The sequence below is a fragment of the Nonomuraea sp. NPDC049400 genome (assembly GCF_044466425.1).
GTDB lineage: Bacteria > Actinomycetota > Actinomycetes > Streptosporangiales > Streptosporangiaceae > Nonomuraea.
On record NZ_JBITMP010000060.1, the window covers coordinates 1 to 56,246 of the forward strand.

The 56,246-nt window shown below is 71.4% G+C and carries 51 protein-coding genes (1 of these 51 running past the window's edge); 30 read left to right on the plus strand and 21 right to left on the minus strand.

What is annotated here, in order from left to right; genetic code table 11:
- Positions 1–97 precede the first annotated feature (97 nt).
- Positions 98–772, plus strand: coding sequence for a class I SAM-dependent methyltransferase (locus ACIBVN_RS51135; RefSeq protein ID WP_397148562.1), 675 nt, complete (start codon positions 98–100; stop codon positions 770–772).
- Positions 773–879: 107 nt separating this feature from the next.
- Here the strand turns inward: ACIBVN_RS51135 and ACIBVN_RS51140 are convergent, their stop codons facing one another.
- Positions 880–1,854 carry an Lrp/AsnC family transcriptional regulator gene (locus ACIBVN_RS51140; protein WP_397148564.1) on the minus strand — a complete coding sequence of 325 codons (975 nt, stop codon included), beginning with the start codon at positions 1,852–1,854 and terminating at the stop codon, positions 880–882.
- Positions 1,855–1,982: 128 nt separating this feature from the next.
- Between ACIBVN_RS51140 and ACIBVN_RS51145 the strand changes: the two genes are divergently transcribed.
- The 3 genes from ACIBVN_RS51145 (at position 1,983) to ACIBVN_RS51155 (ending at position 4,917) form a co-directional block, all read left to right on the plus strand.
- Positions 1,983–3,407: an MFS transporter gene (locus ACIBVN_RS51145; protein ID WP_397148566.1), complete on the plus strand. Its 1,425-nt coding sequence runs from the start codon at positions 1,983–1,985 to the stop codon at positions 3,405–3,407.
- A gap of 65 nt (positions 3,408–3,472) precedes the next feature.
- Positions 3,473–3,763 (plus strand): antibiotic biosynthesis monooxygenase family protein, encoded by a 291-nt coding sequence (locus tag ACIBVN_RS51150; RefSeq protein WP_397148568.1) that lies wholly within the window; start codon positions 3,473–3,475, stop codon positions 3,761–3,763.
- Complete coding sequence (locus tag ACIBVN_RS51155; protein WP_397148570.1) at positions 3,763–4,917, plus strand: serine hydrolase domain-containing protein; 1,155 nt, start codon at positions 3,763–3,765, stop codon at positions 4,915–4,917. The genes ACIBVN_RS51150 and ACIBVN_RS51155 overlap by 1 nt, the downstream gene beginning before the upstream one ends.
- A 57-nt stretch (positions 4,918–4,974) precedes the next feature.
- Here the strand turns inward: ACIBVN_RS51155 and ACIBVN_RS51160 are convergent, their stop codons facing one another.
- The 7 genes from ACIBVN_RS51160 to ACIBVN_RS51190 form a co-directional block, all read right to left on the minus strand.
- On the minus strand, positions 4,975–5,868 hold the full coding sequence (locus tag ACIBVN_RS51160; RefSeq protein ID WP_397148572.1) for a FadR/GntR family transcriptional regulator: 894 nt from the start codon (positions 5,866–5,868) through the stop codon (positions 4,975–4,977).
- Positions 5,865–7,001: an ABC transporter ATP-binding protein gene (locus tag ACIBVN_RS51165; protein WP_397148574.1), complete on the minus strand. Its 1,137-nt coding sequence runs from the start codon at positions 6,999–7,001 to the stop codon at positions 5,865–5,867. The genes ACIBVN_RS51160 and ACIBVN_RS51165 overlap by 4 nt, the downstream gene beginning before the upstream one ends.
- Positions 6,998–7,807 (minus strand): carbohydrate ABC transporter permease, encoded by an 810-nt coding sequence (locus tag ACIBVN_RS51170; protein WP_397148576.1) that lies wholly within the window; start codon positions 7,805–7,807, stop codon positions 6,998–7,000. The genes ACIBVN_RS51165 and ACIBVN_RS51170 overlap by 4 nt, the downstream gene beginning before the upstream one ends.
- A complete protein-coding gene (locus ACIBVN_RS51175; protein WP_397148578.1) occupies positions 7,804–8,661 on the minus strand; it encodes a carbohydrate ABC transporter permease in 858 nt (285 codons plus the stop codon). Before ACIBVN_RS51175 ends, ACIBVN_RS51170 begins: the two co-directional genes overlap by 4 nt.
- A complete protein-coding gene (locus ACIBVN_RS51180; protein WP_397148580.1) occupies positions 8,658–8,993 on the minus strand; it encodes a hypothetical protein in 336 nt (111 codons plus the stop codon). Before ACIBVN_RS51180 ends, ACIBVN_RS51175 begins: the two co-directional genes overlap by 4 nt.
- Before the next feature lie 238 nt (positions 8,994–9,231).
- Positions 9,232–9,933, minus strand: a complete 702-nt coding sequence (locus tag ACIBVN_RS51185) for an extracellular solute-binding protein (RefSeq protein WP_397148582.1) — start codon at positions 9,931–9,933, stop codon at positions 9,232–9,234.
- Positions 9,934–9,947: 14 nt separating this feature from the next.
- Positions 9,948–11,069, minus strand: a complete 1,122-nt coding sequence (locus tag ACIBVN_RS51190; protein ID WP_397148584.1) for a cellulase-like family protein — start codon at positions 11,067–11,069, stop codon at positions 9,948–9,950.
- Between the two features lie 115 nt (positions 11,070–11,184).
- On the opposite strand from ACIBVN_RS51190, the gene ACIBVN_RS51195 reads away from it, so the two are divergent.
- Positions 11,185–12,387, plus strand: coding sequence for a mandelate racemase/muconate lactonizing enzyme family protein (locus ACIBVN_RS51195; protein ID WP_397148586.1), 1,203 nt, complete (start codon positions 11,185–11,187; stop codon positions 12,385–12,387).
- On the plus strand, positions 12,384–13,436 hold the full coding sequence (locus ACIBVN_RS51200) for an alcohol dehydrogenase catalytic domain-containing protein (RefSeq protein WP_397148588.1): 1,053 nt from the start codon (positions 12,384–12,386) through the stop codon (positions 13,434–13,436). Before ACIBVN_RS51195 ends, ACIBVN_RS51200 begins: the two co-directional genes overlap by 4 nt.
- A 58-nt stretch (positions 13,437–13,494) precedes the next feature.
- Here ACIBVN_RS51200 and ACIBVN_RS51205 read toward each other — a convergent pair whose 3' ends face one another.
- Complete coding sequence (locus ACIBVN_RS51205) at positions 13,495–13,926, minus strand: MarR family winged helix-turn-helix transcriptional regulator (RefSeq protein WP_397148590.1); 432 nt, start codon at positions 13,924–13,926, stop codon at positions 13,495–13,497.
- A 100-nt stretch (positions 13,927–14,026) separates the two neighbouring features.
- On the opposite strand from ACIBVN_RS51205, the gene ACIBVN_RS51210 reads away from it, so the two are divergent.
- Positions 14,027–15,478, plus strand: coding sequence for an MFS transporter (locus ACIBVN_RS51210; protein WP_397148592.1), 1,452 nt, complete (start codon positions 14,027–14,029; stop codon positions 15,476–15,478).
- A 31-nt stretch (positions 15,479–15,509) separates the two neighbouring features.
- On the opposite strand, the gene ACIBVN_RS51215 is transcribed toward ACIBVN_RS51210, so the two are convergent.
- From ACIBVN_RS51215 to ACIBVN_RS51225, 3 genes are read right to left on the minus strand one after another with little or no spacing between them, the layout of a single operon-like run.
- Positions 15,510–18,176 carry an NACHT domain-containing protein gene (locus ACIBVN_RS51215; RefSeq protein WP_397148594.1) on the minus strand — a complete coding sequence of 889 codons (2,667 nt, stop codon included), beginning with the start codon at positions 18,174–18,176 and terminating at the stop codon, positions 15,510–15,512.
- A complete protein-coding gene (locus tag ACIBVN_RS51220) occupies positions 18,173–18,826 on the minus strand; it encodes a hypothetical protein (RefSeq protein ID WP_397148596.1) in 654 nt (217 codons plus the stop codon). Before ACIBVN_RS51220 ends, ACIBVN_RS51215 begins: the two co-directional genes overlap by 4 nt.
- 29 nt (positions 18,827–18,855) lie before the next feature.
- The gene (locus tag ACIBVN_RS51225) at positions 18,856–22,413 is read right to left on the minus strand and encodes an NACHT and WD repeat domain-containing protein (protein WP_397148598.1); all 3,558 of its coding nucleotides are present in this window, start codon (positions 22,411–22,413) and stop codon (positions 18,856–18,858) included.
- 212 nt (positions 22,414–22,625) lie between these two features.
- Between ACIBVN_RS51225 and ACIBVN_RS51230 the strand changes: the two genes are divergently transcribed.
- On the plus strand, positions 22,626–23,912 hold the full coding sequence (locus tag ACIBVN_RS51230) for an NB-ARC domain-containing protein (protein ID WP_397148600.1): 1,287 nt from the start codon (positions 22,626–22,628) through the stop codon (positions 23,910–23,912).
- A 123-nt stretch (positions 23,913–24,035) separates the two neighbouring features.
- Here the strand turns inward: ACIBVN_RS51230 and ACIBVN_RS51235 are convergent, their stop codons facing one another.
- Positions 24,036–24,413, minus strand: a complete 378-nt coding sequence (locus tag ACIBVN_RS51235; protein ID WP_397148602.1) for a hypothetical protein — start codon at positions 24,411–24,413, stop codon at positions 24,036–24,038.
- Positions 24,414–24,535: 122 nt separating this feature from the next.
- Between ACIBVN_RS51235 and ACIBVN_RS51240 the strand changes: the two genes are divergently transcribed.
- From ACIBVN_RS51240 to ACIBVN_RS51270, 7 genes are all read left to right on the plus strand, one after another.
- The gene (locus ACIBVN_RS51240; protein ID WP_397148604.1) at positions 24,536–25,096 is read left to right on the plus strand and encodes a TetR family transcriptional regulator; all 561 of its coding nucleotides are present in this window, start codon (positions 24,536–24,538) and stop codon (positions 25,094–25,096) included.
- 59 nt (positions 25,097–25,155) lie between these two features.
- A complete protein-coding gene (locus ACIBVN_RS51245; protein ID WP_397148606.1) occupies positions 25,156–25,953 on the plus strand; it encodes an alpha/beta fold hydrolase in 798 nt (265 codons plus the stop codon).
- Positions 25,954–26,081: 128 nt separating this feature from the next.
- Positions 26,082–26,705, plus strand: coding sequence for a DivIVA domain-containing protein (locus ACIBVN_RS51250; RefSeq protein ID WP_397148608.1), 624 nt, complete (start codon positions 26,082–26,084; stop codon positions 26,703–26,705).
- Positions 26,706–26,745: 40 nt separating this feature from the next.
- Positions 26,746–27,960, plus strand: coding sequence for a hypothetical protein (locus tag ACIBVN_RS51255; RefSeq protein ID WP_397148610.1), 1,215 nt, complete (start codon positions 26,746–26,748; stop codon positions 27,958–27,960).
- A 277-nt stretch (positions 27,961–28,237) separates the two neighbouring features.
- Positions 28,238–28,810: a CGNR zinc finger domain-containing protein gene (locus ACIBVN_RS51260; protein WP_397148612.1), complete on the plus strand. Its 573-nt coding sequence runs from the start codon at positions 28,238–28,240 to the stop codon at positions 28,808–28,810.
- The gene (locus ACIBVN_RS51265) at positions 28,810–29,364 is read left to right on the plus strand and encodes a GNAT family N-acetyltransferase (protein ID WP_397148614.1); all 555 of its coding nucleotides are present in this window, start codon (positions 28,810–28,812) and stop codon (positions 29,362–29,364) included. Before ACIBVN_RS51260 ends, ACIBVN_RS51265 begins: the two co-directional genes overlap by 1 nt.
- A gap of 26 nt (positions 29,365–29,390) precedes the next feature.
- Positions 29,391–29,951 (plus strand): nitroreductase family deazaflavin-dependent oxidoreductase, encoded by a 561-nt coding sequence (locus tag ACIBVN_RS51270; protein WP_397148616.1) that lies wholly within the window; start codon positions 29,391–29,393, stop codon positions 29,949–29,951.
- A 61-nt stretch (positions 29,952–30,012) separates the two neighbouring features.
- Here the strand turns inward: ACIBVN_RS51270 and ACIBVN_RS51275 are convergent, their stop codons facing one another.
- Both ACIBVN_RS51275 and ACIBVN_RS51280 read right to left on the minus strand, forming a co-directional pair.
- Positions 30,013–32,073, minus strand: a complete 2,061-nt coding sequence (locus ACIBVN_RS51275; protein ID WP_397148617.1) for an ATP-binding protein — start codon at positions 32,071–32,073, stop codon at positions 30,013–30,015.
- Positions 32,070–34,400, minus strand: a complete 2,331-nt coding sequence (locus ACIBVN_RS51280; protein ID WP_397148619.1) for an ATP-binding protein — start codon at positions 34,398–34,400, stop codon at positions 32,070–32,072. The genes ACIBVN_RS51275 and ACIBVN_RS51280 overlap by 4 nt, the downstream gene beginning before the upstream one ends.
- A 304-nt stretch (positions 34,401–34,704) precedes the next feature.
- Between ACIBVN_RS51280 and ACIBVN_RS51285 the strand changes: the two genes are divergently transcribed.
- On the plus strand, positions 34,705–35,127 hold the full coding sequence (locus tag ACIBVN_RS51285; RefSeq protein ID WP_349456149.1) for a hypothetical protein: 423 nt from the start codon (positions 34,705–34,707) through the stop codon (positions 35,125–35,127).
- Between the two features lie 21 nt (positions 35,128–35,148).
- Here the strand turns inward: ACIBVN_RS51285 and ACIBVN_RS51290 are convergent, their stop codons facing one another.
- Positions 35,149–36,615, minus strand: coding sequence for an IclR family transcriptional regulator C-terminal domain-containing protein (locus tag ACIBVN_RS51290; protein ID WP_397148621.1), 1,467 nt, complete (start codon positions 36,613–36,615; stop codon positions 35,149–35,151).
- Positions 36,616–36,732: 117 nt separating this feature from the next.
- On the opposite strand from ACIBVN_RS51290, the gene ACIBVN_RS51295 reads away from it, so the two are divergent.
- Genes ACIBVN_RS51295 through pcaG form a run of 5 tightly spaced genes read left to right on the plus strand, consistent with a single transcriptional unit; the run spans position 36,733 to position 40,565 of the window.
- Entirely contained in the window at positions 36,733–37,482 is a 750-nt protein-coding gene (locus ACIBVN_RS51295) for a CoA transferase subunit A (RefSeq protein ID WP_397148622.1), read from the plus strand.
- Positions 37,479–38,108 (plus strand): CoA transferase subunit B, encoded by a 630-nt coding sequence (locus tag ACIBVN_RS51300; RefSeq protein ID WP_397148624.1) that lies wholly within the window; start codon positions 37,479–37,481, stop codon positions 38,106–38,108. Before ACIBVN_RS51295 ends, ACIBVN_RS51300 begins: the two co-directional genes overlap by 4 nt.
- Positions 38,105–39,250 (plus strand): thiolase family protein, encoded by a 1,146-nt coding sequence (locus ACIBVN_RS51305; protein WP_397148626.1) that lies wholly within the window; start codon positions 38,105–38,107, stop codon positions 39,248–39,250. The genes ACIBVN_RS51300 and ACIBVN_RS51305 overlap by 4 nt, the downstream gene beginning before the upstream one ends.
- Before the next feature lie 41 nt (positions 39,251–39,291).
- A complete protein-coding gene (gene pcaH / locus ACIBVN_RS51310) occupies positions 39,292–40,044 on the plus strand; it encodes a protocatechuate 3,4-dioxygenase subunit beta (RefSeq protein ID WP_397148627.1) in 753 nt (250 codons plus the stop codon).
- Positions 40,041–40,565, plus strand: a complete 525-nt coding sequence (gene pcaG, locus ACIBVN_RS51315; protein ID WP_397148629.1) for a protocatechuate 3,4-dioxygenase subunit alpha — start codon at positions 40,041–40,043, stop codon at positions 40,563–40,565. The genes pcaH and pcaG overlap by 4 nt, the downstream gene beginning before the upstream one ends.
- Before the next feature lie 17 nt (positions 40,566–40,582).
- Here pcaG and ACIBVN_RS51320 read toward each other — a convergent pair whose 3' ends face one another.
- Both ACIBVN_RS51320 and ACIBVN_RS51325 read right to left on the minus strand, forming a co-directional pair.
- The gene (locus ACIBVN_RS51320) at positions 40,583–41,158 is read right to left on the minus strand and encodes a hypothetical protein (protein WP_397148631.1); all 576 of its coding nucleotides are present in this window, start codon (positions 41,156–41,158) and stop codon (positions 40,583–40,585) included.
- A 35-nt stretch (positions 41,159–41,193) separates the two neighbouring features.
- Positions 41,194–41,799, minus strand: coding sequence for a DNA-binding response regulator (locus tag ACIBVN_RS51325; protein WP_397148633.1), 606 nt, complete (start codon positions 41,797–41,799; stop codon positions 41,194–41,196).
- Between the two features lie 124 nt (positions 41,800–41,923).
- Between ACIBVN_RS51325 and ACIBVN_RS51330 the strand changes: the two genes are divergently transcribed.
- From ACIBVN_RS51330 to ACIBVN_RS51350, 5 genes are all read left to right on the plus strand, one after another.
- Positions 41,924–43,756: a serine hydrolase domain-containing protein gene (locus ACIBVN_RS51330; protein ID WP_397148635.1), complete on the plus strand. Its 1,833-nt coding sequence runs from the start codon at positions 41,924–41,926 to the stop codon at positions 43,754–43,756.
- A gap of 83 nt (positions 43,757–43,839) precedes the next feature.
- On the plus strand, positions 43,840–45,585 hold the full coding sequence (locus tag ACIBVN_RS51335; RefSeq protein WP_397148637.1) for a sensor histidine kinase: 1,746 nt from the start codon (positions 43,840–43,842) through the stop codon (positions 45,583–45,585).
- 79 nt (positions 45,586–45,664) lie between these two features.
- A complete protein-coding gene (locus ACIBVN_RS51340; protein WP_397148639.1) occupies positions 45,665–46,321 on the plus strand; it encodes a YqjF family protein in 657 nt (218 codons plus the stop codon).
- 107 nt (positions 46,322–46,428) lie between these two features.
- Entirely contained in the window at positions 46,429–47,631 is a 1,203-nt protein-coding gene (locus ACIBVN_RS51345) for a hypothetical protein (protein WP_397148640.1), read from the plus strand.
- 92 nt (positions 47,632–47,723) lie between these two features.
- Positions 47,724–48,158 (plus strand): hypothetical protein, encoded by a 435-nt coding sequence (locus tag ACIBVN_RS51350; protein WP_397148642.1) that lies wholly within the window; start codon positions 47,724–47,726, stop codon positions 48,156–48,158.
- Between the two features lie 15 nt (positions 48,159–48,173).
- On the opposite strand, the gene ACIBVN_RS51355 is transcribed toward ACIBVN_RS51350, so the two are convergent.
- The 3 genes from ACIBVN_RS51355 to ACIBVN_RS51365 all read right to left on the minus strand — a co-directional run bounded on the left by ACIBVN_RS51355 (position 48,174) and on the right by ACIBVN_RS51365 (position 51,515).
- Positions 48,174–49,064 carry a discoidin domain-containing protein gene (locus ACIBVN_RS51355; RefSeq protein WP_397148643.1) on the minus strand — a complete coding sequence of 297 codons (891 nt, stop codon included), beginning with the start codon at positions 49,062–49,064 and terminating at the stop codon, positions 48,174–48,176.
- 15 nt (positions 49,065–49,079) lie between these two features.
- On the minus strand, positions 49,080–50,636 hold the full coding sequence (locus ACIBVN_RS51360) for an alkaline phosphatase D family protein (protein ID WP_397148645.1): 1,557 nt from the start codon (positions 50,634–50,636) through the stop codon (positions 49,080–49,082).
- Between the two features lie 93 nt (positions 50,637–50,729).
- On the minus strand, positions 50,730–51,515 hold the full coding sequence (locus ACIBVN_RS51365; RefSeq protein ID WP_349456137.1) for a DeoR/GlpR family DNA-binding transcription regulator: 786 nt from the start codon (positions 51,513–51,515) through the stop codon (positions 50,730–50,732).
- 170 nt (positions 51,516–51,685) lie between these two features.
- Between ACIBVN_RS51365 and ACIBVN_RS51370 the strand changes: the two genes are divergently transcribed.
- The 4 genes in view from ACIBVN_RS51370 to ACIBVN_RS51385 are tightly spaced (each overlapping or abutting the next) and all read left to right on the plus strand, a layout consistent with a single transcriptional unit that may run on beyond the window.
- On the plus strand, positions 51,686–52,987 hold the full coding sequence (locus tag ACIBVN_RS51370; RefSeq protein WP_397148647.1) for an extracellular solute-binding protein: 1,302 nt from the start codon (positions 51,686–51,688) through the stop codon (positions 52,985–52,987).
- On the plus strand, positions 52,984–53,895 hold the full coding sequence (locus tag ACIBVN_RS51375) for a carbohydrate ABC transporter permease (RefSeq protein ID WP_397148649.1): 912 nt from the start codon (positions 52,984–52,986) through the stop codon (positions 53,893–53,895). Before ACIBVN_RS51370 ends, ACIBVN_RS51375 begins: the two co-directional genes overlap by 4 nt.
- A complete protein-coding gene (locus tag ACIBVN_RS51380; protein ID WP_397148650.1) occupies positions 53,892–54,704 on the plus strand; it encodes a carbohydrate ABC transporter permease in 813 nt (270 codons plus the stop codon). Before ACIBVN_RS51375 ends, ACIBVN_RS51380 begins: the two co-directional genes overlap by 4 nt.
- Positions 54,701–56,246: the beginning of a hypothetical protein gene (locus ACIBVN_RS51385; RefSeq protein WP_397148652.1), read on the plus strand. Its footprint extends 1,808 nt past the window's final position; only the first 1,546 of its 3,354 coding nucleotides appear in the window; its start codon is at positions 54,701–54,703; its stop codon lies beyond the right edge, outside the window. Before ACIBVN_RS51380 ends, ACIBVN_RS51385 begins: the two co-directional genes overlap by 4 nt.

Consider the following 56,246-nt stretch of genomic DNA (forward strand, 5'->3'; position numbering starts at 1 on the left):
GATCGGGCCACCAAGCTCGATCACAGGCCCGGCTCAGCAGATCGCGATCGAGATGCAACCGGCCGGGATCGACCGCTTTACACCAGCTACCTAGATCATGACCGCACGGTATGACGGGCAGGCCGAGTGGTACGACGAGTACATCGGGTCCAACGCCGCCGTTACCATCGCCGACCTGGGTGACCTGCTGGGTCCCGGCGAAGGGCTGTGCCTGGACCTCGGCTGCGGCACCGGCCTCTACCTCGACGCCATCCGCTCCACCGGCCGGGCCGTCGTCGGCCTCGACCGTTCCGCCGACCAGTTGAGTCTCGCCCGCCGCCGGGACGGCGCCGCCCCGCTCCTCCAGGGCGACGCGACGGTGCTCCCGTTCGCCGCGGACACGTTCGGCACCGTCACCGCGCTCTGGATCTCCACCGACATCGCCGACTTCGCCGGGCTGCTGCGCGAGGCGGCCCGGGTCCTGCGCCCTGGCGGGTTGCTGCTGTTCTACGGCGTGCACCCGTGCTTCAACGGCCCGCACATCGAGACCCGCGAGGACGGAGCGGTGGTCATCCATCCCACGTACCGGATCACGGGCTGGCACAAGCGCTCGCCGTGGTGGCGCAAGGGCGGGGTGCGGGAGCGGGTCGGGATGAGCCATGTGCCGCTGGCCGACCTGGTCAACGCCTTCATCGACGCGGGACTGGGCATCGAGCGCGTGTACGAGCCCCAGCGGCGCCCCATTCCGAACGTGCTGGCCGTACGGGCGGTCCGCCGGGACTCCAGCGGGTGATGGGCGCTCACTTCCAGACCGTGGCCTTGGGCTTGGTCACCCGGCCGCCCACGCGGAAGACCACGGCCGTGTGCGCCATCGTGGCAATGGCAGCGGCTCCGGGGGCCTCAGGAGGGGCGGCGGGGTGAGTGCCCGGCCGCCTTGAGGATGTGCATGACCGGGGCGGTCTCCAGGGCGCGGATCTGGTCCAGCGCGCTGAGCCGGTGGGTGAGGTAGCGGTGCAGATCGGCGGGGGTGCGGCAGAGCGCGTTGGCGAGCAGGTTGGTCGGGCCGGTGGTCGCGGCGACGACGGCGAGCTCGTGGTGGGTGGCGAGGGTGGTCGCGACCTGGTCCAGGTGTGCCGGCGCGACGGTCATCCACAGCAGGGCCTGGGTGGTGACGCCGTACGCGGCGGCGTCGACCTCCACGTCGAAGAAGACCAGCCCCCGGGCGCGCAGGTCGGCCAGGCGGCGTGCCACTGTCGCCTGGGACCAGCCGGTCGCGGCGGCCAGCTCGGCGTAGCCGGTCCGGCCATCGTGGCGCAGGGCGTCGATCAGGCCGTGGTCCGCACCGGTCAGCGCGTACGGGCCTGGAGTGACGGCGGGTTGAGCCGGTGGCGCCAGCCGCTGCCGCTGCCGCTCGTCGAGTGCCTGGAGGCGTCCGTGCCACGCCGTCGGACCGCCCAGGTACGTGTGGAGCAGCAGCTGCGCGGAGACCGCGGTGATCCCGGACGTGCGGGGGATGTCGTGCAGCAGCAGCGACCGTGACGGCCCGCTGTGGCCCGGCGCCTGGACGATCGCGAAGATCTCCGTGCCTCCGGAGGCCAGCTTGACCCAGGAGGTGTCGGGCCGCCGGGCCAGCGCGTGGGCCAGAGCCTGCGAGGCGGACGGGGCGGCGGTGAGCCGGACCGCCCATTGCGCCTGGCCGGTGTGGTCCTGTTCGGGCAGGCCGACGACGCGCAGCCCGGCCTCGGCGCGCAGCCGCCGGTAGCGGCGCGCCACCGTCTGCGTGGACACGCCGAGCACCTCCGCGATCCGGCTGAACGGGGCCCGCCCGTCGATGTGCAGAGCATGGATCAGGCCCCGGTCCAGATCGTCGAGCATGGTCACATTCTCTCGCCTGGCGGACTCTGGTGGAAGAAACCATCCAATGAAGTCCTGTGGCTGGAACACCAGCATCTCCCGGCGTCACGCTGCTGCCTGCAATCACAAGCCGGCAAAAGGAGTAGCGGATGCTCGTACGAGAGGACACATCGGCGGCGGTGGCACATCGGTGGCGGTGGCTCGCCCTGGTCACGCTGCTGATCGCCGAGGCGATGAACCTGCTGGACGCCACGATCGTCACGGTGGCCGCTCCCGTGATCCACCACGATTTCGGCGGCGCCGGATCCGATATCCAGTGGTTCAGTGCCGCCTACACGCTGCCCTTCGCCGTGCTGCTGATCCCCGGCGGCCGCCTGGGCGACCTGGCCGGTCGCAGGCGGACGTTCGCGGCGGGCGTCGCGGCCTTCGCGCTGGCATCGGTGATGTGCGCGTGCGCCACCGGCCCGGGGATGCTGATCGGCATGCGCGCCATCCAGGGCGCCGCGGCCGCACTGATCATTCCGCAGACCATCGGGCTGATCCGGGCCATGTTCGACGGGGCCGAGCTGGCCAAGGCGATGGGCAGCATCGGACCGGTGATGGGCCTGGCCGCCATCTGCGGGCCGGTGCTGGGGGCCGTGCTCACCCACGCCGACCTGTTCGGCGTGTCGTGGCGGGCGGCGTTCCTGATCAACATCCCCCTCGCCGCCGTCGTGCTGGCCAGCGTTCCGGCGCTGCGGGAGAACAGCTCATCCCGGCCCGTCCGCCTGGACCTGAGCGGGACCGCCCTGGCGATGCTCGGAACCGGACTGGTCGTCTACCCCCTCATCCAGGGCAACACGGCCGGCTGGCCGGCCTGGACCTGGGCCGCCCTGGGCGCCGGCGTCGTGGTGCTGGTGGCGTTCGGCCGGCAGCAGCGTCGCCGCGCCCGCCGCGGCCGCGGCGCGCTGATCGAGCCGAGCCTGTTCCGCGGCCGGGCCTTTCCCGCCGCGTTGGCGACCTCCACGCTGTTCTTCGCGGCGGTGAACGGCTTGACGGTGGTGATCGTCCTGCAGGTGCAGCTCGGCCTGGGCGGCGACGTCCTCACGTCCGGGATGACCTTGCTGCCGTGGTCGGCCGCGATGGCCGTCGCGTCATGGGTCTGCGGCACCCGCCTGTTCCCCAGGTACGGGGCCAGGGTCATGTTCGCTGGGCTCGCCGCCCTGCTCGCCGGGGTCTTCGGCGCCATCGCCGCCTATCAGACTGCTCTCACCTGGCTTCTTCCCGCCGCCCTGGCGCTGGGCGGGCTCGGGAACGGGCTGTTCACCGTTCCGTTCTTCACCACGGCGCTGTCGCGGGTCCGCCCCCACGAAACCGGCTCCGCCGCGGGCCTGCTCAACGCCGTCCAGCAGTTCGGCGGTACGCTCGGCATCGCCGTACTCGGCACGGCCTTCTTCCACGTCTTCACCCGTTCCGGCCTCGCACCCGGGACGGCCGCCCTCGACGCGACCGCGCTCGCGTTCTGGATCGCCGCGGCCCTCATCGTCGCCACCGCCGCCACGGCGGCTCTCATGAACGCCCAAGATAGTCACTAAATTTGACTGTATGGATTGGTGACTATATGGTGGTCTGTGTTGAATCACGAGACATGGAGGCAGAGATGACCGCGGTGGAGTTGACCCGGTTCACAGTGGCGCCGGACAGGACTGATGAGATGCTGGCCGCCCGTCCTGGGATGGTGGCGGATTTCCAGGCCGACCGGGCGGGCTTCCTGGGTGCCCGGCTGGTGCGGCTGCCCGGCGATGAATGGCTGGACGTGGTGGAGTGGCGTTCGCCGGAGGACTTGGCCGCCTCTCGTGCCAAGGGTGCCAACCTTCCAGGCATCGCCGCGTTCTTCGCCACGCTCGGCGACCTCGTCAGCGACGAGCTGGGCACTCTGGAGGTCCAGTGATGCCCGGCACGACGAGCCTGGTTCATGGCACGGTGGCCACGGGATTCGAGGGCGTCGCCGAGCGGTTCGCCACCGTCGTGGCGGCCGAGCGCGACCCCGGCGCGCAGCTCGCGGTCTATCACCGGGGCCGCCAGGTGGTCGACCTGTGGGCCGGCCAGGAGGTGAGCGGGGATTCGCTGCACGCCCTGTTCTCCTCGGGCAAGGCCGCCGCCCACCTGGTGGTCGCGCTGCTGGTCCAGGACGGGACGCTGGATCTGGACCGGCCCGTCGCCTCCTGGTGGCCGGAGTTCGCCGCCGAAGGCAAGGCGGCGATCACGTTGCGGGACCTGCTGGCCCACCGCGCCGGGCTCATCGGCGTGGACGGCGGATTCGCCGTCGCCGAGCTGGCCGACGACCGGCTCATCGCCGAACGGCTCGCTTCCCAGCGCCCCTATTGGCAGCCGGGGACCGGATACGGCTACCACGCCTTCGTGATCGGCGCGCTTACCGGCGAGGTGGTGCGCCGGGCCACCGGAAAGACCCTCCAGCAGGTGTACGAAGAGCGCATCCGCGCCCCGTACGGACTGGACTTCCACCTGGGGCTCCCCGAGCACCTCGAACCCCGCTACGTCCCCGTGCAGCCGCTGTTCCCCGAAGATCGGGAGGCCGCCGCGGCCCACGCGCCCGCGCCGGACAGCCTGACCGGGATCGCCTTCAACCTCAACGCCACCCCACCCACCGATCTGGCCGATTTCGCCAACACCCGGATGGTCCGGGCCCTCGGCCCCGCCTCCTCCGGCAGCGTCGGCAGCGCGCGCGGCCTGGCGAGGATGTACGCGGCGGCCATCGGTCAGGTCGACGGCCACCCGCCGCTCCTGCGTCCGGGCACGCTGGCCGAGTTCACCACGCCGCACACGCCCGGCCGCGACCTGGTCACCGGCGAGAGCGACCACTTCCTGCTCGGCTTCGAAGCCCAAGGCGTCCGATACCCGGCACTCGGCCCCGCCGCGTTCGGCCACAGCGGCGCGGTGGGCGCCCAGTCCTTCGCCGATCCCGCCACCGGCATCGCCTACAGCTACACCCGGCGCCGCTTCTCCTTCGGCGGAGGCGGCGGGGCGCCAGAAAACCAGCACCTCATCCGCGCCGTCGTCCAAGCCGCGGGCAGCGCTCGATAGCCGTTCGCGGCAATGAGCCGCGCATCCTGAACGGGGTGCCGATCAGCGGGGGTGACGTCATGAGGGCGTGCGCAGGTCCGCCATGAGGTCGTCGCCGGACTGCGTCGCGGGGGAGGCGAGCTGGTGCTCGATGACCTCGGCGAGGTTGGCGTCCATGTCGGGCCCGTAGAACTCCTCGGCGAGGTCGAGGTGGCGGCGCATCGCCTCGCGCGCGCCGTCGGGATCGCGGTCGAGGATGTGCTCCAGGATCACGGTGTGCAGGGGCTCGCCGGCCTCCCGCACCTCGCGGTCGCTGAGGCTGCGCAGCATCAGCCCGTACGTGAGGTCCTGGATCGAGGTGAACATCATGTGGATGACCGGGTTGCCGGAGGCCCTGGCGATGGTCTCGTGGAAGGTGAGGTCCACCCGCGCCCTGGCGTGCACGTCGCCCGGCCGGGCGAAGAGCTGGTGGACGCGGAGCAGATCGGTGCGGTCCCGCTTGGTGGCGTTGACGGCGGCCAGGCCCGCGGCCTCGGTCTCCAGCATGACCCGCGCCCGCATGAGCTGGCGGGCGGTCACGCCGGCGGCGCGGGCCGCGAGGTACATCGGCCGCATCAGGTTTTCCGCCGTGTAGCGGCGCACGAAGCTGCCGCGCTGCGGCGAGACCTCGATCAGCCCGCGCTCCTGCAGGGCCCGGAGCACCTCCCTGATGACCGGGCGGCTGACCGCGAACTCGGTCGCCAGGTCGCGCTCGGACGGCAGCCGCACGCCGGCGGCCCAGTGGCCGGTCAGGATCCGGTCCTCCAGGACGGCGATCAACGCTCCCGGCGTGGTCTTACCACTTTCCGCGATCACGTTTTCAGGCGACGGCCTGTTCCCGCCATCGGCGGTCGCGCTTTCGGGCGACGGTCTCTTCCCGTCATCAGCGGTCATGCTCTCGGGCGACGGCTTCTTCGCGCCATCAGCGGTCATGCCGACCACGGTAGCGGCTCGCCGCCGGTGGCGAGCCCGGTGCCGTGCCAGCACGCCCGCCCGTCCGGCCCGAAGAGGTGGAGATCGGTGAGCGGCACGTGGAAGGTCGCACGCTCCCCGTCCCGCGGCCCGGTCCGCGGCGGGACACGGGCGACGAGCGCCCGTCCCGTGCGGTCACGAAGATGCAGGATGCGCTCGTTTCCGAGATTCTCCCCGTACGACACCGTCGCCTCGAGCTCGAAGGCCGGCGACGCGGCGTCGGGGCGCACCCGTACGGACTCGGGCCTGAAGCCGATCCGCACCGACTCGGGCAGGTCGTCCGGCAGCCCCTCGCGCGGCAGCCGCCAGCGCAGGTCACCGCTGGACAGCTCGAACCCGTCCGCGCCCGCACGCGCGGTGGCGTCGAGCAGGTTCATCCGCGGGCTGCCGAGGAACGTGGCGACGAACTCGTCGGCAGGCTGCTCGTAGATCTCGGCCGGGGTGCCGATCTGCGCGAACTCGCCCTCGTTGAGCACCGCGACCCGGTCGCCCATGGTCATGGCCTCGACCTGGTCGTGGGTCACGTACAGGACGGTCCCCTCGGTGCGGCGGTGGAACTCGATCAGCTCGGCGCGCATCTGCACGCGCAGCGCCGCGTCCAGGTTGGACAGCGGCTCGTCCATGAGGTACGCGGCCGGCTCCCGGATCATGGCGCGGCCGAGCGCGACCCGCTGGCGCTGGCCGCCGGAGAGCTGTCCCGGCTTCTTCTTGAGCTGGTCGGCAAGGCCGAGCACGCGGCTGGTGTCGGCGATGCGCTGCCGGATGACGTCCTTCGGCACGCGGTGGGCCCGGAGGCCGAACGCCAGGTTGCCCTCGACGCTGAGATGCGGGTAGAGGGCGTAGTCCTGGAAGACCATGCCGATCCCGCGCTCGCCCGGGTGGGCGTGGGTGACGTCACGGCCGCCGACCTTCACCCGCCCGGCGCTGACCGGCTCGATCCCGGCGACGATCCGCATCAGCGTGGACTTCCCGCACCCGGACGGGCCGACGATCACCAGGAACTCCCCGTCGCGCACGTGCAGGTCGATGTCGGTGAACAGCACCTGGCTGCCGTAACGCTTGGTGACCCGCTCGATGCGGATGCCGTCGGTCATCGCTTGATCCCTCCGAGGGTGAGGCCCGAGACGTAGTAGCGCTGCAGCAGGGCGAACAGGGCCAGCGGCGGCAGGACCGACAGCAGCGCGGCGGCGGTCTGCAGGTGGTAGACGATCCCGTGCTCGCCCTCGAACGACGACAGCGCGAGCGGCAGCGTCCACAGCTCCTGCTCGCTCGCGGCGATCAGCGGCCAGATCAGGTTGTCCCACTGGGCGAGGAACTGCAGCAGCAGCACGGTGAGCAGGGCGGGGCGCAGCAGCGGGACCGCGATGAGGAAGAAGATACGCAGCTCGCCCGCGCCGTCCACGCGCGCGGCGTGCAGCATCTGCGCGGGGATGCCCAGCGCGAACTGGCGGACCAGGAAGACGCCGAGCGCGCTGGCCACGAACGGCGCGATGAGGCCCTGGTAGCTGTTGAGCCAGCCGAGCTCGCTGAGCGCCACGAACACCGGGATCATGACGACCGCCGGGGTGAGGGACAGCGCGATGACCACGAGGTCGAGCAGCGCTGCCCGGCCAGGGAAGCGCAGCCGGGCCAGCGCGTACCCGGCTGCCGCCGAGATCGCCACGTCGAGCACCGCGACCGCCGACGCGATCAGGATGCTGTTGAGCAGGTAGCGCGGGAACCGGCCGTCGGTCATGATCTGGCCGATGTTGTCGAACAGCGCGAAACCGTGGAATCGCAGCCCGGACAGGTCGCTGTCGTCCGGCGCCGACGCGAGCACGATCATGGAGTAGAGCGGCAGCAACATCAGCGCCACGAAGCCGATGAGGGCCACGGTGGTGAGCGCGCGGCTGATTCTCATTCCTCGTCACTCCTGATCAGCTTGAACTGGGTGAAGGCGAAGACCAGCAGCACCACCAGCAGGACGATCGCGATCGCCGACGCGTAGCCGAACCGGGCGTAGGAGAACGCGTTGTTGTACAGGTAGAGGGGCAGCACCTGGGTGGCGTTGACCGGCCCGCCCTTGGTGAGCAGGTAGGCGGGGACGAAGGACTGCATGGCCCCGGTGACGGCCACCACGATCACGAAGGTGAAGGTGCGGCGCAGCAGCGGCACGGTGATGAGGAAGAACGTACGCAGCGCGCGGGCGCCGTCGATGGCGGCGGCCTCGAAGACGTTCGACGGCAGGGCCTGCAGCCCGGCCACGAAGATGATCACGTAGAGGCCGACGTACTTCCAGATGACCATCACGAGCAGCGCCCAGATGGCGTAGCCGGAGTCGGTGAGCCACGGCCGGGCACCCACGAGCGTGTCGGCGAGACCGCCGGTCGAGTAGCTGACCTGCCACAGCACCGTGGCGCCGACCAGCGGCATCACCGCGGGGATGAAGACCAGGCCGCGCAGCCAGGCGCGCAGCCGCCCTGGCCTGGCCAGCGGCACGGCCACGACCAGGGCGATCACGATCGTCGGGCCCACGGCGAAGACCGTGTAGAGCAGGGTCACCCGCACACTGGCCCAGAACTCGTCGTTCGCCCACATCTGGCGGTAGTTCTCCAGGCCCACCCACTCGGGGGTGCCCGACAGGTCGTACGAGGTGAAGCTCAGGTACAGGGCGGCCAGCGCGGGCAGCGCCCAGAACAGGACGAAGTACACGATCGCCGGGGCGGCGAGGCCCGCGCCCGCGCGAGCCTCCCGCACCGTCATGGTGCGGGTCATTTGAGGATCCGCCCCACGGCGTCGTCGAAGGCGACCGCGGCGTCCCTGGCCGGCCGCTGCTTGTGGATCACGGACTCCAGCGCGTCGAGCAGCGCCTTGATCGTCTCCGTCCACTGCGGCAGCACCGGGCCGAAGTCGGTGTACGGGAGCTGCTCCTCCAGCTGCTGGCTGGCCTTGTCGCGGGCGCTGGGCAGCTTCTGCCAGCCGGTCGCCGGGGTGACCAGGCCGGTGGCGGCCAGCTGCTGGTCGACGTTGGCGGAGCTGGACAGCCAGTTGACGAAGTGCCACGCCGTGTACGGATTTTTCGCCTTTTTGGCGACCAGCCACCCCATAAGTAGCCGGAGGCCACCTTCTCCTTGCCCGCCCAGGAGGGCACGACGGCGCTGTCGAAGGTCTCGCCCAGCTTGGCCTTGGGATTGAGCTCCGGTATGAGGCTGGAGGTGAACCTGCCGGACACCAGCATGGCCGAGGTGCCCTTGGCGAACAGGCCGAACGCGCCCACCGGGTCGCTCAGCCTCGGGTTGCCCTGCCGGCCGTAGTACTCCAGGGCCTGGATGCCCTCAGGGGTGGTCAGGCCGCCGCGCCCGGTGGCCTAATGCGCCCGCCCAGGCCGTTGATCAGCGGGAGGAAGTTCAGCATCGCCCAGATGTTGTCGGCGAGCTGCCACTGGAGGCCGACCTGGGAGCCCGTGGTGAGCTTCCGGCCGAACTCCTCGACCTCCTCCCAGGTGGCCGGGGGTCTGTCGGGGTCGAGCCCGGCCTGCTCGAAGCGGTCGCGGCGGTACCACAGGTGGACCGAGTTGAAGTCGATCGGGATCCCGTAGACCTGGTCCTTGTAGGTCAGGGCGGCGAAGGCGTTGGTGTCGAACCTGCCCTTGAGCTCCTCGATGGAGCCCGCGCCGAACTCCGCCGGCGGCAGCGGCGCGACCTGCCCCTTCGAGGCCCGCTCCGCGAGGGTCCAGGCGCCGACCTTGATCAGGTCCGGCGGCGAGCCCGTGGTGAACGCGGTGGAGAGCTTGGTGTCGAGGTTGGCGATCGGGACGTACAGGGGCTTGATCGTCACCTTCGGGAACTGGCGCCGGTACTCGGCGATCTTGGCGTTGAAGTACTTGGTGTTCGCCTGCTCCTCGTGCATCCAGACGGTGAGCGGACCCTGCGGCCCGGCCTCCTTGGAGCCGACCGGCTCGCCGCCCGATCCGCAGGCGGTCAGCGGGCTCGCCAGACCCAGCAGGGCGGCGCCGCGCAGGAGATCTCGGCGGGGGATGGCAGTCATGTGTCCGGTTCCTCTCAGGAGACGGGCGCGAACTCGGTTACCCCCGCGTGGATGGCGTCGGTCATGCGCCGGTGCCAGGCGATGTCGCGCCACATGCCGGTGAACTGGGGGCCGCAGAAGTTGCTGGTGGCCAGTGCCTCCCAGCGGCCGGTGGCGAGCGCGGCGCGTACCCCGCTCTCGCACAGTTCCTTGACCCAGCCCCAGTCGCGGCCGGGGCCGTCCTTGTAGTTGACGATCCCCCAGCATTCGGTGGTCACCAGCGGCTTGCCGGCCGACCGCGACCACTCGGCGACCTTCCCGATGTGCTCGGCCAGGCTGCCGGCCCACCGCTCGGGGTCCGCACGGTAGAGGCGCTCCGCCGGTCCTGACAGCGGCTCGTAGGCGCGCGGGTCGAACTGGGAGTTGTGCAGGTCGTAGCCGATCCGGTCGTAGAAGTCGGTGGTGGCCTGCGGCGTCATCCACACGTGCGGCTCGAGCAGGTCCAGCTCGGACAGGTCCTCGCCGTCCGCGCCGGTGGTCTCGGTGCAGACGGACAGCGTGTAGCGGTGGCGCGGATGGGCGGCCCGCAGGGTGCCGATGGCCTCGCGGGTCCAGCTCCGCACGACCTCGTCGCCTCGCGACAGGGTCACGGCGTCGGGGTCGTTGCCGTACAGGAACGGCGCCCACATCGCGAGCGGCCACTCGTTCACCAGGTCGACGAAGTAGATCGCGTCGGCGAGGCCGGCGCGCTCGATCGCCGTGAGCGTGACGTCCCAGATCCGGGCCAGGTCGGCGGCGGTACGGACGCTCAAGCGGGTGTCGAGCTCGTCCTTCCTGAACCAGGAGGACAGCGCCACCCGCAGCCCCCGGACCGCGCAGGACTGGATGAACTCCAGCAGGTCGGGCAGCACACGTACGGAGACCGGCTCGGTGGCGCCCCACGCCTCGAAGTGCCACACGGGCAGCAGGCGCCAGGTCCGCTCCGGATCTGCCGCGACCAGATGGGGGAAGGCGTCGATGCGCACCGCGTCGTAGCCCCGCTCGACCAGCTCGTCGAGCGCACGGTCCCAGTCCTGGTAGCCGGCGCCGTCCCAGCGCCGCTCCAGCCAGGAGAAGTCCCACATGGTGATCGCTAAGGGGCTGTTGGTCAACGTCATAGTCTCAACATCCGTTCTGACGTTGGTCTTACCAGATTGCTCGAGCTTCCCTGGCAGATATGGTCCTGTCAAGGTCCTTGTGTGTGCTGGTCTGACCAGATATGGTCCTCGAACCATGAGCATCCGAGCCGTCGGCCTGGAAACCATCCGATGCCCGATTCAGCCCAACGTGCTCCTGGTACGGCTGCACACCGACGACGGCCGGACCGGCCTCGGTGAGTCGTTCTTCGGGGCGGAGTCGGTCGAGGCGTACCTGCACGAGACCGTCGCGCCGCAGCTCGTGGGCGCGCCGCTGCCCAGCCCGGAGCGGCTGCGCCGGCTGCTCACCGGCCACGTGGGCTTCCAGGGCAGCGGGGTGGAGACCCGCGGCAACGGGGCGATCGACATGGCGGTGTGGGACCTGCTCGGCAAGGCGGCGGGCCTGCCGGTGGCCGCCCTGCTCGGCGGGCCCTACCAGGACGGCCTGCCGGTCTACAACACCTGCGCGGGGCCGTCGTACGTCAAGAACGAGCCGCGCCAGGCCGTGTCGAACTGGGGCCTGGCGGAGACGTCGCCGTACGAGGACCTGCGCGGCTTCCTCGAACGGCCGGGCGAGCTGGCCAAGGACCTGTGGGACGAGGGCCTGCGGGCCATGAAGGTGTGGCCGTTCGACCAGGCGGCCGAGCGCACCGGCGGCATGCGGCTGGAGCGGGCCGACCTGCTCGCCGGCCTGCGGGTGCTCGGCGAGATCAAGAACGCCGTACCCGACATGGACGTCATGGTCGAGCTGCACGGGCTATGGAGCCTGCACGCCGCGCTCGGCCTGGTCACGGAGCTCGAGCGCTTCGCCCCGTACTGGATCGAGGACCCATTGCGGTCCGACAGCCACGCCTCCTACGCCACGCTGCAGTCCGCGACGTCCGTGCCGCTGGCCACCGGCGAGACGCTGACCGGGCAGCGCTCGTTCCGCGCGCTGCTGGAGCGCTCGGCGATCCGGGTCGCGATCGTCGACATAGGCTGGACGGGCGGGCTGACCGAGGCCCGCAAGATCGCCGCGCTCGCCGACTCGTACGACCTGCCGTTCGCGCCGCACGACTGCACCGGGCCCGTCTCGTTCGCGGCCTGCGTGCACCTCGCCCTGAGCCAGCCCAACGCGCTGGTGCAGGAGAGCGTGCGCGCGTTCCGCCACACCTGGTACCAGGAGCTGGCGACCGGCCTGCCGCGGGTGGAGAACGGCCGGGTGAGCCTGGACGGGCGGCCCGGGCTGGGCGTCGAGCTCGCCGACGGCCTCACCGAGCGGCCGGGCGTGACGACCCGGCTGACCGGGTCCCGGGTATGAAGGCGCTGCGCTGGTACGGGCGCGGCGACGTCCGGCTGGTAGACGTCGACGTGCCGAGGCCCGGCCCCGGCGAGGTGCTGATCGCGGTCACGCTCTGCGGCATCTGCGGCAGCGACGTCGAGGAGTACCACGCGGGCCCGATCGTGGTGCCGGTGTCGCCGCACCCGCTGACCGGCCGGGCGGCGCCGCTCACCCTGGGACACGAGGTCGTCGGCGTGGTGGCGGAACCCGGCGAGGGCGTCACCCTCGCCCCCGGCACCCCCGTCGTGCCCGACGTGGTGCTGGGCTGCGGGCGGTGCTGGTGGTGCGCGCGGGGGGAGTACCCGCTGTGCGAGCGCGGGGCGGCGCTCGGGCTGCAGGACGACGGCGGGCTGGCGGAGTACCTGGTGGCGCCGGCCGGCCGCTGCGCCCCCCTGCCCGACGGCATGCCCGCCGACGTCGCCGTCTTCGCCGAGCCCGCGGCGGTCGCCGTGCGCGCGCTCGACAAGGCCGGCGACGTGTCCGGCGCCGTGGTCGCGGTCGTGGGCGCCGGCGCGATCGGGCTGCTGGTCGCCCAGGTGGCAAGGTGCCGCCGCGCGGCGGCGATCGTCGCGGTCGATCCGGACCCGGGGCGCCGCTCGCTGGCCGGCTCGTGCGGCCTGGTCGCCGCGGCTCCCGGCGACGCCGCGGACGCCGCCGTTCGCGAGCTGACCGGCGGGCGTGGCGCCGACGTGGTGGTGGAGAGCGCGGGAACGGCCGCCGCGGTGGCCGGCGCGCTGTCGCTCTGCCGCCGTGGCGGCACCGCCGTCCTGCTCGGCGTCACGCCGGAGCCGGCCGTCCTCCCCACGCTGGACGTGGTGCTGGGGGAGAAGCACGTCGTGGGCTCGGCCTCGCACCGATGGGACACCGACGTGCGCGGCGCCGTCGCCCTGCTGCACAGCGGGCACGTTCGTGTCGATCAGCTGCCCGTGCAGACCGTCCCGCTGCCGGACGCCGTACGACGCGGCCTGGCCGACCCGCCGCGTCACCTGCTGAAGACCATCGTCGACGTCGCAAGCGTGCGCGACTGACGAACGCCCCGCCCTCCATCGGTGAGCTCGCGGGGCGGGGCGTTCGGCGCGTGCGGGGCTAATGCTCGATGCTGGCGTTGAAGTGCGCCAGTCCTTCGGCGAAGGCGGCCAGCTCCTGCGGGGTCCAGCCCCTCAGGACCGTGGCGAGGCCGTTGAGCCGGTACTCGCGCTCACCGGCCACCCGGCGCAGTCCCTCCTCGGTGATGCGGAGTTTGCGCGCCATCCCGCCCTCGGGGTCGGGGATGCGCTCGGCCAGGCCGTCGCGGAGCAGGACGGCGGTCTGCCGGTTGACGGTGGAGGTGTCGAGGCTGAATGCCTGCGCGAGCTGGCCGATCGACATCGGCCCCTCGGCCTCGAGCCGGCTGAGCAGGATGTAGCTGCTGCCGCGCTCGAGCCGCCGTTCCTGGGCAGGCGCGGCCGTCGCCGCCAGCTCCTTGTAGCGGCCGATGAGCATGAGCTCGCGCTCGATGTGAACGATCTCCTCGCGCACGAGTACCTCCCCACCGCGTCTCGAATATCCCTCTATATAGCGAACTGTAGGATACACACGATATGCATCGTGCATACGCTCGGTGAGATTCGGAGAACTCATGAGTTCGACGCGCGCCACCCCGTCCAGCGGAGCGATCATCAGTGTGCTGGCGGCGGCGGGCATCACGGTCTCGCTGATGCAGACCCTGATCGTCCCGCTGATCGCCACCCTGCCGACCCTGTTGCACACCAGCGCCGCCGACGCCTTCTGGGCCATCACCGCGACCCTGCTGGCCGGCGCGGTGGCCATGCCCGTGTCGGGACGGCTCGGTGACCTGTACGGCAAGCGCCGCGTCATGATGGCCAGCGCGCTCCTGCTGGCCGTCGGCTCTCTGGTGTGCGCGCCCGCCGAATCGCTGGCCCCCATGGTGGCCGGCCGCACGCTGCAGGGGCTCGGCATGGGCGTGATCCCGCTGGGCATCGCCATCATGCGTGACGTGCTGCCGCCGCAGCGGCTCGGCTCCGCCATCGGGCTGATGAGCTCCTCGCTGGGCGTGGGCGGTGCGCTCGGCCTGCCCGCCGCCGCGCTCGTCGCCCAGTACGTCAGCTGGCACGCGCTGTTCTGGGGGGCGGCCGGGCTCGGCCTGCTGATGAGCGTCCTGATCCTGCTGATCGTGCCGGAGTCGCCGGTGAAGTCGCCGGGACGCTTCGACTTCGTCGGGGCGGCGGGGCTGGCGGCCGGCCTGGTCCTGCTCCTGCTGCCGATCTCCAAGGGCAGCGACTGGGGCTGGACGAGCGGCACCACGCTCGGCATGTTCGCCGCCTCGGCGGTGATCCTGCTGCTGTGGGGGTGGTGGGAGCTGCGCACGCCCGCGCCGCTGATCGACCTGCGCACCAGCGTGCGCCGCCAGGTGCTGATGACCAACCTGGCCTCCATCGTCATCGGCTTCGCCATGTACGCGATGTCGCTGATCACGCCCCAGCTGCTGCAACTGCCCGCGGCCACCGGGTACGGCCTGGGCCGTTCCATGGTCGAGGCCGGCCTGTGGATGGCGCCTGCCGGGCTGATGATGATGGCGGTCTCGCCCGTGGCGGCGCGCCTGTCGGCCGCCCGCGGACCCAAGACGTCCTTGCTGCTCGGCACGCTGATCATCGCCGCCGGCTACCTCCTGGCCCTCGTGCTGATGGGCGAGGCGTGGGGAATCCTGATCTTCTCCGCCGTGGTCGCCGCCGGGATCGGCTTCGCCTACGCGGCCATGCCATCCATCATCATGAGCGCCGTACCGCTCACCGCGACGGCCGCCGCCAACGGCCTCAACAGCCTGATGCGCTCGATCGGCACGTCCTGCGCCAGCGCCGTGCTCGGGGCGGTCCTGGCCAACATGACGATCAAGCTCGGTCCCGTGACGCTGCCGTCCGAAGCCGGCTTCCGCACCGGCTTCCTCATCGGCGGCGGCGTGGCGCTGCTGGCGGCGCTGATCGTCCTGACCATCCCGGGCCGCCGCGCCACCGCGCCCCCCGCGGCCTCCGACCGGCCCGCCGACACCGGCCGCGAGGTCCGCACGCGCTAGCCGTGGGAACGCCGCCGCCGGGTGGTCGGCCTCAGCCCGGGGTGCATCGATGACTGCGCGTTTCTGACGGCGTTCCTCCGTACCTTGAAGACTCGCGGCCGGTGCTGTTCCCGGCGCTCTCGGACGGAGTCAGGAAGTCCTGGAGTTCGCGGTGCCGGAACTGGTAGGTGGCGCCGGTGACGCGCAGCAGCCGTGCCTCGCAGGCCCAGTCGAGAAAGTCCCACAGCCGGAACGGAAGCAGACCGCGCGTGGCTGCGACGGCCAGGCCGATCATGGCGCGGGTCCAGGCGATCGCGCCGAAGGCCAGGCCGAAGGTCACGCCGCCGATGAGCGCGCACACCAGTGACTCGACGACGTCCTGGTTCATGACGAACACCAGGAAAGCGGCGACACCGCCGGTGAGGCCGAAAGCCAGGCCGATCGTCGGGTTCCGGTGGAGGGCCTCCCGCGGGTGGGCGAGCTCCGCATCCTTGCTCCAGCCCCCAGTGGCGATCTTGAAAACGACCCCCAGCGCGAAAGCCAGGACGAAGGCCCCGGTCACGCCCACGGCCAGCGGCAGCGGGCCGGCGTGGGCCAGCCGCAGCGGCGCCAGTCCGGTGAGCGCGCCGCACAGTCCGAAGCCCAGCAGGATGACGGGTTCGGCGCGGACCGCCTCCGACACGGTCATGCGCTCGGCTCCCCGCCGACCGGCAGCGGTCACTCCGATGACCGCGCCAAGCGCCAGCCCCCCGGTTCCCCCGGCGGCGACGGCAAAGACGGGACCGAAGATTCGCTCTCCGGTCAGTATCAGCCCCGCCAGGCCACCGAGCACTCCGACGGGGAGGCCCGCCAGGGCGCCGAGCAGGCCGCCGGTGACGCGCCGCCCGCGAGGGACGTTGGTTCGCCCACCGGCGGCGGCCGGCCATGGCGACAGCGACAGGCCGGTTGCGATGCCCACCCAGCCCGCCATGAGGGCCAAGGTGAGCAGTTCCTCCGGGTCGAGCCCGTCACGCAGGTCGCCAGGGCTGTCGACCGCCGAGCCCGTCCAGAAGACCAGCATGGCGATGACCGAGAAGAGCACACAGCACAGACAGTGCAACGCCTGGACCAGGCGTCGGCCGCCGATCGGCCACAGCAGGTGGGGGACGATGTCGATCGCCGTCAGGCCGGGCGGCGGCCGATCCTCCTCGGCGGTGCGGGCGGCCTGCCACCGCAGGTGGGCCGCGAGGTGCACGAGCCACGACCGCACCTGAGCGGGCTGGTAGGGAGTGCTGTGCGCGGCGCGGGGCGTGAGGCCGGTCGCCGCCGGGACGTACGCCTCCAGCAGCCGCCGGCCGATCGCCGCCGCTCCCTCACGAGGGTCGGCGCGCGGATCCACCCGGAGCAGTTCGACCGGGTCGGCGCCGGCCTCCGCGGCGGTGGCGGTCAGCAACAGCCGCCAGGGTGTGGCGAGAGCGGAGTGCACGGCCTTTCCCGCCGGCCCGGACAGTGCCGCGTGGATGTCGTCGCGGTGCCTTTCGCATGGATGGCGGTCCGGCCAGCGGGCGTGCAGGTACGTGCTGATCTGTTCGGTGGTCAGGTTGCGAAGATGGATCCGGGCGGCGTTGTCCAGCTCGACCCCGGCCTCGCGCAGCTCGGCGTGACGATCGGCCCGGCAGGTCACGACGACCGCTCCCGGCCGCCGCCCGGAAAGGTCGCTGTAGCGGTTGAGCTCGGTCAGCAGCCCGATCGCCCGGCGCGGCGGGCCCATCGACGGCTCGGGGTCCAGCTCGTCCAGTCCGTCCACCACCGGCAGCACCCGGCGATCGCGCACCAGCCGCAGCGCGTCCTTGGCCGCGAGCCCGAAGTCCTGCACCAGCTGCTCGGCCAGCCAGGGTTCGAACGGCCGCCCCAAGGTCCATCGGGTCGCGTTCAGGCGTACCGGCACCATCTGCGGCTGACCGGGCCGGCCGTCGGCGGCCACGAAGGGCTCCAGCAGTTGCAGCACCAGTTCGATGGCGAGCACTGTCTTGCCCGACCCTGAGGAGCCCACGACGAGCAGGCGCTGCGGGCGCAGGCCGGTGAAGAGACGGCCGATCGACCGCAGGTCGTCCGCCACCTCGCCGGGTGCGTCGTCACGATGGATCGAGTCGGCGTACAGCCCGAAGGAGACGGGCGCGATGTTGTAGCCGCCCAGCAGTCCTTTACGGGCCCTGTCCTCTTCCCGGACCACTCGCCGTGACAGCAGCTCGAGTGTGTGATCCGACGAGAGACGATCGGCGGTCCTGGCCTGGGCCGTCGCGTTCCCCGCCGGGCCGGCGGCCGCCACCGTGGCAGGCGTCTCCGCCGCCGGAGGCCCCGCCACGTCCTCCGGCGGCATTCGCTCATCGGGTGGGGTGACCGGTTCGGCCAGGGCCGTCCTGGCGGCTCGCCAGCGTTCCAGCTCACCGGGAATCAGCTCGGCAGGAAAGTCGCAGGAGCGCAAGCAGGCGGTGACGAAGGCCCGCACGAAATCCCACCGCGGCAGCCGGTCGGTCTGCCGCAGCACATGCGAGGTCGTGCTCTTCGGCAACGCGTCGACCATGGCTCCGTCCGAGGCCGCCGTCTGGCCGCCGAGAGAGCGCAGCCTGCTCAAAGACGGCTCGCCCGCCCATTGTTTGAGCCGGGCCAGCGAGTGGACGAAGTCCGCCACGCTGTCGGCCTTGGTGGGATCGGGCGGACCGGGACGATCTGCGATCATGAGCGCCCCGTCCCCACCAGCGACCACTCGAACCTGGCCCTGCCGCGGCGAGGCCAGCGGCCGTCCAGGTACAGGCCCTCCAATGTCTGGACGTGGCGTGACTCCATCAGGAAGTTTCGTGCCTCGTCGGCCTCGACCAGCTCCCGGCCGACCGCGATCGGAACGAACCCGTGCCGGGGAATGTAGACCCATCGGCCGCGGTCCCAGTCATAGGGGTCGAACCAGCGGTGGCGGACCGTGCCGGACACCTGCACCTCCCGGCCGTCCCGGGTCAGGACGAACGAGCCCTGCGAGCGCAGCAGGCTCACCCTGCTGACGTAGAAGAGCTCCGTACCGATGAACGCGTTGATCCGCGCGTCCCAGTGGTCGTGCAGCCAGGTGGAGGCGCCGTCGCGCAGCCGTCCCGCCTCCCGGGCGAGCTGCCGTTCGAAGCGGCGCTGGTTCTTGCGCTCGGCATTCTTGATCACTTTGAACGAGCGCAGCCAGCGCAGGGACATCGTCCTGGAAGCGCCCGCGCCGTCCATGAAGTGTTCCAGGAAGTCGGACGCGAGCGGGTGGAGCTGCCGGCCGCCGTCGATGATCGAACGGAACAACGCGGCCAGTTCCGGGACGGGCCTGTCTGTCCGTCGCCGGAAACCTCGAAGGAACATGCTCGCTCTCTCCGTGGTGGGGGCCAGGGTCACGGACACGTCTCGCGGTACTTCTCCTGCGGTACCAGATTCTCCCATTCCTCCCGGGTGAGGGAGCGGCCCGCGTTGGCGCACGCGGCGGCCACCAGGTCAGGGGGCGTGCGGACGTCCCACAGCCGCGCGGTCTTGTCGTCCGACACCGTGGCGACGGTCGTCCCGTCCCGGCTGTAGGACAGTGCGGTCACGCCCTTGGCGTGGCCGATCATCGGGGAGCCGAGCGGCCGGTAGGTCCGCAGGTCCCACAGCTGCACGTCGCCGTCGCTGAGGCCGGTGACGAGGACCTCGCCGTCCGGGCCGAAGGCGAGCGTGTTCGTCGAGCCGTCCTCGGGGATCAGGCCGATGCCGACCGCGCGGCGGTTCGGCACGTCCCACAACCGCACGCTGTAGTCGGAGGCCGTGAAGGCCAGCCTCCGCCCGTCGGGGCTGAACGCCATGGCGTTGACGAACCCGCCCTGGGCCGCGTACGACGGGCCCTGGAGCTCGCGGCCCGTGGCCGCGTCGAAGAGCCGTACCCGGTTGTCGAAGCCCGCGGTCGCCACGGTCGCGCCGTCGGGGCTGGTCGCCATCGCCGTGATGAGGTCGGTGTGGCCGGGGACGGTGATGCGCGGCCCGGTCTCAGCGCGGCGCGCGATGTCCCAGAACACGATGGACTTGTTCTTCTGGGCGGCGACGAACCTGCCGTCCGCGCTGATCACGGCGGACGAAAGTGTCCTTTCCTGGGCGATCTCGCGGCGAGTCGCGACGTCCCAGAGCCGCAGGCCGTCCGCTCCTCCCGACAGGAGCGTCCGCCCGTCTGGGGTGAAGCTGAGCCGGTACACCGCACGGCGAGGGCCCTCGGGGTTCAGCGGGGGGCCGAGCCGACGCTGGGTGGCGACGTCCCAGAGCTGGATCGCGGGGTCCTTGTCGTCGGGCATGCCGGCGGCCAGCATCCGTCCGTCAGGGCTCAGCGCGACGGCCCCCAGCGCGGGCATGGGGGTCCCGAGCTGTAAGTGGGTCCGGGCGTCGGCCAGCCGGGCCACGCCGTCGCCGCCGGCGGCGGCGACCAGCTTCCCGTCCGGGCTGAACGCCACGCTGTTGACGCTGTTGTAGTTGTCGGCGAGCAGGAGCAACTGCTGCCGGCTGGCTGTGTCCCAGAGGACGGTACGGCCGCTGTCCCCGCCGGTCACGATCCGTGTGCCGTCCGGGCTGAAGGAGATCGACTCGTAACCGGCGTTGCGGTCCTTGAGCATCCCGGTCTGCTTGCGCGTGGCGATGTCCCACAGGCGCCCCGTCCGGTCCCAGCCCAAGGTCGCGAGCATGGTGCCGTCCGGGCTGATGGCGACCTCGCCGACGGCATCGCGATGTCCGGTGAAGGGAGCGCCGATCTGGCGGGACGTGGCGGTGTCCCAGAGGCGTGCGGTCTTGTCCGCGCCCCCGGTGGCCAGGATCTTCCCGTCCCGGCTGAAGGCCACGCCGTGGATGACGCTCGACAGGTCTGGCCCGTCGTCGGGGCGGCCCATGGGAGCGCCGTGCGGCCGGCGCGTGGCCACGTCCCACTGCTGGACGACGCCTCTGCGGTCGCCGGTCACGAAGGTCTTCCCGTCCGGGTTGTACGCGATCGCCGACACGACAGCCGTGTGCTTCAGCGGGGCGCCCAGCTCGCGACGGGTGGCCACGTCGTAGAACCGGACGGTGCTGAGACACACCGTGGCCAGCGTACGGCCGTCGGGGCTGAGGACCAGCTTGGTGCCTGAGCACTCGTACTTCGGACGGGTGATCGGGGTGCCGAGCTGCCGCCGCGACGCCGTGTCCCAGAACCGCACGGTGCCGTCGTTACTTGCTGTCACGATGGTCGAATTGTCGGGGGTGAACGCCACTGCCATCAGGGGTTTGGTGTCCGCGCCGAGGTTCCCTCGGGCGGTGCGGGTCGCCGCGGACAGCACGCGGCTGCGGGCCTCGTCAGTCTCAGCGATCCGCCAGGCCGCCACGGCGAGCCTCGAGGCCAGAGGGGCGTCGCCGGTGACCTCGCTCTGCGCCGCGAGCTGGCGGGAGCTCGCCCGCCTGCGTTGCAAGTCGGCGTCGTTCGCCGCCTTGACGGCGGCGCCGGCCGCGATGAGGGCGAGCACCGACAGCACCGCGAGGCCGGTCATGACGAGACGACGGCGGCGGCCCGCCCGCCGCACCTCCCGCGTGGACGCCGCGAGGAAGCGCTCCACGGTGGGGCCGGGCGGCGGAAAGCTGTCGGGGTCGCGCTCCCAGCGGGGCCGGTTGTCGTCCACGGCCAGCAGCCGGGCGCCCCGGTAGAGGAAGGCGGGGTCGCGGTGGTTGCCGGCCCACTGCGCGGCGTCCTCGACGAGCTGGTCGTACACCGCTTGGGCGGCGAGGTCGGGCTCGAGCCACTGCCGCAGGGTGGGCCAGGCGGTCAGGAGCGCGTCGTGGGCGATCTCGACGGTGTCCTCGTGCAGGGTGAGCAGGCGTTGGCCGGCGAACGCGGACAGCAGCGCCTCGACCTGTAATCGCCGCTCCGCGGAGTGCGCGGCCGCGGCGGCGTGGATCTCGGCCAGCGTAGCCCTGCGCCGCGCCACCTGCCCGCCCGCGGTGATCAATGTCATCCGCCGGAAGAGCCTCAGCGCGGTCTTGCGGTCCTGCGGCGGCAGCCGCCCGAGGACCTCGTCGGCCGTACGGCGCACGGAGTCGTGGACCCGGCCGGACTCCTCGTACCCCCGGACGGTCAGGGTGCCGTCCTCACGTCTCTCCCAGGTGTTGCGCAGGGCCTGCGAGAGCAGGGGCAGGGCCCCGGCCTCGAAGCGATCGCCGGCAGCCGGGCCGACGCGCAGCTCGCCCAGGATGGTCTCCACCAGACCGGGCTCGATCTCCAGGCCGCTCACGGCCGCGGGGCCGGTGATGGCCAGTCGCAGGTCCGACTCCGTCATCGGCTCGACGATGACCTGACCGTCCTGGATGGCCGCGGCGAACTGCGGGTAGGCGGCGCAGCGGTCCCAGTAGTCCGCGCGCACGCCGATGATCACTCCGGCGCCGTGCGGGCCCTCGGCCAGGGTGTCCAGGGCCCTGACGAACGCCTGGCGCTCCCGCTCGTCGGTCACCAGGGTGAACAGTTCCTCGAACTGGTCGACCACCAGGACGAGCCGGGCAGCCGGTGAGAGAGTCTCGGACAGCGCCCGCCGCGGATCGTCCCGCAGCTGCTCGTCCACCGCGTCGACGGACCCGCCGAACGCCTGTGTCCACCCTTCGGCAAGCGCGTGGAACGGCTTCGCGGTGGGTGTGATGAGCAGGCGCGGCCAACGCTGTGATCCGGCGACCGGCAGCCTTCCTTCGGCCAGCGCCGGCATCAGCCCCGCCCGTAACAGCGACGACTTGCCCACGCCGGAGGCGCCCGAGACCAGCAGGATGGATCCGTGCTCCGTCAAACGCCGTCCCAGGCGTTCGAGGAGGTTGAGCGTCGCCCGCGTACGCCCGAAGAACAGCTCGGCTTCCGCCGTCTCGAACGGCGCAAGGCCTTGGTAGGGGCACCCATCGTCCGAATGGCCGCCCTCCTCCCGCTCGCCCATGGCGTTCATTCTGGCCAACCGCGGCCGTGCCCATCAATCGCGTTTCGGCCGGGAAGCACCGGCTCGCCTGCCGTCCGATTCCGTTCAATGTCGTCCGACCAGTGGCCTGAACGGTGCGAACACGGTTTCGATGGACCTCTGCCTTCACCGGCAGAGCGACGATGAGAACGGGGGTGTCGATCATCAGCGCAACGAGAGGACCGGCTCCGGTCATGGCGGGCTGGGGGCCCGGCGCGGAGCCGTCTTTGGGAGCGCTACTGCGCACGTGGCGGGAGCGGACATTACTCACTCAGGAGCAACTCGCAGAAAGGGCCGGCCTCAACGTCCGGACGGTTCGCCGGCTGGAGAACAGCGGGCTCTGGCAGCCTCGCACCAGGTCGATCCTGCTGCTGGCCAAGGCGCTGGAACTGGACGACGAAGAGCGGGCGATGCTGGTCGCCGCCACTCGCGGCCAGCCGCCTCGCGATACCAGCGATGATCCGGAGGGGACCGGCTCACCGCCGGCAGCGGCGGCCGTTCCCCGGCAGTTGCCTGCCGATGTCGCGGCGCTGGTGGGCCGCGAGCGCGAGCTGGCGATCCTGGAGAGTCACCAGAGCGCGAACACGGTGACAGTCGTCTCCATCGACGGTATGGCCGGAGCAGGCAAGACGGCGCTGGCCGTGCACGCCGCCCACAGGCTCGCACCGCGATATCCCGACGGGCAACTCTTCGTGAACCTCCACGGCCATGCGCAATCGATGACGCCGATCGAACCGGGTGAAGCCCTTGCCCGCGTGCTCCGCACACTCGGCGTCCCCGGCGAGCGCCTCCCCGGGCATGTCGATGACCGCGCCGCGCTGTACCGGAGCGTGCTGGCCGACCGCAAGGTCCTGATCATCCTGGACGACGCCGCGGACGGATTCCAGATCCATCCGCTGCTGCCCGCCGGCTCGGACTGCCGGGTGATCGTCACCAGCCGGCGCCGCTTCACCTGTCTGGGCGACACCCGAAGCCTGTCGCTGGAGACGCTGGCGGTGGCGGACGCGGTCACCATGTTCACCCGCATGGCCGGACGGGAGCGTGTCACGGGCACACCGGTGCATGTTCTGACCGAGGTCGTGCAGCGCTGCGGGCTGCTGCCGCTCGCGGTTCGCATCGCCGCCGTCCGGCTCCGGGCGCATCCCACCTGGAGCGTGCGGCATCTGCTTGACCGGCTGACGGACGACCGGCTGGCCGAGCTGAACGCCGGACGGCACAGCGTCACAGCCGCCCTGGACCTGTCCTACGCAAGGCTTTCCGCTGAACAACGACGCGCATACCGGGTATTGGGCTCGCGCATCAGCACGGACTTCGGCGTCGACGCGGCCGCCGCCCTGCTGGACACGACCGCGCTACAGGCCAGACGGCTACTGGACCAGCTGTCGGACACCCATCTCCTGCAGGAGCCCGCCCCCGGCCGATATCGGCTCCACGACCTGGTCCGCGACCATGCCTCGACTGTGCGTCCCCGCGCCGGCTGACCGGCCTGCCTTGCTGGATGAGCGGATGCCGTTGCAGGGGTGGCCGCCAAGCGTAGGCACGGGCCCGGCGGCCACCCCTGTCATGTCCGGCGAACGTCTACGCAGGGGTGGCCGCCGGCGGCGTCAATCGCGCCCTGCCGGCCCGATTCCGCAATCCGGAGCAGTGCCAGGCTGGATGATGATGCTCGTCGGCTGGCGGAATTCGAAGGGCACGTCACCGCTGCCGACACACAGCACCCTGCTCGCCCCCGCTCGGTTGACCAGGACGGCCTGACAGCCGGGCGGCGGCTGATTGACGAATGACTGGATTTCGCGCAGCTGCGAATGGTATTGCCTCGGAGGCTGGCAGGTGGGGTAGGTGAAGGTGACGGCGCCGATGTCGCCGATCAACGTCAGCCGCCCGCCGGCGGCATTCGCCGCGTGCGCCGTGCCTGCCCCGCCGGCCACCGCGACGCAGGCTAACACCGATCCCGCGAGCAGTGCTTTTGCCGTTGTTTTCATGAATACGAGTGTCGCCTGCGGCCAAATAAGCGTCGAGGACATTGGCCGGGCATTGAAGGGTCATATCTGTCGCCACGTGCGCAGCAACCGGACAATGTTGTCCGGTTGCTATCATGACGGCTGTGCCGGACTCCCGTCGATCGAACAGAGGACCGAGCGCCGCGGCGGAGAACCGGGCGGCGCTGATAGCGGCGGCTCGCGAGGTCTTCGCCAGCGCCGGATACAACGCCCCGCTCAGCGCGGTCGCCCGCGCCGCGGGGGTCGGCCAGGGCAGCCTCTACCGGCACTTCCCCGACCGCATCAGTCTCGCGATGGCCGTGTTCGAGGACGGCGTCACCCAGCTGGAGGCGCTGGCGGCCGAGCCCGGCGCCACGCTCGACGACGTGCTGTCCCTGATCAACGAGCAGACCATCGACTCGACCGCGTTCATCGACATGGTCACCACGCCGCCGACGGACCCCGACCCCCGCGTCCTCGAGGTGCGCGATCGCGTGGCGAACCTCCTGGCCGGGATGCTCCCCGCCGCCCGGCGCGCGGGCGCCGTCCGCGACGACGTCACGGCCGAGGACCTGGTGCTGGTCATCGGCATGGTCGCCGGAGTCCTCGCCAAGACCCCGGCGCCCCGCCGGCGCGTGGTCGCCGGGCAGGCGTGGCGGCTGCTGCGCAAAGGGATGGAGCCATGAGGGCGCACTTGGGCTAGCATCCGCTGCGGAGGCCGGCATCGGCAGAACGGCGGTGAGCGATGACCAGCGTGCGGCGCCGATACGTGGACACCCGGTTCGGGCAGATGCACCTCGCCGAATGCGGGAGCGGCACGCCGGTGCTGTTCCTGCACCAGACCCCGCGGTCGTGGACCGAGTACATCCGCGTGCTGCCGATCGCGGGCGGCCACGTGCGCGCCATGGCGCTGGACACCCTCGGCTTCGGGCAGTCGGCCCACACCGACGAGTTCAGCATCGAGCGCTTCGCCGACGGCGTCGAGGCGGTGCTCGACGCACTCGGCCTGTCCCGGGTCGCCCTCGTCGGTCACCACACGGGGGCCGTGATCGCGCTGGAGGTGGCGGCGCGCGCCCCGGCGCGGCTGTCGGCACTGGTGCTCTCGGCGATGCCGCACGTCACCCCCGAACGCCGGGAACGGGTGCGCGACCTGCCCCGGGTCGACCACGTCCAGCCGGCGCCCGACGGCGGTCACGTCACCGAGCTGTGGCGGCAGCGGCGCGGCTTCTACGACGCCGGCCAGGAGGGCGACCTCACCCGGTTCGTGATCGACGCTCTGCGGGTCGTGGATCGCCTCCACGACGGTCACGCCGCCGTGAGCGCGTACGAGATGGCGTCGCGGCTGCCGCTCGTACGCACCCGCACCCTGCTGATGTGCGGGGCGGACGACGCGTACGCGCTGCCTGACCAGCCGGCCCTGGCGCGGGTGCTGGGCTGCGAGCTGAAGGTGATCGACGGCGCCGGCGTCTGCCTGCCCGAGCAGCGCCCCGACGCGTTCGCCGAGGCCGTGCTGTCGTTCGTGACGGCCTCCGGCGCTCCATGACGGGGGCGGCTTTACCCATGACCAGCTGCTCAGACGTTTAAGCGCAAGGTAACGTGTCAACTACTGTGCGTATAAGCTACCTGGTCAAACGGTAAAGGTCGCACCGAAGGGTTCGGTGAAGCGCCGTCATGCACATCAAGCACGAAGAACACGACCATCGCCTCCGGCTCCCGTTCAGTCACGCCGTCGACGACGCCGCCACGCTGCCGGTCCAGGCGGCGGGTCCCGGCCAGCTCACCCTGCTGACCCCCACCGCCGTCCACCATCAGGTCTTCACCGTCGTCCGGTTGCGCGCCGGCTACGACCTGGCCGAGGTGGACGCGTTCCTGGCCGGCGTGGAGAGCACGCTCGGGCTGCTCTGGCAGGACAACGCCCACCTGCGCGAGCGGCTGGCGAGCCTGCCCGTCCCGCCGGTGCCGGCCGACATGCAGGCGGAAGCGGAGCAGACCGCGCAGGAGACCGTCGAGATCGCCCGGCAGGAGGCGCGCCAGATCCTCGCCGAGGCCCGCGCGGAGGCCGATCGGCTGCGGCGTGAGGCCGCCGCCGCGGCCGAGGCGCTGACCCGTACCGCCCACCTGGCCTACCGCGAGGTCATCGAGGAGCAGCTCGACCAGTTCGACACGGTGCTGTCCGACCATGGGCGGCAACTGCAGGAAAGCCTGCGCGGCCAGCTGGGGCGGCTGCGCGACGTCCTCGAGGACCTCGCCACGCCTGGGCACGGCACGTACACCGGTCCCGCCGCCGCCCCGTGAACCGAGCCGCTCCGTACGCACTCGCGAGAAAGGCCGTGACATGTCCTTGCCGCTCGGGGGGCCGGCACTGCAGTCGGCGCTGCAAGACTCCGGTCTTGACGCCGCCATGCCCGCGTGGACGGTGTGGGCTGCCGTGGGCCTGGTGGCGCTGTCCACGCTGGCCGGGGCCCATCTCGCCCATCGCAACGCCGCCAGGATCAGCATCTGGCTGGCCGTCGCCTCGGCGCTCATGCTCGTCACCGCCGTGGCCGACGTGATGCCGGACGCCTGGCGTGAGGCCCACGCCACCGAAGTGCCCCTGTGGCTGGTGGCGCTGGCCGGGGTGGTCGGCTTCGCCGCCATCACGTACTTCACCCGCCACGGCCACCCGCACGAGGCCGTGCAGCGCGGGCAGCACGCCCCCGGACTGCACAGGCGCGTCAAGCAGGCCGTCAGCGCCGCGGTGTACGGAGGCGTGGGCACCGCCGTCGCGCTGAGCCTGCACCGCATGATCGAGGGCGCCACCCTGGTGCTGGCGGCCTCGGCCGTCGTCGTGGCCGCGCTCATGATCCACTCGGCCGGCGAGGGGCTGGCCATGACGGCCATGCTCGACATGGCCAGCAAACCGCGCGCTCCCTGGCTGGCGCTCTCCTGCCTCAGCCCCGCGGCCGGTGTCGTGCTGGCCGCGGTGGCGCCCATCCCCCCGCAGAGCGTGCCGATCCTGCTCGGCCTGCTCACCGGCGTGCTGCTGCGTACCGCGGTGATCGGGCTGAAGATCGCCCGCAGCAGCGGCCGGCTGGTGCGGCGCCATGTCGCCGTCGCCGCGGCAGGCGTGCTGGCGGTGGGCGGGCTGCTGGTCGCGGCAGAGACCGTTCTCGTCGAAGACCTGCCCGAGCTGGCCGTCCCCATCGCCGCCGTCGGCCAGAGCGGCAGGCCGCTCGTCCCGCCCACCCGCACCCCGTCCCCCCGGCCCGAACCCACACGAGAGCCGGTGCCGACGACGGCCGCCGAGCTGCGCGCCGCCGTCGCCGCCGGGCAGCTCGGCGTGGAGGCCCTCCTGCCACGCGGCGAGCCGGCCACCATGAGCGCCGACGTCGAATCGCTGCTGCGGGCCCTGCCGGGACACGGCGCGGCCGAGATCAGCAGAGTGCTGCGGAAGGGCGGGATCGGCAGCGGCGCCAGCATCGGCGACCTCACCCTGCGCCAGCGCCACTACCTGCTCATCGCCCTCGGCGCCCGGCCCGGAGCCGCGGACACGAACGCCGGGCGCCACTAGGCAGGACGCCCCAGCGTGAGCTTCGGCTCTGGGCGTTTCCACGTGGTCATGGGGCGTGGCCGGTGAGGTGGCGCTGCAACGTCGGGGCCACCCAGGCGATGAGCTCGCCGGGCTCGTCCCGCGGCCCGTCCAGCAGCATGGCCACCGCCTGCTCGGGCCGGAGCACCGACGTGACGACGGCGCTGAAGGCCGCGGCCGCCGCCGCGCTATATCCCCATGTAGAGACTTTCCAATATTCGGATGCTGACGGTTGCAGTGCTTTGTTAGCGTCAGCATCGTGACGGCTGCCGAGTTCCCGATCCTCGGGACGGAACCTCTCGCGGTGGAGCTGGCCAACACGCTGTACGGCGTGGGCCAGGCGCAAATCGACTTCCTGGCGGACGACCGGCAGGTCGATCGGTGGTTCGCCGAGGTCTCCGTACGGCATGAGTCGGCGGCCTCGATGAGCCGGCACGCCGAGCAGGTGCGGACGCTACGCGACTGCGTACACGCCCTGCTGTCGGCCGCGGTCGAGGGGCTGGCCCCCGGCACGGCGGCGGTCGAGCGGGTCAACGGCTTCGCGGCGGCGGCGCCGACGTTCCTCCGCCTGGACTGGCGCGACGGCCCGCCCGCGGCGCGCCGGCTCGACACCGCCACCGGCGCCGCCGCGGTGCTCGGCCGCATCGCCGCCGGCTGTGTCGAGCTGCTGACCGGCCCGCTGGCCGGCCGGGTACGGCGCTGCCACGGCCCCGGCTGCTCCCTCTTCTTCGTCCAGCACCATTCGCGCCGGCGATGGTGCCATCCCTCATGCGGTCACCGTGACCGCCAGGCCCGCTACTACCGCCGGCATCTGACTTCAGGAGCGTCTTGATGATCACATGGCGTCGACTGGCCCAGGAGGACTTCCCGCTGCTGCGCACGTGGCTGGAGCAGCCGCACGTGGCGCTGTGGTGGAACCACGAGACCTCGATGGAGGCGGTGGCGCGCGACTTCGGCCCCGTCGACAGGGGAGAGGAGCCGTCGGAGGACCTGCTCGTGTTCCTCGACGACCGGCCGCTCGGCCTGGTCCAGCGGTCGCGGTTGGCGGACTATCCGGACTATCTGGCCTCGCTGGCGGCCATCGTGCCCGTCCCCGACGGCACGATGACCATCGACTACCTGATCGGCGATCCGGGACAGGTCGGCCAGGGGCACGGGACGGCGATGATCCGCTCGGTCATCGAGCGGACGTGGGACGAGTTCCCCGACGCCCCCTGCGTGCTGGTCCCGGTCTCCGCGGGCAACCGCGCGTCGTGGCGGGCGCTGGAGAAGGCCGGGATGCGCCGGGTCGCGGAAGGCGAGCTCGAGCCGGACAACCCGGTCCACGGGCCCGCCCACTACCTCTACCGGATCGACCGGCCGTCGCCCTGGTCGTCCGTCGAGTAGACCTATCGCTTGGTTGGGAAGTATCCTTGGCCCCCGTCAGCAGCCCCACCCGAGCCGGACGTGAGGTCACCGTGGTCGAGCAGCAGTCCAGCGGCGGGGTCAGGGCGCGGTTCAGCACCGCGCTGCGCCCGTTCTTCCAGTGGCTCGCGGGCACCAGGGGCTTCGCCCGGGTCGCGCCCAAGATCGTGCCGCCCCTCGACCGCTTCGTCAACCGCGTGACCGGCGGACGTGTCCTCATGGGCGACCAGATGATCCCCCATTTGCTGCTCACCACGACGGGCAGCAAGTCCGGGCAGCCCCGCGAGAGCCCGCTGGCCTGCCTGCCCGAGGACGGCGGCACATTCCTGGTGGTCGGCAGCAACTTCGGCAGGGAGCACCACCCGGCCTGGAGCGGCAACCTGCTCAAGACCCCGCAGGCCACGGTGGCCTTCCGCGGGCGCGTCATCCCCGTGACGGCCGTCCTGCTGACCGGCGCCGAGCGCGAGCAGGCCTGGCAGGCGCTCACCCGCTTCTGGCCGCTGTACCAGGGCTACACCGACCGCTCCGGCCGCGAGTTGCGCGTCTTCCGCCTCTCACCCCGTCCCTGACCGCTTTCAGCCGGGCAGGACGCGGCGGTCTCGGTTCGGGCAGGACGCGGTGGTCTCGGCCCTACTGGACCCGTGGTCCGCCCAGCGCGTAGGCCACGGCGCGTTCCGGGCCGAGCCTCGCGCCCTCGCGGAAGGCGGCCGTGAACGTCGGTCCGCCCAGCGCGCGGCGGGCCTGCCGGGTGCAGCGCTCGTGCCACGCCGCGTGGTGGCTCATCCATTCGGGTGAGGCGCCCACCGCCTCCCACATCGCGTGCGCCGCCCCCAGCAGCTCGGCCGCCCTGTCGTGCTGCTCCCGCGCGCCCGCGATCCACGCCAGCACCTCCAGGCACTGGGTGAGACACCACCTGTCGTTGATCCCTCCGGTGACCTCGGTGGCCGTCGTCACCAGCGCTTCGGCCCGCCTGCTGTCGCCCAGGTTCCACCAGGCGACACCGAGCGCCAGGTGGGCGTACGCGCGGAAGACCAGGGCGTGCTGCCGCTCGCACAGGCCCAGGAGCTCTTCGCCGTAGGCGGCGGACTGGGGCGGGTCCGCATTGGAGCCGTACGTGGCGCCGACGTAGAGTCCGAACATGATGCCGTCGAGGTCGTCGATGGCGTGGTGCAGGGCCAGGGCCTCCCGCACCAGCGCGAAGCCGCGCCGGGCGTCGCGGGCGAGGAACGCCGCGACCCCCTTGGTACGCAGGGTGTACGCCAGCAGCTTCTGGTCGCCCGCCGCACGGGCCAGGGCGATGGAGGCATGCAACCTCGGCATCCCCGCCAGGAGGTCGCCCTGGCGGATGGCGAGCATGCTGTCGGCCCAGAGTCCGGCCGCCCGTACAGGGTGGTCTTCCGGCACCTGCTCGAGGCCGCGCTCCAGCCAGTAGCGGCCCTCGGTGAGCGAGCCGGTGAGCAGCCAGAAGCACCACATCGCCGTCGCGGCGCCCACTCCCACGGGAGCCAGCCCCGGCTCGCTCATGCACGCTTCGAGGGCGACGCGGATGTTGGGCAGCTCCCGCTGCAGCCGCAGAAACCGCTCCAGCTGCTCGGGAACCATCTGGTCGACCCGGTCCTCCTCCACCAGCTTGCGGTAGTGGTCGACGTAACGCCGGCGTAGCTGCCGCAGCTCGGAGGGCGGCACCTGTTCGCAGCCGTACGTGCGCAGGCTCTCCGGCATGCGGTACCGGAGCCCGTCCGTGAGCAGGACCGACTTGTCGACCAGACCGGCGAGGTGATCGAGCACGTCGAGACGGTCGATGCCCTCGCCCGAGCACACCGCCTCCGCGGTCTCCAGGTCCGCGCCGCCGGGGAACATGCCCAGCCGGGCCCACAACCGCCGCTCGCCGGACGAGCACAGGCAGAAACTCCAGTCGATGGTCGCGCGCAGCGTCTGGTGGCGGGGCAGCGCGGCGGGAGCCCCCGCGGCCAGCACGTCCAACCGCTCGTCCAGCTCGCGCGTCAGCTGCTCCAGCGGCAGGGTGCGCAGCCGAACCGCGGCCAGCTCGATCGCCAGCGGGATCCCCTCAAGGCGCTGCACCAGCCGCGCCACGGCCGCCATGTTCCCCGGATGCAGCGTGAAGCCGGGCACGGCGCCCGCCGCGCGCTCCAGGAACAGGCGCACGGAGTCCTGGCGGGCGATCTCCCGCAGGGTGGCCCCTGGGGTCGGGATGGGCAGGGGAGCGACCCTCAGCACCTGCTCGCCGTACACCCGCAGCGTCTGCCTGCTGGTCGCCAGCACCTGCACCCGGGGGGCGGCCCGCAGCAGCCGGTCCACGAACGGGGCGCAGACCGCGCTCAGATGCTCGCAGTTGTCCAGGACCAGCAGCATCCGCCGGCCCGACAGGTAGTCCAGCAGCACGGTCATGAGGTCGGGGCGCCCGTCGCGCAACCCCAGCGCCGTGGCGACCGCCGGCTCGAGCAGGTCGCCGGTCTCCAGCGTGGCCAGCTCGACCACCTCGACGCCGTCCTGGTACGTGTCCCGCAGGAGCTCCGCCGCCCTGAGCGCCAGCCGGGTCTTGCCGACGCCGCCCACGCCGGTCAAGGTGAGCAGCCGGGCCTGGCCCAGCATCTTCCGCACCGCGGTCAGCTCATGCGTCCGCCCGACAAAGCTGGATTTGTCAGTCAGTAGGCCGGCGGTGGCGTTCATGGAGACTTCCCGGGAAGGAGCTGCCCCTGTTCGCCGACCCAGGCCGCGATCTGGGCCCGGGAGTTGAACCCGAGCTTGTTCAGGATGTGCTCGACGTGCCCCTCCGCCGTGCGCTGGGCGATGACCAGCTGGGACGCGATCGCCTTGTTGGTCATGCCCTGGGCGACGAGCCGGGCGATCTCCATCTCCCTGCGGGTGAGCGGTGAGGCCACCGCCTTGCGCGCCGGCTCGGCCACCTGGGCGGTCTCGCACATGGCGTACGCGATCGCCTCGGTGGAGCTGAGCTCGGCGCCCTTGCGGAAGCCGGCCTCGAACCGGCGCCCGCCGAGGCGTTCCCGGGCCAGCGCCTCGGCGGAGTCGTGGTAGCCGGTCAGGTAGCTGAGCAGGGGAGCGCCGAACGACCGCCAGCTCTCCTGCGAGGCGCCGAACAGCACCGCGGCGCGCTCGGCCGCGCCGTCGGCGGCCATCCACGCCAGCGCCTCGATGCACAGGGCGATGCCCAGACGGTCGTCGAAGGGCCGCTTGAGCCGGATGGCCTCGCGCTCCATCTCGACCGCCTGGGCCGTGTCGCCCTGCCGCCACAGCTCGATCCCGTACACCCACAGCGTGTACGACCTGAACCAGTGGTCCTCGCGCGCCTCGCAGATTGCCAGGCACTCCTTGTACTGGGTCTGGGCCTGATCGGAGTGGCCGAGCAGCGAGTGGGCGGTGGCGAGGTACATCAGCGCGTTCACCATGCCCATGTCCTCGCCGGCCTCGCAGTGACCTTCGACCGCCTGCTCGAGGAAGGTCACCGCGCCGGTGAAGTCGCGCTGGATCAGGGCCGCGAGGCCGGAGACGTACGCGGTGCCCGCGAGGATCCCCGCGTCGCCCAGCTCCATGCCCAGGCTGTGGCACTCGACCAGCATCTTCGCGGCCAGCGCGAAGTCGCTCTGCAGGACCGCCAGCCGCGCGTTGAGGCACAGGGCGCCGGCGCGGGCGGGAGTCGGCTCGGCACAGGCGGTGAGCAGGCGGTCGAGCCAGACGCGCCCCTCGCGCAGCGAGCCGGCCGCGATCCAGTAGAACCGCAGCGCCGTGGCGATGGCCAGGCCGCGCTCCGCCTCGCCCGGCGTCGTGAGGCAGAAGTCGAGCGCCGTGCGGAGGTTGCCGTGCTCGCTGTGCAGGCGCGTGAACCAGGCCACCTGGTCGGGGCCGAACCATTCGCGCTGCGCGCGGGTCACCAGGTCGTGGCACCAGTCGCGGTGCCGGACCTTCAGCTCCGCCTCCTCGCCCGCCTCGCGCAGCCGTTCGCGGCCGTACTGGCGGATCGTCTCCAGCAACCGGAAGCGCACCGTCGAGTCGTGCTCCTCGCGGGCCAGCACCGACTTGCCCACCAGGCCGATCATCAGGTCGACGACCTCCTCGGGGAGGATGCCGTCCCCCGAGCACACCTGCTCGGCCGCCTCCAGGTCCAGGCCGCCGGAGAACACCGAGAGCCGGGCCCACAGCAGCCGCTCCTGATCGGTGCACAGGCTGTAGCTCCAGTCGATCAGCGCCCGCAGCGTCTGCTGGCGCGGCATGGCCGTGCGCGCGCCCATCGTGAGCAGCCGGAACCGGTCGTCGAGCCGGGCCAGCAGCTGCTCCACGGAGATCGCCCGCAGCCGCACGGCCGCCAGCTCGATCGCCAGCGGGATGCCGTCGAGATGGCGGCAGATGCGCGCCACGACCTCCTGGTTGGCCTCGGTCACCTCGAATCCCGGGACCACCGCCTGGGCGCGCTCGGCGAACAGCCGTACCGCGTCGAACCCCTTCAGCGACTCGGTGGAAGGGCGCGTGCCGTTGCACTCAGGCATGGGCAGCGTCGGCACGGGCATCGTCTGCTCTCCGGCGACTCCGAGCGACTGCCGGCTGGTGGCCAGGATCCGCAGGCCGGGCACGGAGCGCATGAGCGTCTCCGCCAGCATGGCGCATGATTCCAGCAGGTGCTCGCAGTTGTCCAGGATCAGGAGCAACTGCTTGTCCCGCAGGTGATCGATGAGCACCTCGATGGACGGCCGTACGGAACGGTCCTGGATCTCCAGGCACTCCGTCACCGTCTGCAGGAGCAGTTCGGGGCTTTCCAGTGCCGCGAGCTCGACCAGCCACACCCCGTCGTGGAAGGCGCGCCGCAGGTCGTAGCCGACCCGCAGGGACAGGCGCGTCTTGCCGACGCCGCCCACGCCGACGAGCGTCACCAGCCTGGCCTCGGACAGCAGCCGCTTGACCTCGGCGATCTCGCGCCGCCGGCCGACGAAGCTGTTGAGCTCGGCGGGCAACCGGCACGAGATGATCGGTGCGGTCATGGTCATGCATGCTCCAACGGCTCAGGCGCTCGGTTCACCGTGCCGCCGGTCTCCGAGCCTCCACTATCCACACTATTCGGTGAATGGTTTTGAGTGCACTTTGTCGCTTTTCAAACGGATATGTCGGTCAAGGGCGTCTTCCTTTTTGGGAAAATTGGTAAAAAAATCTTTTTGTCGAGTAGTTGCGTTTTTGGCTGCCTTTGCCCGTGCGAAAACATAGCTTTGCCGAAAGGGCTGTTGCTGCCGGGCATTTCGGGCATGGATGCATCTGCGACCCGTGAGGTTTCAGCTCACCGGGAAGGAGACGATCATGACGTCAACACCGTTCGGACGAGCCTTCCACCCAGGCGCCGGTTTCTCCGGCTGGCTCGGATTCGCCGGCACGCTGGCCATGGTGCTGGGCGTCTTCCACATCATCGAAGGCGTCATCGCCCTGTTCAAGACGTACTTCTTCGTCACACCCGGCGGGCGGCTCCTGGTGTGGAACTACACCGCGTGGGGCTGGATCTGGCTGGCGCTCGGCGTGCTGATGTTCGCCATCGGGCTCGGCGTGCTGGCCGGGCAGATGTGGGCCCGCGTGGCGGGGGTCATCCTGGCGGGGCTCGCCATGATCGGCCACTTCGCCTTCATGTCGGCCTTCCCCGTCTGGTCGGTGATCTCGATCGCGCTCTGCGCACTGGTCATGTACGGCCTGATCGCGCCGCCGAGGGGGGCGATGGGCGTACGCGAGTGACGGCCTGCTGAGCCGGCCCCGTCACGGTCGCGCGGGGATGTGCCGCAGGTCGGCCGCCATCCTGGCGGCGGTCTCGGTGAGGGCGGGAAGCACGTCGCGGAGCAGGTCGGCCCGGCTCGCGCGGCTGGCGTGGGTGGCGACGTTGACGGCCGCGACCACCCGCCCTTCGCGGTCGCGTACGGGCACGGCGATCGACCGCACTCCCTCCTCCAGCTCCTGGTCGACCAGCGCGTACCCGTCTTCGGCGGCCTGACGGACCGCGGCTCGCAACCCGGCGGGCGACGTGATCGTGCGGCGGGTCAGCGGCTCGGGCACGATGGCCGCCAGCCGCTCACCGGGCTGGCCGGCGAGCAGTACGCGGCCCATGGAGGTGGCGTACGCGGGGAAGCGGGTGCCGACCGTGATGTTGACGGTCATGATGCTCACCGTGGGCACGCGCGCCACGTACAGGACGTCGTCGCCGGACAGCACCCCGACCGAGGCCGACTGGTGGACCCGGGCCACCAGGTCGGCGAGGTGCGGCTGGACGACCTCACCGAAGGTGCGCTCCGACAGCGCGGCGTAGCCCAGCTCCATCACCCTGGGGAGCAGCGCGAAGCGGGCGTCGTGGCAGGCCGCGTAGCCGAGCCGCTCCAGGACCTGCAGCGACCGCCGCGCGGTGGCCCTCGGCAGCCCGGTGGCCTTGGCGGCGTCGGCCAGGCTCAGGCCGCCGCGGGCCGAGCCGAGTGACACGAGCACGGCCAGGCCACGAGCCAGCGACTGCAGGAAACCCGCCCCCAGCTCGTCCTTGATGGTGCGCGAGAGATCCGGGGCGGCGGTGGGCTCCTTCTGGCGGGGTGGGGATGGCGGCTCGGTCAGGGCCGCCTCCATGGCCGCGACCGTCTTGCGCAGGCGGGGGAGCGCGTAGTCGCGCAGGCTGGCGGCGGTGTGCCTGCTGGTGTGGCTGACGACGCTCACCGCGCAGACCGCTTTGCCCTCCCGGTCACGTACGGGCACCGCGACCGCGATCAGGCCGGGCTCGATGAGCTGGTCGTCCTCGGCCCACGGCGCAGCCGGATCGAGCAGCGCCAGGCCGGCCGCGCAGCGGGCGGCGGGCAGCAGGTCGCCCACCCGGAAGGCGACCGACATGGTGCGCCGCCGGGTGAACTGGCCGATGAAGCGCACCCCGTCGCAGTCCTCGACGGCCAGCGACACGGACTCGTCCAGCTCCTCCGCCAGCCGCTCCGCCAGCGGCGCGAGCGGGTCGCGCAGCCCGCCACAGGCGAGGTAGGCCTCGCCCAGCTCCATCAGGGGCGGCGCGGGCAACATGTCGCGCCCCTCGGCGCGGACGTAGCCGAGGTGGACCAGCGTGGCCAGGACGCGGTCGACGGTCGACCTGGCCAGGCCGGTGGCGCGCACCAGGTCCGTGGCGCGCCTGCGCCCGGCGGGGCCGGCGACGAGGGCCCTCAGCACGGTCAGGCCGCGCTCCAGGGTGCCTGCGGCCTCCATCCGGCCTCCCTCTGCCCGATCAAGGGCTTTGACATGAACGAGGTCACGTACGCATACTCGTCATCACAATAGTGAACTAAAGTTCACTATGCGAACACTCCGGCTGAATGGAGCGTCGTGCGGAGAGACAAGGTGGTCGCGACCGCCGAGGAGGCGCTGGCGGGCGTGCGTGACGGCGCGTCGTTCGCGGTCGGCGGCTTCGGCCTCAGCGGCATCCCCAACGTGCTGATCCAGGCGCTGCACAACACCGGCGTGAGCGGGATCGGCGTGGTGTCGAACAACTGCGGAGTGGACGGCGGCGGCCTGGGGGTCCTGCTGGCTGCCGGGCGCATCGCCCGCGTGACCGCCTCGTACATCGGCGACAACAAGGAGTTCGCCCGGCAGTACCTGGCAGGGGAGCTCGAGGTGGAGCTCACCCCGCAGGGCAGCCTGGCGGAGCGGCTGCGCGCGGGCGGCGCCGGCATCCCCGCCTTCTACACCCCTGCCGGGGTCGGCACGCCGGTCGCCGACGGCGGCCTGCCGCTGCGCCACAACCCGGACGGCTCGGTCGCGGTGGCCTCCCCGCCGAAGGAGGTCCGCGAGTTCGGCGGCCGGCAGTACGTGCTGGAGCACAGCATCACCACCGACTTCGCCCTGGTCAGGGCCGCCAAGGGCGACCGGTGCGGCAACCTCGTCTTCAACAAGGCCGCACGCAACTTCAACCCCCTCGCCGCGATGGCCGGGCGGATCACGATCGCCGAGGTCGAGGAGCTGACCGAGCTGGAACCGGACGAGGTCCATCTGCCCGGCGTGTTCGTCCAGCGCGTCCTCGTCCTCACCCCTGAGCAGGCCGCCGACAAGGGTGTGGAGAAGAGGATGACCTCATGAGCTGGACCAGGGACGAGATGGTCGCGCGGGCCGCGGCCGAGCTGCGCGACGGCGACTACGTCAACCTCGGCATCGGGCTGCCCACCCGCATCCCGTCCTTCCTCCCGCCGGACGTGGACGTGATCCTGCACTCGGAGAACGGCATCCTCGGCGTCGGCCCCTACCCGGCCCCCGGCGCGCTCGACCCCGACCTGATCAACGCGGGCAAGGAGACGGTGACCGTGCTCCCCGGCGCGGCGTTCTTCGACTCGTCGCTGTCGTTCGGAATGATCCGCGGCGGGCACATCGACGTGGCGGTGCTGGGCGCGATGCAGGTCTCCGCACGTGGCGACCTGGCGAACTGGATGGTCCCCGGCAAGCTGGTCAAGGGCATGGGCGGGGCGATGGACCTGGTCCACGGCGCGCGCCGGGTCATCGTGATCATGGATCACACCGCCAAGGACGGCACTCCGAAGATCGTCAAGGAGTGCTCGCTGCCGCTCACGGGGAAGGAGTGCGTACACCGGATCATCACCGACCTCGGCGTGCTCGACGTCACCGGCGGCGGGCTGAGGCTGGTGGAGACCGCGCCCGGGGTGAGCGTGGCCGAGCTGCGCGACCGTACGGAGACGGAGGTTCTGGGATGAACACCGTGTACATCGTGGACGCCGTCCGCACGCCGTTCGGCCGCCACGGCGGGGCGCTGGCCGGGATCCGGCCCGACGACCTGGCCGCGCACGTCGTCAGGGCCATCGCCGAGTGCAACGGCGTCGAGGCCCCCGACGAGGTGATCCTCGGCAACGCCAACGGGGCGGGCGAGGAGAACCGCAACGTCGCCCGCATGGCCGCGCTGCTGGCCGGGCTGCCCGTGACCACGCCGGGCGCGACCGTGAACCGGCTGTGCGGGTCCGGCATGGAGGCCGTCATCCAGGCGTACCGCATGATCGCCCTCGGCGACGCCTCCACCGTGATCGCCGGCGGCGTGGAGTCGATGACCCGCGCCCCGTGGGTGCTGCCCAAACCGGACAAGGCCTTCCCTGCGGGTGGACAGGAGCTGGTCTCCACCACGCTCGGCTGGCGGCTGGTCAACCCGAGGATGCCCGCCGAGCACACCGTGTCCCTGGGCGAGGGGGCCGAGCTGATCGCCGACAGGCACGGCATCGCCAGGGCGGAGCAGGACGCGTACGCGCTGGCCAGCCACCAGAAGGCGGCCAAGGCGTCGTTCGAGCGCGAGATCGCCCCCATCGGCGGTCTGACCAGGGACGAGGGCATCCGCGAGGACACGAGCCTGGACAAGCTCGCCCGGCTCAAGCCCGTCTTCCGCGCGAACGGCACGGTCACCGCGGGCAACGCCTCGCCGCTCAACGACGGCGCGGCGGCGCTGCTGCTGACCGACGAGGCCGGGTTGCGCGGCCGCGAGCCGCTCGCGCGGATCACCGCGAGCGCCGCGAGCGCCCTCGAACCCCGCTACTTCGGGCTGGGTCCGGTCGAGGCATCGCAGAAGGCTCTGGCCAAGGCAGGCAAGGGGTTCGGCGACCTGACGACCGCCGAGCTGAACGAGGCGTTCGCCGCGCAGGTGCTCGGCTGCCTGGCCGAGTTGCCCGATCTCGATCCCGCCATCGTCAACCCCGACGGCGGCGCGATCGCCCTGGGCCACCCGCTCGGCGCCTCCGGCGCCCGCATCACCGGCGCCGTGGCCCACCGGCTCGCCGCCGCCGGCTCCGGCACCGGGCTCGCGTCCCTCTGCATCGGCGTCGGCCAGGGGCTGGCCGTCGTCCTGGAAAGGTAGCCGCAGATGAGCCTGGCCGTCGTTCTGGAAGGTAGCCGTACATGACCCCACCTCTCACCCAAGCCGACATCGACCGCGAGATCGCCGAGCTGCACACGGCTCGCGGCGCAGCGGCGGCCGACCACCCCGATCGGGACTTCGCCCCCTACCGCAGCAGCGTGCTGCGCCACCCCAAGCAGCCGCTCGTCGCGCTGAAGGACCCGGAGGCGGCCGAGCTGAGCGGGCCGGTCTTCGGCGTCACCGACGTCACCCCGTTCGACTCGGACCTGACCCGGCAGCACCTCGGCGAGCCCCTGGGCGAGCGGATCACCGTGCAGGGGCGGGTGCTGGACCGCGACGGGCGGCCGGTGCGGGGCCAGCTGGTGGAGATCTGGCAGGCCAACGCCTCGGGCCGCTACCTGCACCAGCGCGACGACCATCCCGCGCCGCTCGACCCCAACTTCACCGGCGTGGGCCGCTGCCTGACCGACGACGAGGGCGGCTACAGGTTCACCACGATCAAGCCCGGCGCGTACCCGTGGCGCAACCACGTCAACGCCTGGCGGCCCGCGCACATCCACTTCTCGGTGTTCGGCAGGGCCTTCACACAGCGGCTGGTCACGCAGATGTACTTCCCGAACGACCCGCTGTTCCCGTACGACCCCGTGCTCAACTCCGTCACCGACGAGCGGGCCAGGCAGCGGCTGGTCTCCGCCTACGACCACGATCTGTCCGTGCCGGAGTGGGCGCTCGGCTACCGGTGGGACATCGTGCTGGACGGCCCCGCCGCGACGTGGATGGAGGAGGGCCGATGAACCCCACCCCTTCCCAGACCGTGGGCCCGTTCTACGGCTTCGCGCTCCCGATCCCCCGCGGGGGCGACATCGCCGAGAGCGGCATCACCGTCCACGGGTACGTCTACGACGGCGCGGGCGACCCGGTGCCCGACGCGCTGCTGGAGTTCTGGCAGGCCGGCCCGTCCGGCAGCCTGCGGGGGGCGCCGGGCTCCCTGCGGCGCGACCAGGTGAGCGGCGCGCTGCTCGGCAGGCACGGCGTCGACTTCACCGGCTTCGGCCGGGTGCCCACGGACGGCGACGGCCGCTGGACGTTGCGCACGCTCCTGCCCGGCACCGGGTACATCAGCGTCTGCGTGTTCGCCCGCGGTCTGCTCCACCACCTCTACACCCGCATCTACTTCGGCCAGGACGCCTTCCTCGACTCGCTGCCCCCTGAGCGCAGGCGGACGCTGGTGCCGGTGGAGGAGCGCGAGGGCGTCTACCGGTTCGACATCCACCTGCAGGGCGAGAAGGAGACCGTCTTCCTCGACTTCGGATGAGCGGCTGCCGGAGGCGGTCAGACCAGGCCGACCATGAAGCCCTCGTCGCGGATGCCCAGGTAGACGGCCGGGCGGTACTGCCGCATGGCGTGCTCGATGACCGGGATGTATCTGGGGTTCGAGCCCAGCGGGAGCCGGTAGCCGTTCTTGACCGTGTGGAACTCCCACAGGTGCTCCATGTCCGGATGGCGCGCGCGGAAGCCCGGGTCGGCGGGGAAGAGGTCGAGGCGGACCATCGTCCTGCGGATCAGGTAGTCGGCGAGCTTGACCCGGCGCTGCTGCGTACGCGAGATGCCCACCCCGGACAGCTCGTTCCACGGTGCCGCCCACGGCTTGCCCTGGGGGTCGTCCCAGCGCACGCCGAAGCCGTCGAAGACGAGCCGGCGCGGCCGGCTGACCTTGCGCCAGGCGATGATCGGCAGTAGCCCGATGAACAGGAAGATCAGCCCGAGGACCAGCACCACGACCGCGCTGCCCGAGCCGCCCGTCGTCTGCCCGGTGAGCACGGAGAAGATCGCGATGAGCCCGATGACCCCCGCGACGGACCCGCCGATCAACGCCCTCACCTTGGCGTCACCGCCTACGTCGATCACCACCGGAGGCGGCGCGAAGGCAGGGGGCGTCGCGGTCACAGCCAGCCGGCTTCGGTGGCGATCCGGACGGCGTCCAGCCGGTTGCGGGCGTCGATCTTGGTGACGATCGCCCCCAGGTAGTTGCGCACGGTGCCCTTCGTGAGATGGAGCGCGGCCGCGATCTCCGCGAGGTCGTCGCCGCCGGCGGCCAGCCGCAGCACGTCGACCTCGCGCGGTGACAGCGGGTTCTCCCTGGCCGTGATGGTCGCGGCGGCGAGGGCGGGATCGACCACCGTCTCTCCGGCGTTGACGCGGCGCACGGCCGCGGCGAGGTCGGCGGGCGGGGCGTCCTTCAGCATGAACCCCCCGACCCGGGCCGCGAACGCCCGGCGCAGGACCTCGGGGCGGCCCAGCTGGGTGAGCATGAGCACGCGGCAGCCGGGGAGCAGTCTCCCGAGCTCGGCGGCGGCGTCGATGCCGTCCATGCCGGGCATCTGCACGTCCAGCACCGCGACGTCGGGCCGGTGCTCCAGCGCCGCGGGCACCACCGCGTCCCCGGACGGCACCTCGGCGACGACCTCGATGTCGGGCTCCAGGCGCAGGAGCGAGGCGAGCGCACCCCGGATGAGATGCATGTCCTCGGCCAGCAGCACCCGAATCACCCTCAACTCCCCCCGAGGCAGAAAGGACCATGATATTTCCGATGTCCGGTTCGTGCGTTTCACATGCCGGATCGAGGTGCCAGGCACTGGTCCGCGACCGCCCGAGTTCGCGATCTTGGGGGCTATGCAGAAAGCCCTGTTCCTCGGCCTGACGACCGCGCTGCTGGTGTCCGGCCTCTGCGGCACGGCCGCCGCCGCCACGGACCTGGAAAGCGTCGGAACGCTGGTCGACGAGGTGGTGCCCGCGCAGCTGGCCGAGCACGGGATCCCCGGCGCGGCGGTCTCGGTGGTGTCGGGCGGCCGGCAGGTGTTCGCCAAGGGGTACGGCTACGCCGACCTGGCCAGGCGCATCCCGGTGGACGCGGCCCGCACGGGATTCTTCACGGCCTCGACGGCCAAGACGTTCACCGCGATCGCCGCGCTCCAGCTGGTCGAGCAGGGCAAGCTCGACCTTGGCGCCGACGTCAACACGTACCTGAAGACCTTCAAGATCAAGGACACCTTCCCCGGACGGCCGGTCACCCTGGAGCACCTGCTGACCCACACGGCCGGTTTCGAGGACAGCGTGATCGGCTCGTCCTGGGACGATCCCGCCGCCGCCGAGCCGCTGGCGCAGGTCGTCGAGAACAGCCTGCCGGAGCGGGTGCGCCCGCCGGGGACCGTGCTCGCCTACGACAACTACGCCTACAACCTCGCGGGCCACCTGGTGGAGGTGGCCTCCGGCCAGCCGTTCGCCGAGTACGTGCGGCGGCACATCCTGGCCCCGCTCGGCATGACGGGCACGTCCTTCGCGGCGCCGCTGCCCGCCCCGATCACCGCCACCCTCGCCCAGGGGTACAACGGGGACGTCCCGTACAAGCGCTACTACGGGTGGCCCGCCTCCGGGACCGGTCCCGTCACCACCGCCGCCGACATGGGCCGCCTGATGACCGCGCTGCTCGGCGACGACCCCCGCCTGGGCAGGGGCATCGGCGCGACCATGATGCGGCGCCACTACACGCAGGACGAGCGGCTCACCGGCGTGGGGTACGGCCTGGAGGAGCGGCTCAGGAACGGCCGCCGGATCTTCTACAAGGGCGGCGACATCAACGGCTTCCACCACGTCCTGGCCCTGCTGCCGGACCAGAAGAGCGGCGTCTACGTCGTCTACAACGGCGAGGACTCCGCCGTGGCCGCCGGCGACCTGGTCAACCGGATCGTCGACCGCTACTTCCCGGGCCGGGCGGCCAGCCCGCGCCCGGTGCGCGGGGACACCTCGGCGTACGCGGGCACGTACACCTCGACCAGGATCCGCGGCGACCTCCTGCGGTCCGGCGCGCTGTTCAACAACGTGACCGTGGAGTCCACCGGCGACGGCACGATCACCACCACCGGCCTGTCACACGACACCGCCAAGCCGGCCCAGACATGGCAGCTCATCGGGCCCGGCCTGTTCGCCGAGCGGGGCGGCCAGGAGCGCATCGCCTTCGACGGCCACGACCTGCTCGCGGGCGGCCACCAGGAGGAGGCGGCCACCTTCCAGCGCTCCGGCGCCGCCCTGCACGTGTGGCTGGTCTACGCGGGACTGACCGCGTTCCTGCTCGCCGCGCTCGGGATGCCGGTCGCGGCGCTCGTACGGAGGATCCGCAGGCGCCCGGCCCGGCACCGGACCGCGTGGTGGCTCGCCTGGCTCACCAGCGCGCTCGTCCTGGTCTTCGCGTACGGGTTCGCCGCCACGATCGCGATCGCGCCCACCGACGCGATCTTCGTCGGGTCCCCGCTGCTCACGGTCGCCCTGGTCGCCTCCTCGACGGCGTTCGTCCTCAGCGGCGGGGTCGTGGCCTGCTCGGTGGGCGCCTGGTGCAAGGGGTGGTGGGGACTGGCGGGACGGATCTCCTACACGGCGTTCGCCCTCGTCACGGTGGCCTTCATGGTGATCGCGTACCTGTACGGCATGGTCGGGGGCGTGTTCGCCTGATCGACCCGCGCTCGCGCCCCCCGGCGTGACCTGTGGGATGCTTTGGCCGGAAACGGTGAAGGTCATGTCGCGGTGGGGATCGGGTGTCCACGCTCATCATCCTGGTGGTGCTCGTCCTCCTCGTGATCCCCCCGGCGGCCGGCCTGCCCGGCGTGCCGGCCGTGCTCTCCCTCGGCCTGCAGGTCCTGTGCTCGTCACCGCGGACCAGGTGGCTGCGGGGCTGGTGGCTGGTGGCGGGCCAGGCGGTGCTGTTCGCCTGGATGGGCCCGGTGCCGTTCGGCGGCCCGTCGGCGTTCTTCGCCGCCTCCGTGCTGCTGATCGCGCGCGGCCCGCTCCGCTGGGCGCTCTTCGCCTGCGTGGCCGCCGCCGCGGGCCTGCTGCACCTCGGCGCCGATCCTTATGTCTGGGTCAACGCCGTCGGGAACACGGTCACGCAGGGCCTGGTCGTCTTCGCCCTCACCCGGCTCAGCGATCTGCGCGACGAGCTGCACGCCACCCGGGCCGAGCTGGCCGCCCAGTCGGTGGCCGCGGAGCGCGAGCGGGCCGGCCACGACCTGGACACCGTGCTCGGCTCCGCGCTGTCCGGCGTCATCGGGCTCGCCGCCGCCGGGCGCGCCGAGGAGATCCCCCCGCTGACCCGGCGGGCCGCGCAGCAGGCCAGGCAGCGAGCGGAACCGGCGCCCATGCCGCCGGCCGGCGATCTGACCCCGCGACTCGCGGTGCCCATCCTGACGGTCGTCTACCTGTGGGTCCCGGTCGCCGCGATCATCGTCGTCGCCCGCGCACAGGCGCCGGTCGGGCTGCGGGCGGCGTACTGGGCGGTGGTCATCGCGGTCGTCGCCCTGCAGGCGTACCACGCGCTGCCCCGGCCTCCCGGCACGTGGCCGCGGCACGCCGCCTGGACGCTGCCGGCGCAGCTGGCGATCGCGTGGCTGCCGCTGCTCGAGCCGCACCGCCCGTACTACCAGCTGGTCGGGTGGGCCGCCGCCGCGCTGCTGATCGTGCTCCCCTCGTGGCGGCTCGCGTGGGCGCTCTACGCGGTCGTGGTGGGCAGCGTGCCCATCGTGCTCCTGGCCCGGTCCGGCTCGCCCGCGGGCATACCGGCCGCACTGCTGGAGGTGGTCGGCATGTCGGCGATGTTCTACGGGCTGACCGCGGTGACCCGGCTGGTCTACCAGGTGCGCGAGTCGCGGCTGGCGCTCGCCGGGCTGGCCGCGGCCCGGGAGCGGCGCAGGATCGCCCAGGACGTGCACGACCTGATCGGCTACGGATTGTCCGCGATCACCGTCAAGGCCGAGCTGGCCGCCCGCGATCCGGCGCGTGCCGAGGCCGAGCTGGCCGGCATCGTCGCCGTGGCCCGCAACGCGCTCGCCGACCTGCGTGCCATCCCCGGCGACCGCGAGCCCGAGCTCAGCCTGCGGGCCGAGCTGGCCTCGGCCCGCGAGGTCCTCGAGGCCTCCGGCGCGACGGTGCGGATCGACGCCGACCCCGCGCTCCTGCCCGAGGACGCCGCCGACGCCCTGCTCGCCGACGATGCCTTGCTCGCCGACGATGGCCTGCTCGCCGTCGTGGTCCGCGAGGCGGTCACCAACGTGCTGCGGCACAGCGAGGCACGCCACGTGACGATCGCCCTGTCCGCCGACTCCGGCGATCACGTACGCCTCCGCGTGAGCAACGACGGCGTCACCGGCCACCCATCCGAACCCGGCCAGGGAGTCGCCAACCTCACCGAACGCCTCGCCGCCCGCGGCGGGCGGCTCACCACCACCTCGCGGGAGCGCCGCCACCAGCTCGAGGCGACCCTGCCCATGCGGGACCGGCCGGAGTGACGGTGCCGCTGACGGGCAGATATGCGAGGTGCCGTCTCCTCGCGTCGCCCGGCCGGTGATGTACCACCGCTGGTCGACCATGACCTTCATCCATTGGCGCTACCCGCCGGACCTCGTGCGGCGCCTGGTGCCGGGCTGCCTCACGCTCGAGACGTACGACGGGGCGGCCTGGGTGGGGCTGACCCCGTTCCTTATGGAAGGGGTGCGTGTGCCCGGCGTGCCCGCGCTGCCGGGGCTGTCCACGTTTCCGGAGACCAACGTGCGGACCTACGTCCGCGACGGGCGCGGGCGCAGCGGGATCTGGTTCCTGTCGCTGGACGCCGGCCGCCTCGTCGCCGCGCTCGGGGGCCGCGCCGGCTACTGGCTGCCGTACTTCTGGTCCGACATGTCGGTACGTTCCGACGGCGCCCACACGCGTTACCGGTGCCGCCGGCTCTGGCCGAAGGGCGGCGAGGCGTGGTGCGACGCGGACGTGACGGCGGGACTGCCCCTGGAGCCGGGGGAGCGGGACGGGATCGCGGGCTTCCTGACCGCCCGCTTCCTGCTGTTCACCCGCGTGGCCGGCCGGCTGGCGAGTGCGCCGGTGGAGCATCCGCCGTGGCCGCTGCGCCGGGCCCAGCTGACCGACCTGGACCAGTGCCTCCTCCAGGCGGCGGGGCTGCCCGCCCCTTCCGGTCCGCCGCTCGTGCACGCCTCTCCCGGGGTCCCGGTACGCGTGGGGATGTGGCGTTGGTAACCGTGTCGGAGGCATTGCCATCTCTAGGACCTTTGACGGTGTAGTGGGGAGATTGCCCCGGGTAGGCCGCAACCCGAATGCCACGGCCTCGAAGGAGCGCTGCTCACATGACCTTCAACCCACTCCGGGAGCGGGGTATCCCGCTGGACGATCAGTTGCGTAACTGGCGCGAGCTGAACGTCGAGCCCATCGATCCCGACCACGCCGACCCGTACACGCGGTGCCGGATCATCGCGATGAACGGGATCGAGACGGAGGCGATCTTCTTCAGCCACCACCTGGCCCGCCACTGCCCCGACATCGAGCTCAAGCAGCAGCTGGCACGGGTGCGCTACATCGAGGCGCAGCAGCAGAAGGCGGTCAACTGGCTGCTGCCGGGGGTCTCGTCGGTCCTGGAGACCACCCTCGCCTACGAACAGGTCGCCGTGGACCTGACCGCCTGGGTGGCGCGGATGGAGCCGGACGGGTATCTGAAGCAGGCCTACCAGTTCGGCGTGCTGGAGGACTTCGACCACCTCTACCGGTACGCGAACCTGTACGAGATGATCGAGCACCGCAAGGCCGAGAAGATCGTCGACGGGCTGACCGAGGTGATGCCGGGGCGGCCCACGTACCTGCACCACCGGGACCCGATCGACAACGTGCGCGAGCCGTACGACAGGAACAACACCGCGCCCATCTCCAAGCTGCACGCGCTCACGATCATGGCGGCCGAGCAGCAGACCATGAACTTCTACATGAACGTCGGCCCCATGTACATGGAGCCGATCGCGCGCCAGCTCTACCAGGAGATCGGCCTGATCGAGGAGGAGCACGTCACCCACTACGAGTCGCTCGTGGACCCGGGCGAGAGCTGGTGGGAGATGCTGCTCAACCACGAGTACAACGAGTGTTACCTGTACCACTCGTTCATGGAGACCGAGTCCGACCCCAGGGTGAAGAACATCTGGGAGCTGCACCTCAACATGGAGCTGGAGCACCTGCGGCTGGCCGCCGAGCTGTTCAAGCGGCACGACGGGCGCGACCCGGAGCAGGTGTGCGCCCCCGAGCTGCCCGCCCCGGTGACGTTCGAGCCGAACAAGGCGTACCTGCGCGAGCTGATCGCCACCCAGATCGACTACACTACCCTGGGCACCGGGTACGTGCAGGAGGCCCATGAGCGCTTCCAGCGGATGCAGGACGCGGTCATGGGTGGCGACAAGGCGCCGTCCGAGCGGGTCATCGAGGAGAACCGGATGAAATCCGGCGAGGAATACCGCCTGCAGACGGAGGGCGAGCACCCCGTCCACAGCCTGGCGTTCAGGCGCTGAGCCCGGCGGGGTTCTCGAAGGGATGTCACATTCGCTGGGGTGAAGCCGTCTTGTCTGTGTAGACGTCTTCACTCCTCAGCGAGGTGAGTCCCTTGGTCTCCTATACCGATCCCGGCGCCTGGCGGATCGCCATGGACGCCAGCGAGGCGATGTTGCCGACCGGCCTCGTGACCCGTGACTTCCACGGCTCCTTCTACCTGAGCCCGGCAGGGTCGCTGGCGGGCTTCACGCTGCGGTTCGCCCTTCCCGGGGCGGCCGAGCTCTGCTGGGACTCGGTGAGCCTCGAGGGCGGACGCGTGGTCCGGGGGAGCAGCCGGTTGTGGACCGGCGGCCGGGAGACGCGCGCCGGCGTGTCCGGACTCTGCGTCCCGGTGCCCGTCGGGCATGCCGGGCGCACGTACCTGAAGATCGTCTTGTCGGCCACGTTCTCCCCGCTGCGGCTGCGCTGGCCCAAGGCGCGGCTGCGGCCGGTGACGCTCCGGCTCTTCAGCGAGATCCGCCCGCTGACCCCCGAGGCAGGCACCTGATCCGGCGGGGGCGGCCTAGCGGACCTCCACCTCCGTGATGCGGGTGTAGTCGTTGGCGCCGTTCGAGGCCAGGGCGACGATGCGGACCGCGTCCGCCGTCACCGCCGCGAAGTCGGAGCGCGCGCTGCCCGCCGTGTTGCCGCGGACCTGCGCCACCGTCTGCCACTGGCCGTTCAGCCCCGCCTGGACGTCCCAGTCGCGCAGCCCGTAGATCGAGGCCGGGTAGCGCTCGGTGTGCAGGGTGAAGAGGTCCACGCGGGAGATCTGCCTGGCGCTGCCGAGCGCGATCGCCACCGTGTCGGGCCAGGACCTGGCCGTGGCGTCGTTCCAGCCGTTGCCGCCGGCCCAGCCGTTGGAGCCCGGATCGCCGTCCGCGACGCTGCACGGCGGGTAGTTCGCGTTGGTGTGCTGGGACGAGGCGGTGACCGGGCGGCGGAGCGCGACGTTGCCGCCGTTGTCGAGCTTGTCGAGGGTCACCACCTGCACCGGCACCGACAGGGTCCGGTCCGGGGTCTTGAGGCGCAGCGCGTACGAGCCCTCGGAGGTGGTGGGCGGGACGGCGATCAGCAGTTTCGCCCCGAGCTCGTAGCCGGGCGGCAGATAGCTGGTCAGCATCGTGCGGGAGGCGGACAGCGGCTGGTCGATCTCCACGGACAGGTTCGCGTACGAAGGGGTCTTCGCGTCGCTGCGCATGCCGATCTCGATCTTGGCCGGGCACGCCGGATCCACGCCGAGCGGGGCGACCACCCGGTCGGACCCGGCGATCGGGGTCAGCCTGCCGGTGCCCTTGGAGGTTCCCGGCTTGGTCCTGACCGATGGGACCGACGGGGGTTCGGTGGGCTGCCACGCCGCGGCAGTGGCGGTCAGGACGGTGGCGGCGGCCAGCGCGGCGGTGAGGAGTCGCATGATCGGTCCTTCCTGTCAGAGCGCGTGCAGGCCGGGCACGCCGTCGAGGGTCACGAGGCTGGCCCTGGTGGAGACGGGCGCGCCGGGCCGGTCCACGTACGGGACCGCCTTGAAGTCCGCCCGCCACTGGCTCCTGGTGACCTCACAGGACACGTAGCCGCGCTGGTAGCTGGAGAAGCGGAGATGCGGGTTGACCGGGTCGCTGCCCCCCGGCGGCAGGCCGGTGTTCGCGTTGCCGTTGCCGCCGCTGCTCACCGAGGTGCCGACGAACTCCACGCCGACCGTGCGCGAGGAGGGGTCGTCGAAGTTCGCCTTGAGCTCGCCGGCCAGGTTGTAGTGGATGTCGCCGGTCAGCACGACGGGGTTGCTGACCTGCCGCTCGACCATGCCGTTCAGCACGCGGTCCTTGGCGGCCTTGTAGCCGTCCCAGAGGTCCATGCTGAGCTTCCGGGCAGGCCCGGCGTCGTAGTCGAGCTGCATCATGGCGATCTGCTGGGCCAGCACGTTCCACTTGGCGCGGGACGCGCCCAGGCCGTCGAGCAGCCACTTCTCCTGCTCGGCGCCGAGCATCTGCCGGGCCGGGTCGAGCCGCGCCGCGCAGTCGATCTGCTGCCCGTCGCCGCAGACCTGGTCGTCGCGGTACTGGCGGGTGTCCAGCACGTTGAACTCGGCCAGGTCCCCGAAGGCGAACCTGCGGTAGAGGCGCGCGTCGGGCCCCTGCACGGCGGGCACCCTGATGGGCAGGTTCTCCCAGTACGCGCGGAAGGCGTTGGCGCGGATCACCAGGTAGTCCTGCTCGCTCACCTCGCCGCCGGGGCCGTACTTGCCCGCCCAGTTGTCGAGCACCTCGTGGTCGTCCCAGGTGACGATCCACGGCGCCGCCTGGTGCGCGGCCTGCAGGTCGGGGTCGCTCTTGTAGAGGCCGTACTGGACGCGGTAGCGGTCGAGCGTGTCGCACTGCACCCGGAACTGCTCGGGCACCGGCGTGTTGCGGTTACCGCCCGAGGGCACGATGCCGTACTCGTAGATGTAGTCGCCCAGGTGGAAGACCACGTCGGGCCGCTCGTCGGCGAGGTGGCGGTAGGCGGCGTAGTAGCCGTCCTGCCACGACGCGCACGAGGCGAAGGCCAGCCGGAGCGACTCGGGGCTGCTGCGCGGCGCGGGGGCGGTCCTGGTCCTGCCCACCGGGCTGAGCTCGCCGCCGGTACGGAAACGGTAGAAGTAGTCGCGGCCCGGCCGCAGGCCCTTGGCGTCCACGTGGACCGAATGACCGTACTCGGGGGTGGCCCAGACCGAGCCGTGCCCCGCGCGCCGGGTGAACCCCTCGTCCTCCGCGAGCTCCCAGTCAACCCTGATCTTGTTGTACGGCAGCCCGCCCAGCGGCTCCAGCGGCTTGGCCGCCAGCCGGGTCCAGAGCACCACCCGGTCGGGCAGCGGATCTCCCGAGGCGACGCCGAGCTGGAAGGGATAGTCACCCTTGACCGTGGCCCGGGCCGTCCACGGGTCCGCGAGGTTGGTGCCGAACGCCAGGGTTAATGCGCTGAGGCCGAGGAAAGAACGGCGCGTGTGCATGCTGCTTCCTCACGTGGGGGGCGAAAGCCCTCACTTTGTAGCAAGCAGGCGAGGACTTAACAAGGCTCAAGTTACAAATCACAGATCAGGCTGTTACAACTCGGCGACCTCGACCCGCCGGTGCCGGTCGCGCAGCCGCTGCAGCATCTCGGCGGGCGCGTTCGAGTCGACCACGATGACGTCGAAGTCCTCGAGCGGCGCGACCCGGTGCAGGGCCACCCTGGCCAGCTTGGAGCCGTCCACGGCCAGGATCCGCCGCGTGCCCGAGCGCAGCATCGCCCGCTTGACCAGCACGATCTCCTGCTCCTGGTGGAAGGCGTACTCGTCGGAGACCGCCGAGGTGGAGACCACCACCACGTCGGTGCTGACCGCCTCGACCGCGTCCACGCAGCCGAGCCCGAGGAAGGAGTCGTGGGTGGCGTGGTACTCGCCGCCGAGCGCGATGAGCCGGATGTCGGGAGTGCCGGCGAGCAGCCTGATCGCCTCGAGGAAGTTCGTCAGCACGGTCAGCGGCGCGAGCTCGCCCAGGTGGCGGGCCACGGCCAGCGCCGTGGTGGAGTCGTCGAGCATGACGGAGCTGCCCGGCTCGATCAGCCCGGCCACGACCCTGGCGATCGCGTCCTTCTCCGCCGTGTGCGCCTGGAGCCGGTAGGCGATGTTGCTCTCCCAGACGTTGGACGCCTGGGCGGTGGCGCCGCCCCGCACCTTGCGCACCATGCCCTGGCGCTCCAGCTCGTCGAGGTCCCGGTGCACGGTCATGACGCTCACCTCGAAGCTCTCCGCGAGCTCCGTCACCGTGGCCGAGCCCTGCCGGACGATGTGCTCGGCCATGTCCCGCCATCGGGCGGACTTGCCGGAGGTGTGCTGCCGCGACTTCACCTAAGCCCTCACCCTCGCTAGGACGGTTGCGGATCCTACTCTTGACACCCTTCTCGGGCGACTCGTACCCTCCCGACATCCCTCAGTTTTAACAAAATTGGCTGTTAACTTAACAGGCCCGTCATTAAAACGTTCGTATCGGCTCCCCAGCGCCGGCGAGGAGACATGACATGACCGATCTGCGTGACGCCCGACTGAGCCGGGTCCAGTTCTTCCGCATGATGGGTGGCCTCGCGGTCGCGGCGGCGGCCACTGCCTGCTCGACCAAGCCCGAGACCACCGCCACGACCGGGGGCGGGGCGGCGAGCGTCGACCTGAAGTTCGTGGGCGTGGCCGACCAGAAGGCGCCCATGGACGAGCTGATCGCCGCGTACCAGAAGGCCAAGCCGGAGGTGCGGCTCACCGCCTCCTACGCCCCCACCGACCAGGTGCAGACCTCCGTACGGACCCAGCTCGGCGCGGGCAACGGGCCCGACCTGCACGTGGTGTATCCGGGCAACGGCAGCGCCATGTCGATGAGCCAGATCGCCAAGACCGGGCTGCTGGCCGACCTGTCCGCTCAGGCGTGGACACAGACGATCCCCACCGGCTTCAAGCCCGCCTTCCAGCTCGACGGCAAGACCTACATCTTCTCCGCCGGGTCGTCGGTCATCGGCGCCGTCTACAACAAGAAGGCGTTCCAGAAGGCGGGCGTGGACGCGCCGCCGACCACGTGGACGGAGTTCCTCGCGGTCTGCGACAAGCTGAAGAAGGCCGGCATCACCCCGATCGCGCTGGGCGCGCAGACGCCGTGGGTCACCCAGCTCATCACGTACGCGCTCGTGCCCTCCACCGTCTACGCCAAGGACCCGACGTTCGACGACAAGCAGCTCGCCGGGCAGACCACCTTCGCCCAGTCGGGCTGGCGCCAGGCCATGGAGATGTACCTGGAGCTGCAGAAGCGCGGCTTCTTCAACGACAAGCCGAACGGCACCACGTTCGAGCAGCAGATCTCGATGGTGGCCACCGGCAAGGCGGGCATGGCGATCCAGGTGTCGGCCGTGCTGCCCGACTTCCGCAAGGCGGCCTCCTCGCCCGACGACCTGTCGATGTTCCCGGTGCCGGGGGCGGACGACGCCGCCCAGGTGTGGATCCCGGCGGGCGTGGTCGTCGGGCTCGGCGCGAACGCCAAGGGCAAGAACGTCGAGCAGGCCAAGGCGTTCATCGACTTCCTCGGCAAGCAGGAGAACATCAACGCCTGGGCCAAGGCCATCGCCGCCATCCCGCTCACCCAGGACTCCTCGTCCACGATCGACCCTGCCGTGCAGTCGTTCCTGCCGTTCACCAAGGACCGCGCGGTGCCGTTCATGGACCAGCGCTGGCCCAACGCCGAGGTGCAGCCCGTGCACTTCGCGGTGATCCAGGAGCTGCTGGCCGGCAAGTCGACCATCGACGAGGCGCTGAAGAAAATGGACGAGGCATACAAGAAGTGACTTCCCTGACTGTGCAGCGGCACTCGGCTGCCTCACGGCGGAGGCGGCGCTTCGGCGCCACCTCCCCGTCCTGGTTGTTCGCCGCGCCCGCGCTCGTCGTCTACGCGCTGGTCGTGCTCTATCCGGCCGTGGCCGGCGTGGTGTACGCCTTCACCGACTGGAGCGGCATCGGCCAGGACATGGCCTTCGTCGGGCTGGCCAACTTCGGCACGCTCCTGCACGACGAGCAGGCCATGGGCTCGATCGGCAACACGCTGCTGCTCACCGTGGCCATCGTGGCCGTGCAGAACGGCGTCGGCCTGCTGCTGGCCCTCGGCGTCAACGCCAGGCTGAAGAGCCGGGCGGTGCTGCGGGTGATCTTCTTCGCGCCCGTGGTCGTCAGCCCGGTCATGGTGGCGTTCCTGTGGAAGTACGTCTACAACCCCGACCCGTCGGCAGGTCTGAACGGGCTGCTCGGCCTGCAGGTGGACTGGCTGGGCGACCCGTCGGTGGCGCTGTGGTCGATCGCCGGCATGGTGGTGTGGCAGTACGCCGGGTACTCGATGGTCATCTTCCTGGCCGGGCTGGAGGGCGTGCCCAAGGAGCTGCACGAGGCGGCGATGATCGACGGGGCGGGCACGTTCCAGCGCTTCCGCTACGTCACCTGGCCGCTGCTCGCCCCCGCGGTGACGATCAACCTCATGCTCTCCACGATCGGCGGGCTCAAGCTCTTCGACCAGGTCTTCGCCGCCACGAACGGCGGCCCGGGCTACGCCACGGAGACCCTGTCCACGGTGCTCTACAAGCAGGCGTTCGTGTTCGGCAAGTTCGGCTACAGCACCGCCATCGCGCTGGTGCTGGCGCTGTTCGTGGCGGCCGTCTCCCTGGTCCAGGTCTACTACCTGCGGGCTCGCGAGGTGACGGCGTGAGAAGGACATTCCTGCTGGAGATCGTGATGATCGCGGTGGCGGTGGCGTTCCTGTTCCCCGTCTACACGCTGGTCTCGCTGTCGCTGAAGGACCCGGCGCAGATCTCACAGTCGCCGCTGGCGCTGCCCGACCCGCCCACGCTGGCCAACTTCGGCAAGGCGTGGTCGGCCGCCGCGCTCGGCCCCTCGCTGGTCAACAGCACGGTGATCACCGTCGTCAGCCTGGTCGCGCTGATCGCGCTCGGCTCGTTCGCCGCCTACTTCCTGGCCCGCGTGCAGACCCGGCTCGGGTATGGCCTCTACATCCTCTTCCTGCTGGGCATCGTGCTGCCGTTCCAGCTCGGCATGATCCCGCTCTACGAGCTGGTGACCGATCTCGGGCTGATCGGCACGCACGCCGGGATGATCCTCTTCTACACCGGCATCCAGCTGCCCTTCACGGTCTTCCTCTACACCGGCTTCATCCGCGCGCTGCCCCGCGAGTACGCCAGCGCCGCCCAGATCGACGGCGCCTCGAACCTGGCGGCGTTCACCAAGGTGGTCTTCCCGCTGCTGCGGCCCATCACCGGCACGGTGCTCATCCTCAACGCCGTCTTCATCTGGAACGACTTCTTCACCCCGCTGCTCTACCTGGGCGGCTCCGGGTTCGAGACGGTACCGGTCAGCGTCTTCGCCTTCGTCGGCCAGTACGTCTCCGACCACGGCCTGGTCTTCGCCGGGCTCGTCCTCGGTGCGCTGCCGATCGTCCTGGTCTTCCTGGTGCTGCAGCGCTACGTCATCAAGGGCTTCGCCAGCGGGCTCAAGGGATGACCCTCTTCGACGTGCTCCGTGACCCGCCGCGGGAGTTCTCCCCGGCGGCGATCTGGTGGTGGAGCGGCGAGCCGCTGCGCCGCGACCGGCTGCGCTGGCAGATGGAGCGCCTGGTCGCCGGGGGAGTGCGCAACCTCGTCATACTCAACCTGGCGCCGTCGGGGCCGCTGTTCGGCTCCGACGCCGACGACCCGCCGTTCCTGTCCGAGGCGTGGTGGGAGCTGCTGGACGGGGTCTGCGCCGACGCCTTCGAGCTGGGCGCGTACCTGTGGTTCTACGACCAGCTCGGCTTCTCCGGCGCCGACCTGCAGGCCCGGCTCGTCCAGGAACGCCCGGAGTTCGCCGGGCAGTGGCTGGCCGCCGACGGGACGATCTCGACGCGTGGCTTCGACTACCTGTCCCGTGACGCCTGCGCGGTGCTGCTCGACCGGGTGCACGGCGAGTTCGAGCGGCGCGCCGGCCACTGGTTCGGCAGGGTGATCGCCGGGTCGTTCCAGGACGAGCTGCCCACCCTGCCCACCTGGTCGGCTGCGTTCGCCGAGGAGCACGCCGCCAGGCGCGGCAGGCCCTTCTCCCTCGACGAGCCGGACTGGCAGGCATACCAGCTCACCCGTGCCGAGCTGGCCGAGGAGGCGTTCTTCCGGCCGCTGGCCGCCTGGCACGAGCGCCACGGACTGCTCAACGGCTGCGACCAGCAGGACCCGGCCCGCGCCGGGCATCCCGTGGACGGGGTGCGGCTGTACGGCGACTACGCGCGTACCCATCGCTGGTTCGGCGCGCCCGGCTCCGACCACCACGGGGACGCGCGCCTGCACTCCTCGCTCGCCCACCTGTACGGCAGGCCGCGCACCTGGATCGAGGCGTTCCACTCCAGCGGCTGGGGCGGCACCCTCGAGGAGACCTTCGACTGGTTGCTGCCCTGGTTGCGGGCCGGTGCCAACCTCTACAACCCGCACGCCGTCTACTACACGACCAGGCGCGGCTGGTGGGAGTGGGCGCCCCCGTCGACCGACTGGCGCCAGCCGTACTGGCGGCACCACCGCGTCTTCGCCGACGCGGTCACCCGCCTGTGCGCGGCGCTCTCCCTGGGCCGCCACGCCTGCGACGTCGCGGTTGTCCTGCCCACCGCGACGTCGCAGGCTGGCACCTCGCTGGACGGGGTCTCTCCCGAGGCCGCGCGGGCGCAGGAGGTCTACCGCGAGCTCGTGGGCGACATGGCGTGGTTCGCGACCGCGCCGGGCGTGCTCGACCGGCTCTGCCTCGACGCCGACGTGATCGACGAGGACTCGGTACGGCGGGCGAGCGTCAAGGGCGGGCGGCTGGCCGTCTCCACGGAGGCGTACCGGGCGATCGTGCTGCCTGCCGTGACCGTGCTCGACGAGGACGTGGCCGCGCGGCTGACGGAGTTCGCCGCGGACGGCGGGCTGCTGGTCGCGGTCGGCGCGGCGCCGGAGGGGCTGCCGGCCGTCCGCGTGGAGTCGGGCGAACAGCTTGCCGAGGCGCTGGCCGGGCTCGAACGGCGGGTCGAGGCGCCGGTGCCGC

Bases quoted from the DNA above. Each gene is read 5' to 3' on its own strand.
- ACIBVN_RS51135 (WP_397148562.1), top strand. From the start codon at position 98: ATGACCGCACGGTATGACGGGCAGGCCGAGTGGTACGACGAGTACATC.
- ACIBVN_RS51140 (WP_397148564.1), bottom strand. From the start codon at position 1,854: ATGCTCGACGATCTGGACCGGGGCCTGATCCATGCTCTGCACATCGAC.
- ACIBVN_RS51145 (WP_397148566.1), top strand. From the start codon at position 1,983: ATGCTCGTACGAGAGGACACATCGGCGGCGGTGGCACATCGGTGGCGG.
- ACIBVN_RS51150 (WP_397148568.1), top strand. From the start codon at position 3,473: ATGACCGCGGTGGAGTTGACCCGGTTCACAGTGGCGCCGGACAGGACT.
- ACIBVN_RS51155 (WP_397148570.1), top strand. From the start codon at position 3,763: ATGCCCGGCACGACGAGCCTGGTTCATGGCACGGTGGCCACGGGATTC.
- ACIBVN_RS51160 (WP_397148572.1), bottom strand. From the start codon at position 5,868: ATGACCGCTGATGGCGCGAAGAAGCCGTCGCCCGAGAGCATGACCGCT.
- ACIBVN_RS51165 (WP_397148574.1), bottom strand. From the start codon at position 7,001: ATGACCGACGGCATCCGCATCGAGCGGGTCACCAAGCGTTACGGCAGC.
- ACIBVN_RS51170 (WP_397148576.1), bottom strand. From the start codon at position 7,807: ATGAGAATCAGCCGCGCGCTCACCACCGTGGCCCTCATCGGCTTCGTG.
- ACIBVN_RS51175 (WP_397148578.1), bottom strand. From the start codon at position 8,661: ATGACCCGCACCATGACGGTGCGGGAGGCTCGCGCGGGCGCGGGCCTC.
- ACIBVN_RS51180 (WP_397148580.1), bottom strand. From the start codon at position 8,993: ATGGGGTGGCTGGTCGCCAAAAAGGCGAAAAATCCGTACACGGCGTGG.
- ACIBVN_RS51185 (WP_397148582.1), bottom strand. From the start codon at position 9,933: ATGACTGCCATCCCCCGCCGAGATCTCCTGCGCGGCGCCGCCCTGCTG.
- ACIBVN_RS51190 (WP_397148584.1), bottom strand. From the start codon at position 11,069: ATGACGTTGACCAACAGCCCCTTAGCGATCACCATGTGGGACTTCTCC.
- ACIBVN_RS51195 (WP_397148586.1), top strand. From the start codon at position 11,185: ATGAGCATCCGAGCCGTCGGCCTGGAAACCATCCGATGCCCGATTCAG.
- ACIBVN_RS51200 (WP_397148588.1), top strand. From the start codon at position 12,384: ATGAAGGCGCTGCGCTGGTACGGGCGCGGCGACGTCCGGCTGGTAGAC.
- ACIBVN_RS51210 (WP_397148592.1), top strand. From the start codon at position 14,027: ATGAGTTCGACGCGCGCCACCCCGTCCAGCGGAGCGATCATCAGTGTG.
- ACIBVN_RS51215 (WP_397148594.1), bottom strand. From the start codon at position 18,176: ATGATCGCAGATCGTCCCGGTCCGCCCGATCCCACCAAGGCCGACAGC.
- ACIBVN_RS51220 (WP_397148596.1), bottom strand. From the start codon at position 18,826: ATGTTCCTTCGAGGTTTCCGGCGACGGACAGACAGGCCCGTCCCGGAA.
- ACIBVN_RS51225 (WP_397148598.1), bottom strand. From the start codon at position 22,413: ATGGGCGAGCGGGAGGAGGGCGGCCATTCGGACGATGGGTGCCCCTAC.
- ACIBVN_RS51230 (WP_397148600.1), top strand. From the start codon at position 22,626: ATGGCGGGCTGGGGGCCCGGCGCGGAGCCGTCTTTGGGAGCGCTACTG.
- ACIBVN_RS51235 (WP_397148602.1), bottom strand. From the start codon at position 24,413: ATGAAAACAACGGCAAAAGCACTGCTCGCGGGATCGGTGTTAGCCTGC.
- ACIBVN_RS51245 (WP_397148606.1), top strand. From the start codon at position 25,156: ATGACCAGCGTGCGGCGCCGATACGTGGACACCCGGTTCGGGCAGATG.
- ACIBVN_RS51250 (WP_397148608.1), top strand. From the start codon at position 26,082: ATGCACATCAAGCACGAAGAACACGACCATCGCCTCCGGCTCCCGTTC.
- ACIBVN_RS51255 (WP_397148610.1), top strand. From the start codon at position 26,746: ATGTCCTTGCCGCTCGGGGGGCCGGCACTGCAGTCGGCGCTGCAAGAC.
- ACIBVN_RS51265 (WP_397148614.1), top strand. From the start codon at position 28,810: ATGATCACATGGCGTCGACTGGCCCAGGAGGACTTCCCGCTGCTGCGC.
- ACIBVN_RS51275 (WP_397148617.1), bottom strand. From the start codon at position 32,073: ATGAACGCCACCGCCGGCCTACTGACTGACAAATCCAGCTTTGTCGGG.
- ACIBVN_RS51280 (WP_397148619.1), bottom strand. From the start codon at position 34,400: ATGACCATGACCGCACCGATCATCTCGTGCCGGTTGCCCGCCGAGCTC.
- ACIBVN_RS51285 (WP_349456149.1), top strand. From the start codon at position 34,705: ATGACGTCAACACCGTTCGGACGAGCCTTCCACCCAGGCGCCGGTTTC.
- ACIBVN_RS51290 (WP_397148621.1), bottom strand. From the start codon at position 36,615: ATGGAGGCCGCAGGCACCCTGGAGCGCGGCCTGACCGTGCTGAGGGCC.
- ACIBVN_RS51300 (WP_397148624.1), top strand. From the start codon at position 37,479: ATGAGCTGGACCAGGGACGAGATGGTCGCGCGGGCCGCGGCCGAGCTG.
- ACIBVN_RS51305 (WP_397148626.1), top strand. From the start codon at position 38,105: ATGAACACCGTGTACATCGTGGACGCCGTCCGCACGCCGTTCGGCCGC.
- pcaH (WP_397148627.1), top strand. From the start codon at position 39,292: ATGACCCCACCTCTCACCCAAGCCGACATCGACCGCGAGATCGCCGAG.
- pcaG (WP_397148629.1), top strand. From the start codon at position 40,041: ATGAACCCCACCCCTTCCCAGACCGTGGGCCCGTTCTACGGCTTCGCG.
- ACIBVN_RS51330 (WP_397148635.1), top strand. From the start codon at position 41,924: ATGCAGAAAGCCCTGTTCCTCGGCCTGACGACCGCGCTGCTGGTGTCC.
- ACIBVN_RS51340 (WP_397148639.1), top strand. From the start codon at position 45,665: ATGACCTTCATCCATTGGCGCTACCCGCCGGACCTCGTGCGGCGCCTG.
- ACIBVN_RS51345 (WP_397148640.1), top strand. From the start codon at position 46,429: ATGACCTTCAACCCACTCCGGGAGCGGGGTATCCCGCTGGACGATCAG.
- ACIBVN_RS51355 (WP_397148643.1), bottom strand. From the start codon at position 49,064: ATGCGACTCCTCACCGCCGCGCTGGCCGCCGCCACCGTCCTGACCGCC.
- ACIBVN_RS51360 (WP_397148645.1), bottom strand. From the start codon at position 50,636: ATGCACACGCGCCGTTCTTTCCTCGGCCTCAGCGCATTAACCCTGGCG.
- ACIBVN_RS51370 (WP_397148647.1), top strand. From the start codon at position 51,686: ATGACCGATCTGCGTGACGCCCGACTGAGCCGGGTCCAGTTCTTCCGC.